The organism is Bacillus sp. L381 (assembly GCF_030284525.1).
Taxonomy (GTDB): domain Bacteria; phylum Bacillota; class Bacilli; order Bacillales; family Bacillaceae; genus Bacillus; species Bacillus amyloliquefaciens.
The window spans coordinates 982844-1039562 of sequence record NZ_CP127224.1 but is presented as its reverse complement, the minus strand read 5'-3'; the positions used below and the strand labels follow the sequence as shown (position 1 = coordinate 1039562).

61 protein-coding genes and 1 pseudogene (2 of these 62 cut by a window edge) are annotated in these 56719 nt (G+C 47.0%); 31 read left to right on the top strand and 31 right to left on the bottom strand.

The window, feature by feature from the left end; genetic code table 11:
• From QRX25_RS05185 to QRX25_RS05175, 3 genes are all read right to left on the bottom strand, one after another.
• Positions 1-222, bottom strand: the 5' end (the start) of a protein-coding gene (locus QRX25_RS05185) for a monooxygenase (protein ID WP_115997922.1). The gene continues 1257 nt to the left of window position 1, outside the view; 222 of the gene's 1479 nt are visible here — the first part of the coding sequence; its start codon is at positions 220-222; its stop codon lies off the left edge, out of view.
• Between the two features lie 142 nt (positions 223-364).
• The gene (gene lepB / locus QRX25_RS05180; protein ID WP_013351752.1) at positions 365-880 is read right to left on the bottom strand and encodes a signal peptidase I; all 516 of its coding nucleotides are present in this window, start codon (positions 878-880) and stop codon (positions 365-367) included.
• Positions 877-1503, bottom strand: a complete 627-nt coding sequence (locus QRX25_RS05175) for a TVP38/TMEM64 family protein (RefSeq protein ID WP_065981116.1) — start codon at positions 1501-1503, stop codon at positions 877-879. Before QRX25_RS05175 ends, lepB begins: the two co-directional genes overlap by 4 nt.
• A 150-nt stretch (positions 1504-1653) precedes the next feature.
• On the opposite strand from QRX25_RS05175, the gene QRX25_RS05170 reads away from it, so the two are divergent.
• The 4 genes from QRX25_RS05170 to QRX25_RS05155 all read left to right on the top strand — a co-directional run bounded on the left by QRX25_RS05170 (position 1654) and on the right by QRX25_RS05155 (position 4159).
• Positions 1654-2013 carry a YhjD family protein gene (locus tag QRX25_RS05170; RefSeq protein WP_115997921.1) on the top strand — a complete coding sequence of 120 codons (360 nt, stop codon included), beginning with the start codon at positions 1654-1656 and terminating at the stop codon, positions 2011-2013.
• 120 nt (positions 2014-2133) lie between these two features.
• Entirely contained in the window at positions 2134-2334 is a 201-nt protein-coding gene (locus QRX25_RS05165; protein ID WP_115997920.1) for a DUF3311 domain-containing protein, read from the top strand.
• Positions 2331-3800: a sodium:solute symporter family protein gene (locus QRX25_RS05160; protein ID WP_212100857.1), complete on the top strand. Its 1470-nt coding sequence runs from the start codon at positions 2331-2333 to the stop codon at positions 3798-3800. Before QRX25_RS05165 ends, QRX25_RS05160 begins: the two co-directional genes overlap by 4 nt.
• Positions 3801-3841: 41 nt before the next feature.
• Entirely contained in the window at positions 3842-4159 is a 318-nt protein-coding gene (locus tag QRX25_RS05155) for a YbjQ family protein (RefSeq protein ID WP_003155166.1), read from the top strand.
• Between the two features lie 31 nt (positions 4160-4190).
• Here QRX25_RS05155 and QRX25_RS05150 read toward each other — a convergent pair whose 3' ends face one another.
• Positions 4191-4460: an excalibur calcium-binding domain-containing protein gene (locus QRX25_RS05150; protein ID WP_065981113.1), complete on the bottom strand. Its 270-nt coding sequence runs from the start codon at positions 4458-4460 to the stop codon at positions 4191-4193.
• Positions 4461-4655: 195 nt separating this feature from the next.
• Between QRX25_RS05150 and QRX25_RS05145 the strand changes: the two genes are divergently transcribed.
• Both QRX25_RS05145 and QRX25_RS05140 read left to right on the top strand, forming a co-directional pair.
• Positions 4656-5366 carry a YrpD family protein gene (locus QRX25_RS05145; protein ID WP_065981112.1) on the top strand — a complete coding sequence of 237 codons (711 nt, stop codon included), beginning with the start codon at positions 4656-4658 and terminating at the stop codon, positions 5364-5366.
• 153 nt (positions 5367-5519) lie between these two features.
• A complete protein-coding gene (locus tag QRX25_RS05140; RefSeq protein WP_212100854.1) occupies positions 5520-6731 on the top strand; it encodes a GNAT family N-acetyltransferase in 1212 nt (403 codons plus the stop codon).
• 47 nt (positions 6732-6778) lie between these two features.
• Here the strand turns inward: QRX25_RS05140 and QRX25_RS05135 are convergent, their stop codons facing one another.
• Positions 6779-7150, bottom strand: a complete 372-nt coding sequence (locus QRX25_RS05135; protein WP_115997917.1) for an iron chaperone — start codon at positions 7148-7150, stop codon at positions 6779-6781.
• Positions 7151-7294: 144 nt separating this feature from the next.
• Entirely contained in the window at positions 7295-7873 is a 579-nt protein-coding gene (gene comK / locus QRX25_RS05130) for a competence transcription factor ComK (RefSeq protein ID WP_013351744.1), read from the bottom strand.
• A 315-nt stretch (positions 7874-8188) separates the two neighbouring features.
• Here comK and QRX25_RS05125 point away from each other — a divergent pair, with 315 nt between their 5' ends.
• Complete coding sequence (locus tag QRX25_RS05125) at positions 8189-8422, top strand: IDEAL domain-containing protein (RefSeq protein ID WP_065981109.1); 234 nt, start codon at positions 8189-8191, stop codon at positions 8420-8422.
• A 29-nt stretch (positions 8423-8451) separates the two neighbouring features.
• Here QRX25_RS05125 and QRX25_RS05120 read toward each other — a convergent pair whose 3' ends face one another.
• Positions 8452-9309: an SDR family oxidoreductase gene (locus QRX25_RS05120; protein ID WP_065981108.1), complete on the bottom strand. Its 858-nt coding sequence runs from the start codon at positions 9307-9309 to the stop codon at positions 8452-8454.
• A gap of 123 nt (positions 9310-9432) precedes the next feature.
• Here QRX25_RS05120 and QRX25_RS05115 point away from each other — a divergent pair, with 123 nt between their 5' ends.
• The 7 genes and pseudogenes from QRX25_RS05115 (at position 9433) to QRX25_RS05090 (ending at position 16210) form a co-directional block, all read left to right on the top strand.
• Complete coding sequence (locus QRX25_RS05115; protein ID WP_065981107.1) at positions 9433-10956, top strand: FAD-dependent oxidoreductase; 1524 nt, start codon at positions 9433-9435, stop codon at positions 10954-10956.
• A 122-nt stretch (positions 10957-11078) separates the two neighbouring features.
• Positions 11079-11612: pseudogene (locus QRX25_RS19815) on the top strand (protoglobin domain-containing protein); the annotation flags it as partial.
• Positions 11613-11801: 189 nt separating this feature from the next.
• Positions 11802-12371, top strand: coding sequence for a methyl-accepting chemotaxis protein (locus QRX25_RS19810; RefSeq protein ID WP_373925697.1), 570 nt, complete (start codon positions 11802-11804; stop codon positions 12369-12371).
• Between the two features lie 130 nt (positions 12372-12501).
• Complete coding sequence (locus QRX25_RS05105; RefSeq protein WP_065981105.1) at positions 12502-13059, top strand: biotin transporter BioY; 558 nt, start codon at positions 12502-12504, stop codon at positions 13057-13059.
• 9 nt (positions 13060-13068) lie between these two features.
• Positions 13069-14505 (top strand): acyl-CoA synthetase, encoded by a 1437-nt coding sequence (locus tag QRX25_RS05100; protein ID WP_065981104.1) that lies wholly within the window; start codon positions 13069-13071, stop codon positions 14503-14505.
• Positions 14493-15584 carry an acetyl-CoA C-acyltransferase gene (locus QRX25_RS05095; protein WP_065981103.1) on the top strand — a complete coding sequence of 364 codons (1092 nt, stop codon included), beginning with the start codon at positions 14493-14495 and terminating at the stop codon, positions 15582-15584. The genes QRX25_RS05100 and QRX25_RS05095 overlap by 13 nt, the downstream gene beginning before the upstream one ends.
• 50 nt (positions 15585-15634) lie before the next feature.
• Positions 15635-16210: a histidine phosphatase family protein gene (locus QRX25_RS05090; RefSeq protein WP_125122336.1), complete on the top strand. Its 576-nt coding sequence runs from the start codon at positions 15635-15637 to the stop codon at positions 16208-16210.
• 15 nt (positions 16211-16225) lie between these two features.
• On the opposite strand, the gene QRX25_RS05085 is transcribed toward QRX25_RS05090, so the two are convergent.
• Positions 16226-17104, bottom strand: coding sequence for an ABC transporter substrate-binding protein (locus QRX25_RS05085; protein ID WP_115997915.1), 879 nt, complete (start codon positions 17102-17104; stop codon positions 16226-16228).
• A gap of 466 nt (positions 17105-17570) precedes the next feature.
• Between QRX25_RS05085 and QRX25_RS05080 the strand changes: the two genes are divergently transcribed.
• Positions 17571-18719 (top strand): S8 family peptidase, encoded by a 1149-nt coding sequence (locus tag QRX25_RS05080; protein ID WP_065981100.1) that lies wholly within the window; start codon positions 17571-17573, stop codon positions 18717-18719.
• Positions 18720-18763: 44 nt separating this feature from the next.
• Here QRX25_RS05080 and QRX25_RS05075 read toward each other — a convergent pair whose 3' ends face one another.
• Positions 18764-20014, bottom strand: a complete 1251-nt coding sequence (locus QRX25_RS05075) for a M48 family metallopeptidase (protein WP_212100848.1) — start codon at positions 20012-20014, stop codon at positions 18764-18766.
• A 151-nt stretch (positions 20015-20165) separates the two neighbouring features.
• Between QRX25_RS05075 and QRX25_RS05070 the strand changes: the two genes are divergently transcribed.
• A complete protein-coding gene (locus QRX25_RS05070) occupies positions 20166-20561 on the top strand; it encodes a YhfM domain-containing protein (RefSeq protein ID WP_065981098.1) in 396 nt (131 codons plus the stop codon).
• Between the two features lie 49 nt (positions 20562-20610).
• Here the strand turns inward: QRX25_RS05070 and lcfB are convergent, their stop codons facing one another.
• The 4 genes from lcfB to QRX25_RS05050 all read right to left on the bottom strand — a co-directional run bounded on the left by lcfB (position 20611) and on the right by QRX25_RS05050 (position 24751).
• Positions 20611-22152: a long-chain-fatty-acid--CoA ligase LcfB gene (lcfB, locus tag QRX25_RS05065; RefSeq protein WP_065981097.1), complete on the bottom strand. Its 1542-nt coding sequence runs from the start codon at positions 22150-22152 to the stop codon at positions 20611-20613.
• 131 nt (positions 22153-22283) lie between these two features.
• Positions 22284-22928 (bottom strand): SDR family oxidoreductase, encoded by a 645-nt coding sequence (locus QRX25_RS05060; protein WP_065981096.1) that lies wholly within the window; start codon positions 22926-22928, stop codon positions 22284-22286.
• An 80-nt stretch (positions 22929-23008) separates the two neighbouring features.
• Positions 23009-24004 carry a lipoate--protein ligase gene (gene lplA / locus QRX25_RS05055; protein WP_013351728.1) on the bottom strand — a complete coding sequence of 332 codons (996 nt, stop codon included), beginning with the start codon at positions 24002-24004 and terminating at the stop codon, positions 23009-23011.
• 12 nt (positions 24005-24016) lie between these two features.
• A complete protein-coding gene (locus tag QRX25_RS05050) occupies positions 24017-24751 on the bottom strand; it encodes an MBL fold metallo-hydrolase (RefSeq protein ID WP_212100845.1) in 735 nt (244 codons plus the stop codon).
• Between the two features lie 157 nt (positions 24752-24908).
• On the opposite strand from QRX25_RS05050, the gene yhfH reads away from it, so the two are divergent.
• Together yhfH and gltT are read left to right on the top strand one after the other, a co-directional pair.
• Positions 24909-25043, top strand: coding sequence for a protein YhfH (gene yhfH / locus QRX25_RS05045; protein WP_065981094.1), 135 nt, complete (start codon positions 24909-24911; stop codon positions 25041-25043).
• Positions 25044-25275: 232 nt separating this feature from the next.
• On the top strand, positions 25276-26565 hold the full coding sequence (gltT, locus tag QRX25_RS05040; protein ID WP_065981093.1) for a glutamate/proton symporter GltT: 1290 nt from the start codon (positions 25276-25278) through the stop codon (positions 26563-26565).
• Positions 26566-26604: 39 nt separating this feature from the next.
• On the opposite strand, the gene QRX25_RS05035 is transcribed toward gltT, so the two are convergent.
• Positions 26605-27636, bottom strand: a complete 1032-nt coding sequence (locus QRX25_RS05035; protein WP_373418730.1) for a M42 family metallopeptidase — start codon at positions 27634-27636, stop codon at positions 26605-26607.
• Between the two features lie 171 nt (positions 27637-27807).
• Here QRX25_RS05035 and QRX25_RS05030 point away from each other — a divergent pair, with 171 nt between their 5' ends.
• A complete protein-coding gene (locus QRX25_RS05030; RefSeq protein WP_065981091.1) occupies positions 27808-28056 on the top strand; it encodes a hypothetical protein in 249 nt (82 codons plus the stop codon).
• A gap of 43 nt (positions 28057-28099) precedes the next feature.
• Complete coding sequence (gene fabHB / locus QRX25_RS05025; protein WP_115997912.1) at positions 28100-29077, top strand: beta-ketoacyl-ACP synthase III FabHB; 978 nt, start codon at positions 28100-28102, stop codon at positions 29075-29077.
• Positions 29078-29407: 330 nt separating this feature from the next.
• On the opposite strand, the gene QRX25_RS05020 is transcribed toward fabHB, so the two are convergent.
• The 6 genes from QRX25_RS05020 to QRX25_RS04995 form a co-directional block, all read right to left on the bottom strand.
• Positions 29408-31741 (bottom strand): YhgE/Pip domain-containing protein, encoded by a 2334-nt coding sequence (locus QRX25_RS05020; protein WP_212100842.1) that lies wholly within the window; start codon positions 31739-31741, stop codon positions 29408-29410.
• A 71-nt stretch (positions 31742-31812) separates the two neighbouring features.
• The gene (locus QRX25_RS05015; protein ID WP_065981088.1) at positions 31813-32385 is read right to left on the bottom strand and encodes a TetR/AcrR family transcriptional regulator; all 573 of its coding nucleotides are present in this window, start codon (positions 32383-32385) and stop codon (positions 31813-31815) included.
• Between the two features lie 149 nt (positions 32386-32534).
• Positions 32535-33968, bottom strand: coding sequence for a protoporphyrinogen oxidase (gene hemY, locus QRX25_RS05010; RefSeq protein ID WP_065981087.1), 1434 nt, complete (start codon positions 33966-33968; stop codon positions 32535-32537).
• A gap of 27 nt (positions 33969-33995) precedes the next feature.
• Positions 33996-34931 (bottom strand): ferrochelatase, encoded by a 936-nt coding sequence (hemH, locus tag QRX25_RS05005; RefSeq protein WP_065521752.1) that lies wholly within the window; start codon positions 34929-34931, stop codon positions 33996-33998.
• 75 nt (positions 34932-35006) lie between these two features.
• Positions 35007-36068 (bottom strand): uroporphyrinogen decarboxylase, encoded by a 1062-nt coding sequence (hemE, locus tag QRX25_RS05000; protein WP_065521807.1) that lies wholly within the window; start codon positions 36066-36068, stop codon positions 35007-35009.
• A 124-nt stretch (positions 36069-36192) separates the two neighbouring features.
• Positions 36193-38334, bottom strand: a complete 2142-nt coding sequence (locus QRX25_RS04995; RefSeq protein ID WP_212100839.1) for a transglycosylase domain-containing protein — start codon at positions 38332-38334, stop codon at positions 36193-36195.
• 122 nt (positions 38335-38456) lie between these two features.
• Here QRX25_RS04995 and hmoB point away from each other — a divergent pair, with 122 nt between their 5' ends.
• The 3 genes from hmoB to QRX25_RS04980 all read left to right on the top strand — a co-directional run bounded on the left by hmoB (position 38457) and on the right by QRX25_RS04980 (position 41711).
• Complete coding sequence (gene hmoB, locus QRX25_RS04990) at positions 38457-38957, top strand: heme-degrading oxygenase HmoB (RefSeq protein ID WP_065981085.1); 501 nt, start codon at positions 38457-38459, stop codon at positions 38955-38957.
• Positions 38958-39071: 114 nt separating this feature from the next.
• Positions 39072-40457, top strand: coding sequence for a hypothetical protein (locus QRX25_RS04985; RefSeq protein WP_115997907.1), 1386 nt, complete (start codon positions 39072-39074; stop codon positions 40455-40457).
• A 66-nt stretch (positions 40458-40523) separates the two neighbouring features.
• Complete coding sequence (locus QRX25_RS04980) at positions 40524-41711, top strand: M20 family metallopeptidase (RefSeq protein ID WP_115997906.1); 1188 nt, start codon at positions 40524-40526, stop codon at positions 41709-41711.
• Positions 41712-41734: 23 nt separating this feature from the next.
• Here the strand turns inward: QRX25_RS04980 and QRX25_RS04975 are convergent, their stop codons facing one another.
• The 3 genes from QRX25_RS04975 to ecsA are packed head-to-tail and all read right to left on the bottom strand — an operon-like array spanning position 41735 to position 44445.
• Positions 41735-42439: an EcsC family protein gene (locus tag QRX25_RS04975; protein ID WP_212100836.1), complete on the bottom strand. Its 705-nt coding sequence runs from the start codon at positions 42437-42439 to the stop codon at positions 41735-41737.
• 43 nt (positions 42440-42482) lie between these two features.
• Positions 42483-43709, bottom strand: coding sequence for an ABC transporter permease (locus QRX25_RS04970; RefSeq protein WP_115997905.1), 1227 nt, complete (start codon positions 43707-43709; stop codon positions 42483-42485).
• On the bottom strand, positions 43702-44445 hold the full coding sequence (gene ecsA, locus QRX25_RS04965) for an ABC transporter ATP-binding protein EcsA (RefSeq protein WP_003155231.1): 744 nt from the start codon (positions 44443-44445) through the stop codon (positions 43702-43704). The genes QRX25_RS04970 and ecsA overlap by 8 nt, the downstream gene beginning before the upstream one ends.
• A gap of 490 nt (positions 44446-44935) precedes the next feature.
• Here ecsA and QRX25_RS04960 point away from each other — a divergent pair, with 490 nt between their 5' ends.
• The 3 genes from QRX25_RS04960 (at position 44936) to QRX25_RS04950 (ending at position 47228) form a co-directional block, all read left to right on the top strand.
• Complete coding sequence (locus QRX25_RS04960; protein WP_007409220.1) at positions 44936-45373, top strand: HIT family protein; 438 nt, start codon at positions 44936-44938, stop codon at positions 45371-45373.
• Between the two features lie 136 nt (positions 45374-45509).
• On the top strand, positions 45510-46589 hold the full coding sequence (gene serC, locus QRX25_RS04955; protein WP_065981081.1) for a 3-phosphoserine/phosphohydroxythreonine transaminase: 1080 nt from the start codon (positions 45510-45512) through the stop codon (positions 46587-46589).
• A 120-nt stretch (positions 46590-46709) separates the two neighbouring features.
• Entirely contained in the window at positions 46710-47228 is a 519-nt protein-coding gene (locus QRX25_RS04950) for a tryptophan transporter (RefSeq protein WP_065981080.1), read from the top strand.
• A gap of 57 nt (positions 47229-47285) precedes the next feature.
• Here QRX25_RS04950 and yhzF read toward each other — a convergent pair whose 3' ends face one another.
• Entirely contained in the window at positions 47286-47477 is a 192-nt protein-coding gene (gene yhzF / locus QRX25_RS04945; protein WP_007409223.1) for a membrane protein YhzF, read from the bottom strand.
• Between the two features lie 117 nt (positions 47478-47594).
• Here yhzF and QRX25_RS04940 point away from each other — a divergent pair, with 117 nt between their 5' ends.
• Together QRX25_RS04940 and QRX25_RS04935 are read left to right on the top strand one after the other, a co-directional pair.
• On the top strand, positions 47595-47951 hold the full coding sequence (locus tag QRX25_RS04940; protein WP_013351708.1) for a YtxH domain-containing protein: 357 nt from the start codon (positions 47595-47597) through the stop codon (positions 47949-47951).
• A gap of 180 nt (positions 47952-48131) precedes the next feature.
• A complete protein-coding gene (locus tag QRX25_RS04935; protein WP_014469997.1) occupies positions 48132-48743 on the top strand; it encodes an HTH-type transcriptional regulator Hpr in 612 nt (203 codons plus the stop codon).
• Here QRX25_RS04935 and QRX25_RS04930 read toward each other — a convergent pair.
• Positions 48740-49081, bottom strand: coding sequence for a YhaI family protein (locus QRX25_RS04930; protein WP_003155243.1), 342 nt, complete (start codon positions 49079-49081; stop codon positions 48740-48742). The two genes, QRX25_RS04935 and QRX25_RS04930, sit on opposite strands and share 4 nt — an antisense overlap.
• Positions 49082-49291: 210 nt before the next feature.
• Here QRX25_RS04930 and QRX25_RS04925 point away from each other — a divergent pair, with 210 nt between their 5' ends.
• Complete coding sequence (locus QRX25_RS04925) at positions 49292-49822, top strand: DUF3267 domain-containing protein (RefSeq protein WP_065981079.1); 531 nt, start codon at positions 49292-49294, stop codon at positions 49820-49822.
• Between the two features lie 60 nt (positions 49823-49882).
• Positions 49883-50101, top strand: coding sequence for a hypothetical protein (locus QRX25_RS04920; RefSeq protein ID WP_003155245.1), 219 nt, complete (start codon positions 49883-49885; stop codon positions 50099-50101).
• A 56-nt stretch (positions 50102-50157) separates the two neighbouring features.
• Here the strand turns inward: QRX25_RS04920 and yhzE2 are convergent, their stop codons facing one another.
• A complete protein-coding gene (gene yhzE2 / locus QRX25_RS04915; protein ID WP_013351705.1) occupies positions 50158-50244 on the bottom strand; it encodes a sporulation protein YhzE2 in 87 nt (28 codons plus the stop codon).
• Positions 50245-50367: 123 nt separating this feature from the next.
• Complete coding sequence (locus QRX25_RS04910) at positions 50368-50454, bottom strand: YjcZ family sporulation protein (RefSeq protein WP_016938346.1); 87 nt, start codon at positions 50452-50454, stop codon at positions 50368-50370.
• A 158-nt stretch (positions 50455-50612) separates the two neighbouring features.
• Here QRX25_RS04910 and prsA point away from each other — a divergent pair, with 158 nt between their 5' ends.
• Positions 50613-51470, top strand: a complete 858-nt coding sequence (gene prsA, locus QRX25_RS04905) for a peptidylprolyl isomerase PrsA (RefSeq protein WP_045507298.1) — start codon at positions 50613-50615, stop codon at positions 51468-51470.
• A gap of 38 nt (positions 51471-51508) precedes the next feature.
• On the opposite strand, the gene QRX25_RS04900 is transcribed toward prsA, so the two are convergent.
• From QRX25_RS04900 to QRX25_RS04885, 4 genes are all read right to left on the bottom strand, one after another.
• Positions 51509-51736: a sporulation YhaL family protein gene (locus QRX25_RS04900; RefSeq protein WP_065981078.1), complete on the bottom strand. Its 228-nt coding sequence runs from the start codon at positions 51734-51736 to the stop codon at positions 51509-51511.
• A 115-nt stretch (positions 51737-51851) separates the two neighbouring features.
• A complete protein-coding gene (yhaM, locus tag QRX25_RS04895) occupies positions 51852-52796 on the bottom strand; it encodes a 3'-5' exoribonuclease YhaM (RefSeq protein WP_045507300.1) in 945 nt (314 codons plus the stop codon).
• A gap of 73 nt (positions 52797-52869) precedes the next feature.
• Entirely contained in the window at positions 52870-55755 is a 2886-nt protein-coding gene (locus QRX25_RS04890) for an ATP-binding protein (protein ID WP_115997904.1), read from the bottom strand.
• A protein-coding gene (locus QRX25_RS04885) for a metallophosphoesterase family protein (RefSeq protein WP_065981076.1) crosses the window boundary here: on the bottom strand, positions 55752-56719 show its 3' portion. The gene runs 256 nt beyond the window's last position; 968 of the gene's 1224 nt are visible here — the last part of the coding sequence; its start codon lies beyond the right edge, outside the window — the gene reads right to left on this strand; it ends in the stop codon at positions 55752-55754. The genes QRX25_RS04890 and QRX25_RS04885 overlap by 4 nt, the downstream gene beginning before the upstream one ends.

Here is a 56719-nt window from a genome sequence, read left to right as displayed (position 1 = left end):
ATGGCCGGAAGACACCTTCGTTCCTTTATCCAAAAAGCGTTCCAAGATGCCTCTCATTGCAAAAAGTTCAAGTGTGCGCGGATGCACAATAAGCGCTTTAGAATATGGCACCGTCTTCTTCAATCGTTCAATGACAGTCGTTTTCACTCCGGCAAGCGCAAGCTCTGAGGCAAGCATGAGCCCGACAGGACCTCCCCCGATAATGGCAGCCTGTGTTTCCATCTTATCAGCCCTCTCTCGCATTTTTGTTACACACGTAACAAAATGACTAAAAATAAAACGCATGATTTTTGTTTCGCGCGTAACAATTCTATTATAATCTTTCCTTTGCTTTTTGACAATCATTTCTAAAAAAAGACGCCGTTCACTTGGCGTCTGATTCACTGATAACTCCGACAATGTCTTTATCCTTAATCGGTCCGAAATGACGGCTGTCGAGGCTGTATATGCGGTTGTCGCCAATCACGAAATATTGTCCCTTCGGTATCCTCTTGCGGCCGGTCGTTTCCTTCAACGTATAATCACCGGTCACATGGCTTCCGGCGGACAATGATGACTTTAACGGTTTTAAAAACGGTTCCGCCACCCGTTTTCCATTCACAAACAGCTGGTCCTCCCTGTAAGTGATGGACTCGCCCGGGAGTCCGATGACACGTTTGATCAGCACTTTGTGGTGCGGGCCTTTAAACAGGACAATATCGAAACGGCGGATCGTTTTGTAACGATGGGAAAACTTGTTGACCATCAGCTCATTTCCTTGTTTAAAGGTCGGATTCATGCTGATTCCTTCGACTTTATAATCAATAAAAATGGCATTTTTTAATTGTATGGCCAAAACAACGATAAGCACGCCGGCTATAAACCAAAATCGTTTTTTCAAGATTCCTGTCTCCCTCCGTCTTTCTCATGCTGACTGATTCTCGTCTGTAAACGCCGTTCGATATGCTTTCCGGCATACCACAGCACCGCGATCACTGTTAAGGCGCCCGCCATCCGGAAAGGCTGTGTAATGAGTGCGTGAAGATCATACCCGATAAAGCTGATCATAAAGATCATGACCATTTTCCCCATAGCGGCTGCTGATATAAACTGCAGCGCCCCCACCCGTGACAGGCCGGCAACGACATGAACCGCAGCGGACGGCGTAAAGGGGAAGCAAAGTAAAATAAACAGCGGACCGAAACCGTGCCGCTCAACCCAGAGCATCAACCGCCTTATGGTTTGATGCCTGCGGATGAAACCGAAAGCTCTTTTCTGTCCGAAATGGCGGACGGCGTAAAACATCAGCATTGATCCCGCCGCAGATCCGAGCCACGACAGGAAAAAGCCTTCCCACAGCCCAAATGCATTCGTATTCGCCACCACAAATACAACAAGCGGCAAAAACGGAAGAAACGCTTCAATAAAAGGCAGTAAAACCGCAGCCGCAGGGCCGAAAGCTCTATAGCTTTGGAACCACTCCGTCAGCTGCTCCTCAGTCAAATATGATATAAATTGCTCCAACGTTTATACTCCTTAACGAGTTTGTCTATCCTTATTCTACACATTATCTCCAAAAAACGAAAATGTTTACGAGATTTTCCGGCTTGAAATATCGTGTAAGCGAGTATAAAATAAGAACAAACGTTCGTAATTTAGAAAGAAGGAGTATTTATGCCTGATATCCGGAACGGCACCCGCGATCTCATTGAAAAAGGTCTGTTTCTGCCCATGACGGCTGCCATCCTGAACCGGGACCTCGAAGCGCTTGATTCGTGCCCGTTCAAATTAAAACAACCCTATAAACAGCTTATCAGCTGCTCTTTAAAATTAGCACAAAAGGATTTGAGTGATGTTCGAAAAGAGTTAAGAAAGCGTAAAATCAAAATATACGAAGCGGAAAGAGATGAAGCATTTACACTTTATATATGCACCATTAACGGCTATGAAGAAAAACACCGTTATTTCAACCCGAGAATACGGGAACAGGTAACCGCCTTATTGGAATATTACCTGTCTGCCGCGACCATTTAAAAAGCAGCCGGGACTGCTTTTCCTTTTCAATCAGTAAAATTCAGACTATTCACACTATACATTCAACATTATTTTCTTTATAATCGGGACACGCTGTTTTCAATGAAAAGGAGGAATGTTATGAAACTGATTCATGTTCTCGCTGCCCTGCCCTTTTTCGGAATTCTCGCCGGAATTCCATTTGCCAACCGGGTGACGCCTTATGTTTTCGGAATGCCTTTCATTCTTGCATACGTCGTCATCTGGGCGGTGCTGACATCGGTTCTGATGGCTGCTGTTTACAAATTGGATAGAGAAAACAAGGCGGGTGAGGCGGAATGAACGCAGCATTTCCCGTAATGGCCGCCGTGCTCCTGTTTTGTGTATATCTCGGAATCCGCGCCCGAAAAGGAAAAAAGATGGACCTTGAACAATGGACGGTGGGCGGACGAGGCTTCGGCACGATGTTTGTCTTTTTATTAATGGCGGGAGAAATATACACGACCTTCACATTCCTCGGCGGAAGCGGATGGGCTTACGGAAAAGGAGGTCCCGCCTTTTACATTGTCGCTTACGGCTGCCTTGCCTACATTTTGTCATATTGGCTTCTGCCTGCCGTATGGACATACGCAAAAAAACACAAACTGATGTCGCAGTCAGATTTTTTCATTTCAAAATACAACAGCCCGCTCCTCGGCATTCTCGTATCGCTCGTCGGCATCGCGTCTCTCATCCCCTATCTCGTCCTTCAGCTGAAAGGGCTCGGTTTAATTGTTTCAGCAACGTCATACGGACAGATTCCGCCAGCAGCCGCAGTCTGGATCGGCGCTGTCTCCATCACGATTTATGTAATGATTTCAGGCATTCACGGTTCAGCGTGGATATCAGTCGTCAAAGATATTATGATTTTAGGCATCGTCCTGTATTTAGGCATTTATTTGCCCATTCATTACTACGGCGGGTTTACGGAGATGTTCAAACAAATCGACGCCGCAAAACCCGGATTCCTCACGCTTTCTGATACCGGGCAGAGCGTTTCGTGGTTCAGCTCAACCGTCCTGCTGACTGCCCTCGGCTTTTATATGTGGCCCCACACCTTTGCCGCGTCCTATTCGGCGGAGCATCCGCGGGTGTTTCGGAAAAACGCGATCATCATGCCTCTTTATCAGCTCGTCCTGCTGTTTGTCATCTTTACCGGATTTGCGGCGATTCTGCAGGTGCCCGGTTTAAAAGGGGCCGACACGGATCTCGCCCTATTAAAGCTGTCTGTGAAAACCTTTGATCCTTGGTTTGTCGGACTGATCGGATCGGCGGGCATTCTGACGGCGCTCGTACCCGGCTCAATGATATTAATGGCCTCAAGCACGCTGTTCGCCAAAAATGTGTACAAAGCCATTCTGCCCGGCACGCCTGACGAAAAAGTCTCGCGGCTCGCAAAATACGCTGTACCCGTCATCGCTCTGATTTCCGTATATTTTACGCTGAAAGGCGGAAATACCATCGTCACCTTGCTTTTAATGGGCTACAGCCTTGTCACCCAGCTTTTCCCCGCGCTTTTATTCAGCCTGCCGAAGCGGCGGTTTATCACAAGCCACGGCGCTTTTGCCGGCATAACGGCCGGAGTCGGGACGGTTGCCTTCATCACGCTGACTGAATCAACCATCGGAACCCTCTTTCCGTTTCTTCCGCAGACTGTTAAAGATATGAATACAGGCATCATCGCGCTGGTTTTAAACACTGCCGTCATGTTTGCAGTCAGCGCAGCAGTCAGAAAAAAACAAATCAGTGCAGCCGAAAAAGCGGCTTAAATGGTAAGATAGCGGTAAGACACATGAAAGGGGAAAGCCGTATGATTATGACAACGACTGAAACCGTCGCCGGAAAACAGATTACTGAGGTAAAAGGCTTAGTGACAAGCAGCATCGTCCAATCCCGTCACATCGGAAAAGACTTGCTCGCAGGCTTAAAATCTGTCGTCGGCGGCGAATTGAAAAGCTATACCGAGATGCTGGAAGACTCCAAAAAAGCGGTAAAAGAGCGGCTGATCAGAGAAGCGGAACAGCTCGGAGCCAACGCCATCGTCGGCCTGCGGTTCGAACTGACCGCCGGACAGAACACATCCGAATTAATCGGATACGGAACCGCCGTCACCGCCGAATCAATTTAAAAAAACAAGCCCTTTTAAGCGGCTTGTTTTTTTATTTCTCACAGGCGATATAGTCTTTATCACGGTCGAGTCTTTTATTTGCATTATAAAGCGCTTTTGATACATACGGCTTGTACTTCGTTCTGCCGCCCTTGTTTTTCACTTTCGAAGACCGGGCTACGCCGCCCTTATACACCTTATTCAGCGCATTGCAGTTTTGATACGTTTTCACCTTTGTTTTCGCTTCTGCCGTCTGCCCAGCTCCGTATGAACATCCGAACACCAGACCGAAAGACAAAACCACAGCTGCCGTCTTTTTCATTCTCGATGTATCCCCTCTCCTGAGTCATGCGGTATTGCTGAACATATCATAGTTTAAATAATCTCCATTTTCAAGATAAATAGGAAAAAAGTTTTAATTTACACCCTGCCGCATTACTTTTATGGAATTTATTCCAAAACCTTTTATAATATGAATTGATAGCGCTATCAGACTATGATGATAGGAGGAGAAATGATGATGAGAAAAGGGCTTCTTGCGGGTGTTCTCACTTCAGCCGTTCTATTCGGCGCTTGTGCGGCGGATATTCCGGGGGTAATCAGCCCCAATACGGCGGAAGCGGCGTCCCAGCTCAGCAAAGGAATCGGCGGAAGGGCCTACCTGAACAGTACGGGTTCTGTGCTCGTCACGAAAATTCAGCTTCCAAGCTCGATTCAGGTATCAAATGGGACAGCCTATATTTACTCAGGATTTACCGGAGGCACAGAGGCTGATATCGGGCTTCAGTACAGTGAAACTTATCATGTATGGAAACCGATCATGAAAGTCGGTTCAAAGGGACAAAGCCAGGTCCGGTATCTGGAAGGAGAAAGCCAATTCACCTATACGAAAGGCTTCCGTCCCGGCAGCACCGTACAGCTGACCATTTACAAAAATATGAACGGCAATACCCGCGCCACATATTGGGGCACGAATAATGACGGATACACCGGCCGCATCATTTCAGAACTCGCCCAGACAAATGTAGGATCTATCTCAAAATGGAAAGCGCTCGCCACTGTCGCAGTCACATCAGAGGATCAGCGCCCTTACATCAAATCAAACTTCTCAACAGCTTTTACAAACATCACGATCGACAATCAAGCAGTCACTCCTGTGATTGATACACAGGATTTTGCCAAATTGGCGGTGTCAGGAAACAGCGTCAGCATGTCTGTCGTCAAATAAAGAACGCCGAACGCACGATTCCTGCATCGTGCGTTTCGTTATGTCAATATTGCTGCGGGTGAAAAATTGGAAACACGGCGGGTTTTCATGTATACTTTATGTTAACCATAAAATGATTGACGTTCAGTCATTATTCATACAGGAGAGACATTTATGAACAGAGAAAAAAGGCTTGAATTAAAGAAAGTCGAACCGAAACATTTGCAGCAATTTAATCAGCTGCTCCGATATGTTTTCCAAGTAACGAACAGCAATCTGCATGAAGTGGGATGGAAGGAACCCGAAATCGCTTCCGCGAAACTCCCCGTATTGGAACAAGCGCATGTATTGGGCTGGTTTGACAAAGACAAACTCGTTTCACAGGCAGCCGTTTACCCTTTTCAAGTCCGGATTTTTAATAAAACATTTGAAATGGGCGGCGTGACGGGGGTCGGAACATATCCCGAATACGCCAATATGGGATTAATGGCGAGACTGTTATATAAAGCATTAGTTGACATGCGTGAGCGCGGTCAGTCCGTATCCTATCTGTTCCCCTACTCCATCCCTTACTACAGAAGAAAAGGCTGGGAAATTATCAGTGACAAAATGACGTTTGAGGTAAAAGACTTTCAGCTCCCGAAAATGAGAAACGTTTTGGGCGAAGTGGAACGCGTCGATCCGGAACATGAGGTCATTAAAGAAGTATACAGCCGATTCGCTCATAAAAACCATGCGGCCATGATCAGAAATGAATTGGCATGGGATGAGTATTGGCGCTGGGATTTAGAAGATCTTACGGCTGCCGTGTATTATGATCAATCCAGACAGGCAAACGGTTATGTTCTTTACTGGATTGCAGATGAAGTTTTTCATATTAAAGAAATGGTATATGTAAATGAAGAAGCGCGCAGAGGCCTGTGGAACTTTATCTCGGCTCATTTCTCCATGGTGACAAAAGTCGTCGGCGACAATTATTCTAATGAGCCGATCGCCTTTTTGTTAGAAGATGCCGAAATTAAGGAGACGATTTCTCCTTATTTTATGGCCCGGATTGTCGATATTGAACAATTTATCAATCAGTATCCCTTTAAACCGCAAAAAGAGAAACGGACATGGTCTTTCACACTGGAAGATCCGCTGCTTGAATGGAATCAGGGAGTCTTTACCGCGGAGATTTCGCCTGAAGGAAAAGCCGTTTTAAGCCGGGGCGGTGATGCTGATGCCGCAAAGCTGGATATTCAGACGATGACGGCATTATTATTCGCATACCGGAAACCGGAGTACCTTCACCGCACAGGCCGGATCGAATGCGCACCGGACACATTGGAATTCATTGAGGATCTGCTGGAGACGCAAACCCCTTATTTCTCGGATTACTTTTAATAAAAAAACAGCCCTGCTCAGGGTTGTTTTTTTTACATATTTTTTGTTTATTTCCGCCAAAACCCTGAACAGTCTGTCTTTTCCTTAATATCAAATTGAATCATGCTTTCTAGCAGATCATAATGCACCTGATCAGTCCATTGAATTCTGAACAAACGGGAAGTGGCGCTGTAGCCGGCACGGGCAATGTCATCGGCAAAATGCGCAATACCCGCTTCTTCGGGGGAAACACTTACATGATGCTTCGCTGCTGCAAAGCCGATAATAAACGTGCCGTGATCAGTAAACATCGGTGTATTCCACTTGATCTGCGGTTTTAAACTCGGAAATTGACCAGCCGTCCACGACAAGATTTCCTCTGCTTTGAGACGGTGATCCGGATTATCGATTTCCGATACATATTTTGCAAACACATCCATGCCAATCTCTCCTAAAATAAAATGCAATTACTCTTTACATCATCATAGCCAACAGACGGACACGATACAACTCTGCCCAGGCATGTCAATCGTAAAAAGCCCTTCCCAAAAGGAAAGGGCCCGTCCCTCACATCACAGCTTTCTCTAATATCTCTCCCCCAGCTCCCGTAAAATAAAGTCGTAGATCATTTTTGTCCGCTCTTCTTTCGGGTACAGCATGAATTCTTGCCGCTTGGGGATATGGCTGCCCATCCTGTCCTGAAAAGTGGTTCTGAGATAGGCGGTTCTGTAAACTTGGTTTTCAAAAGAATGGTAGGATACTTCCAGCTCCATCGTTTTGCCGTTTGAGAACGTGACCGCTGTGTCATCGAATGCGGTCGGCTGAAAATCTTTAACGTGCACATGAGATATCCAGCCGCATTGAGGCCTTGCTGAAGAAAGTGTAGGGAATAAAAAGATGTGATTTGAAGGGTCCACCATAATCGGCGGCTTGTGAGAAATTTTAATCGCTTCATACGTTCCCGCTTTTCTCCCGGCATAGCTTGAGCCAAAGTAGCGGCAGCTTCTGTCAATGATGTGAATCGGCTTCATGCTGACATACAGAATGCAGTCTTTTTCAATGACCTTCGACCCCATTTTACCGTCTATTTCCTCAGGCAAAACAGCGATGGTTGAACGATTTACTTCGTAGCTTTCTAAGGGTGCGTGTGTTTTCTGGCACATAATGTGCAGCCTCCAATCCTTTTCTTGAAAATTTATACTAATAATCTATCATCTGTCATTGGAAAACGACAGGTTTTTTTTGAATATAGCTAAAAATCACCTTTTAAAGATATAATTTAGTCTTAAATTACTACTTAAATATTATTTTTCTTTTTCATTTCATATCATTTATACATGGTTATTTTTCGTTTTTTCGTCAATTTGCAGGATATGTCGATATATTTCCAAGTATTAGTTATCTAAAAATTATAAAAATTAATTGATTTTTCCGGCGGTTATCCATATACTATAAAAAAGGCATTGGGGGGATTCTTTATGAAAGAGAAGAAATCGTACACTGAGCTCATGAAGTCCCGCAACACGCAAAAAGCAAATGAATTCGATGTGACAATGGCCGATATTTACATTCAAATGGTGCTTGATGAATCCTTGTATAAACGCCGGATCGCCATGCTGACAGAGCAGATTAACAAAGCGCTTGATGATAAAAATAAAGAAGCGTTCCTTACGCTGTCCAAAGAATATACCGCACTCAAACAGAGTGAATAAGCCAATCCATATGGATTGGCTTTTTTATATTATCCGTTTACAATGGTGCCGCCGTTCACATGTATCGTCTGGCCTGTGACATATGAGGAATCATCGCTTGCTAAGTATAAATAGCTCGGTGCCACTTCAACAGGCTGGCCCGGGCGCTGCATCGGCACGTCTGAGCCGAAAACTTCCACTTCCTTTGCCGAGAAGCTCGCCGGAATCAGCGGCGTCCATATCGGCCCCGGCGCCACTGCGTTTACCCTGATGCCCTGAGTGACAAGAGATTGGGAAAGAGACCTTGTAAACGTAACGATCGCCCCTTTTGTCGCTGAGTAGTCAATCAATGTTTTATGGCCCTTGTAGGCGGTAATGGAGGCCGTATTGATGATTGAACTTCCTTTTTTCAGATGGGGGAGCGCGGCTTTCGTTAAGTAAAACATTGAAAAAATATTCGTCTGAAACGTTCTGATGAGCTGGTGGCTCGTGATTTTCTCAATTCCCGGCTGTACGTGCTGCTCACCCGCATTATTGACTAAGATGTCAATAGAAGGAAAGGCTTGGCCCGCCTGGCGGATGACATCGTTGCAAAAGGCTTCGTCGCCGACATCACCTGCGATCAGCAGACACTTTACCCCCTCTTTTTCTACATATTGCTTCGTCTCTTCGGCATCCTGATGCTCATCAAAGTAAACGATGACCACATTTGCGCCTTCCTTCGCGAACAAAACGGATACGGCGCGTCCGATTCCGCTGTCCCCGCCCGTGATAATCGCGGTTTTTCCTTCAAGTTTTTTCGCCGCTTTCGGTTTGTCAAACACAGGGCGCGGATCCATCACATATTCAAAGCCAGGCTGCCGGTTTTGATGCTGCGGCGGCAAGGTTTTCTTCTTCTGATTAGCCAATTTGATCACTCCTTTACATTAATTACTATATTATGAGTAATTTGAGCATCTTATACGAATTTCATGTATGAATATAGCCTTATTGGAAAAATTAAGAATATACAACAGAGGAGGTAATCTGAATTGACTTCTTTTTCAAACGAGGAACCTGCTTCCTATTGGAGAGCAACAGCTGATATTCCTTCCTTTCCCGCCCTGACTGAAGATACGGAATGCGACGTTGCGGTTATCGGCGGAGGAATTACGGGCCTGACAACGGCATACGAACTGACGAAAAGGGGGTTCCGTGTCGCTGTCATAGAAGCGGACCGGATATTAAACGGAACGACCGCGGGAACGACCGCTAAAATCACCGCCCAGCATGATTTTATCTATGCCGATCTTATTCAGCAGATCGGACTGACCAGCGCAAGGCTGTATTTCGAAGCCCATCTTCGCGCTATGGAAGATATGAAGCAGATTATCAAAGACCTTTCAATTGAATGCAAACTGACTGAACAAGACGCGTATATATACACCAATACGGAATCAGGCGTCAAAAAAATCCGCAGCGAGCAGGAAGCTTACACTAAGCTCGGCATTGAACACGAGCTTGTAAAAGAACTTCCCGTCCCCGTTGATTGCAGGCTCGGCCTCGCTATGAAGAATCAGGCGCAATTCCATCCGCTTTTATATGGCGCGGCGCTCGTGAAAGAGATGGTCAAAAACGGGGCGCAGATTTTTGAACAGACGGCGGCAATTGACATTAAAAAAGAACCGCAGCCGGAAGTGGTCACGAAAAACAGACACGGCATCAAGTGCAGCTACATTGTGTGCTCCTCCCACTTTCCTTTTTATGACGGCGGCGGCCTTTATGCCACGAGAATGTATGCCAGCAGATCCTACGTCCTGGCGGTAAAACCGAAACAAGCGTATCCCGGCGGTATGTTTCTCAGCATAGACGAGCCGTCCAGATCACTGCGCTATACAGAGCTGAACGGTGAAGAACTGGTGCTCGTCGGCGGCGAAAGCCACAAAACAGGCCAAGGAAACGAAATGTCCAAACATTATGAAGCGCTGAAACAATTTGCGGAAGATACAATCGGAGTCGAAAGCATCCCATATCATTGGTCTGCACAAGACCTCGTCACCATTGACAAAATTCCGTTTATCGGCCCGATCTCAGGCGGTGAAGATCATATTTTGGCGGCGACCGGTTTTAAAAAATGGGGCATGACAAGCTCAGCGCTCGCGGCGAAGCTTTTGGCTGATCACATCCAAAACAAAAAGAACCCGTTTTCCGGCCTGTTTATTCCGTCACGCTTCCACGCAGATCCCGGACTGAAAAAGTTGATTTCCTATAATGCCGACGTAGCCAAACACCTTATCTCGGGCAAACTTGAGAGGCCGGACGCTTCACCTGAAGCTCTTCTGCCCGGAGAAGGAAAAATCGTAACGGTCAACGGCAAACGGGCCGGCGCCTATAAAGACGAAAAAGGCTGTCTGCATCTTGTCGATACGACATGCACCCATTTAGGCTGTGAGGTTGAATGGAATGACGGTGAACGGACGTGGGACTGCCCTTGTCACGGATCCCGGTTCACACCTGACGGCAAGGTTGCCGAAGGCCCCGCCATCAAGCCGCTGAAACGCATCACCCAAGATTGACTGAACCATTCTGAACGAATGGTTTTATTTTTTTTCGCATTAAAATATTTTCATCAGATTCCTTCATTCAAGTTCCTTCCAAACCGATAAAAAGAAAAAGAGAATATCTGGGGGAACTTATATTGTTATTTAAAAAAGACCGCAAAAAAGAAACAGCTTATTTTTCAGAAGCCGATGGCAAAAAACGCATCGAGCTTTCAAATCAATATGCAGATGTCAAAAAGCAGCTGAAAATGGTCAGGCTGGGAAACGAAGAACTTCATGTGCTTGAAGAGCTGCAGCCTCTAATCAAAGAACATATCTCCACAATCGTCGATTCCTTTTACCGAAATCTGGATCACGAAAAATCGTTAATGACGATCATTAACGACCACAGCACGGTCGAGCGCCTGAAAAAAACATTACGGCGCCATATCCACGAGATGTTCGCCGGTACGATTGATGATGAATTCATTGAGAAAAGACAGCGCATCGCATCCATCCACTTGCGGATCGGCCTTGAACCGAAATGGTATATGGGAGCGTTTCAGGATCTGCTTCTGTCGATGATGAACATATATGAAGCATCAATCCCGGATTTGCATGAGCTGTTAAAAGCGATCAAAGCGACGACGAAAATACTGAATCTTGAACAGCAGCTCGTCCTTGAAGCGTTCCAGACCGAATATAACTGCCAGCGTGACGAACAAGAGGAAAAGAAAGCCCGTCTTCATCAAAAAATTCAGGAAACATCCGGATCGCTCGCTGATCTGTTTTCAGAAACGAGCAGAGCCGTACAGGAGCTCGTCGATAAATCCGAGGACATTTCCGAGGCCTCAAAAGCCGGCACCGTCACTTCCGTCCATGTGGAAGAAAAATCAATCGGCGGGAAAAAAGAGCTTGAAAGCCAGCAGAAGCAATTGAACAAAATCGACGCCAGCCTTCTGCAGATTGAAGAAGAAATGGATAAGCTGAATGACATTGCCCAGCAGATCGAAAAAATCTTCGGGATCGTGACGGGGATCGCCGAGCAAACGAATCTCCTGTCATTAAACGCTTCAATAGAATCCGCGAGAGCCGGAGAGCACGGCAAAGGCTTCGCCGTTGTCGCGACGGAGGTAAGAAAGCTTTCAGAGGATACGAAAAAAACCGTTTCCACCGTTTCAGAGCTTGTGAACAATACCAATACGCAAATCAACATCGTGTCTAAACATATTAAAGATGTAAACGGACTCGTAGGTGAAACGAAAGAAAAAATGACGCAGATCAACCGTCTGTTTGATGACATCGTCCAAAGCATGAAAACGAGCAAAGACCAGACAGGCAAAATCGACGTTGATTTACAGGCCTTTCTCGGCGGCCTACAAGAAGTCAGCCGCGCCGTTTCCCACGTTGCATCATCCGTTGATTCACTTGTTATCCTCACAGAAGAATAAAGTTAGACCGACCGGCCTTTTTCATAAAGGGCCGGTCTTTTTTATGTTAACTTAAAATATAATAAAGTTGACATATATAAAGACTCGCTTTATTGTATAAACATATTTTGATAAGCTGGAGGAATACATAATGAAATTAATAGAAATGATGCATATTGCCGTGTTTGCTGCCATTATGGGACTTTTGGGGCTGCTTCCGCCGCTTTTCTTATCCTTTACGCCGGTTCCGATTACGCTTCAGACGATCGGTGTTCTTTTATCAGGAAGCATATTAAAACCGAAAGCGGCTTTTTTAAGCCAATTGCTGTTTTTGCTGATCGTGGCATGCGGAGCACCTCTCCTTTCGGGCGGAAGAGGCGGGTTCGGGGTTTTTTTCGGGCCGAGCGCCGGATATCTCGTGGCATATCCGCTGGCGGCATTACTGCTGAGCCTCAGTATTCGGGGCCTTCGCTCAGCCAGCGTCCCCCATTTGTTTATCAGACAGTTTTTGTTCGGCGTGCTGCTTTTGTATGTTATCGGCATTCCCGTTCAGGCTGTTATGATGCACATTGATATTATGACTGCCGTAAAGCTCAGCCTCATCTATGTGCCCGGAGATCTGCTTAAAGCGGCCGCATCCTCATTCGCAGCCGTAAGAATCAGAAAAACACTGCAAGCAAGCCGGCTTTTGCCTACGAAAGGAAGCTGATGAGACATCATGATTACATCAACATATTCAGATATAGCCGGAAAAACACCGGACAAAATCGCAATTCAGACAGAAACAGAACAGATAACCTATCAAACTTGGAATAGACTTATAAACCAGACCGCAAACTGGCTTGGCAGCCTTTCAGATAAGCCGGAAAACATTGCGATTTTACTGCCGAATGGAATGCCTTTTTTACAACTATTCGCAGGCGCAGCGCATGCCGGCTGCACGGCAATTCCATTAGACCCCCGCTCGACAGCGGCGGAATTCGCAGATCAGCTGCACATCAGCAACACCGATGTCGTCATTGCTGATCGCCGGCTGAGCGGCAGGCTGGACGGCGTCAAAACGCCTGTCATCCTGTGGGATGAATGCAAACCTTTAATCGAGGCGGAGAAAGCGGAAGGCGCATTTATAAAAAACGCCGGCCTGCCCTTTTATACCGGATTCACTTCGGGATCGACCGGAAAGCCGAAAGCCTTCACCCGCTCCCACCGTTCGTGGCTGGAGAGCTTTACTTGTACGAAACGCGAATTCGGTATTTCCCCTAAAGACAAAGTGCTCGTACCAGGCACGATGCGCTCATCACACTTTTTGTACGGTGCCGTCAGCACTTTATTTATCGGGGGAACCGTCATCCTTCAAAGAAAATTCAATCCGGCCGGAATAAAAGACTGGCTGAGACAAGCCGATGTTTTATATACCGTACCGACAATGACGGACGCCCTGCTCTCGGCCGAGGCGTTTCCTGATAAACCGCTCAAGGTGATTTCTTCCGGCGCGGACTGGCCCGCTTCGTCTAAACAAGCGCTGTCAGATCGTTATCCTCATTTACTGTTATACGATTTTTACGGAACGTCCGAGCTGAGTTTCGTGGCATTCTTATCGCCGGAAGACAGCGTGAGAAAGCCTGACGCGGCGGGCCGGCCGTTTGATAATGTTAAAGTCGAAATCCGCCGTCCCGGAGGAGAACGCTGCATGCCGGGCGAAACGGGGAAGATTTTTGTGAACAGCCCGATGAAATTTTCCGGATACATCAACGGCGCAAAGCCTGATGATTCCGGGTGGATGACGGTTGATGACATGGGGTATGTCGACAGTGAAGGCTATCTTTATATCGAAGGCCGTGAAAACGGGATGATCGTATCCGGCGGCCTGAATGTGTTCCCTGAAGAGATTGAACGTGTGCTCAACGGCTGTCCGGGTGTCAGAAAAGCGGCCGTAACCGGCGTTCCCGATGATTATTGGGGCAGCATTGCCGTTGCGGTGATCGATGGGCATGCAAATGTAAAGGACTTGAAGAAACGGTGCCGCGAACAGCTGGCGGCATATAAAATCCCGAAAAAATGGCTGTTTTCAGATATACCGGAAACAGCCGGCGGAAAGATCGCCCGTGCCGCCATACAAAAGCAGGCAAAGGAAATGATGGAATGGAAGCTGTAATTACGGATGCGAAACGAACGATTTTCGCCCGGGAAAACGGCCTGTTAAAAGACTGTCTTCCTGAAGATTTAGCAGCTCCGCTGATCCGCTATTTGAGCCGGAACATGCCCGAAGACATTGATGAAGTTCTGATCGGAAATGCGACAGGCCGCGGCGGGAACCTCGCCCGGCTGTCAGCCTTGGCGGCCGGGCTTCCTTTGAGCGTGCCTGGGACGACCATCGACAGGCAGTGCGGTTCCGGGCTGGACGCCGTGAGAATCGCGTGCCATTTTGTAAAAGCCGGTGCGGGGACCACGTACATCGCGGGAGGAGCGGAGAGCAGCAGCCGCTCCCCTTTTTCTTCCCGCGCGCGTTTTTCACCTGAACATATCGGCGATCCTGATATGGGCATAGCAGCCGAGTATACGGCACAGGCTTACGCAGTCACGAGAAAAATGCAGGACGAATATGCCCTCCTCAGCTATGAACGGAGCGTCAAAGCGCACGAAGACGGCCTGTACCGACGGGAAATCCTCCCGTGTCACGGGTTCGCCGCTGACGAAAACATGCTGAAAAAACGGAACATGGAGCCTCTTATCGACCGTGCCAAACCTGTCTTTCAGTCCGGAGGCTCTGTCACCGCCGCCAACAGCTGCGGCATTTCTGACGGGGCGGCGGCGGTTTGTGTAATGGAAGAACAAAAAGCGCGGTCCCTCGGTTTAAAACCGAAATTGCGTTTTATCGGAAGCGCGGTAAGCGGCGTCCATCCGCATTATCCGTCAGCAGCTCCGGTTTATGCCGTCAAAAAGCTTTTGAAGGAGCGGAACCTGTCACCGGATGATATTGATATATACGAAATCAACGAGGCGTTTGCCGTCAAAATATGCGTCTTTTCACAACAGCTTCAAGTGCCATATTCTAAAATAAATGTCCGGGGCGGCGCTCTGGCCATCGGGCATCCGTACGGGGCTTCCGGGGCGGCGCTTGTCTCCCGGCTTTTTTATGAAGCAAAAAGACGGCCGGATGCCCGCTACGCAGCAGCTGCGATCGGCAGCGGAGGGGGAGTCGGACTGGCGCTTCTCTTTGAAGTGTTAACGTAACGGCAGTATAATAGATGATATTGATAAAAAATGATCGGAGTGAAGACATTATGACTGCCGTTTGTTTAGTAAGACATGGAGAGACTGATTGGAACGCCCAAAAGAAGCTTCAAGGCAAAACGGATATTCCGCTAAATGCGACGGGAGAGCGTCAGGCGAAAGAAACAGGAGAATACTTAAAGGGTTTCGAATGGGATGTCATCGTCTCAAGCCCGATGAAACGAGCCAGAAAAACAGCTGACATTATTAACGGATTTTTGAATCTTCCCGTTGTCGTCATGGAAGATTTCAGAGAACGGAGCTACGGTGATGCGGAAGGAATGTCTTTACCGGAACGGTCAGAGCGCTACCCGGATAAAAACTACCCGAACATGGAAACCGCAGAGGAACTGACAGACAGAATGCTGGCCGGTTTAGTAAAAGTTCAGGAACGGTTTCCTGACCAAAAAGTACTGATCGTCGCTCACGGCGCAGCCATCCACGCCCTCTTGTCCGCCATTTCTGACGGTGACACCGACATACAAAATGCAAAGCTTGTCAATGCATGCCTAAGCAATATCGAACGGATTGAAAATAAGTGGCGCGTCAAAGATTACAATGTAAGCAGCCACCTTTCGGAATCATAATAAAAAGGCCCGCATTCAGTGTCGGGCCTTTTTGGCGAGCATTTTTTTCTGAAGATCATGTAATATGGCATCCGCACCGTCAATACTCCGGCGCTCCGTCCAAACCGCCCTGTCAGCGCGGTAGACGCGTCCATTTTTCACGGCTGTCAGCTGTTTCCAGAGCGGATGTTTTCCGAGCTCTTTCTCCCCGCCCAACAGCACGATGTAATCAGGATCGATACGCAAAAGCTGCCCGGGCGTCATTTTGATATGGTCGTTTTTCTTCCCCGAAGCTGTCTGGATTGCATATGTAAACCCCGTGAGTGCCAAAAGCCGGGACGTGAAAAACTGATCATTCTTTACGGAAATGCCGCCATTTGCAGCGTCGATTAATAAAATCGATCCGCCTTCTGCATCCAGCTTTCTTTTGCTTTCATTCAGCTTTTCTTCCTGAGCCGATAATTGTTTCTCGATGATGTCCTTTTTACCGACCGCTTTTTCAATGGTCAAGGCAGCGTCAACCGCATCCTGATAATCCGCATCTTCATTTTTCAAAGCGATTGTCGGAGCGATCTTCGTCAGCTTATGGTATATCCCTCTGTGCAGGCTTGAGTCTGCAATGATGAGATCGGGTTTTAACGAAGCGATCTTTTTCAGGTCGGGATGTGATCGGGTGCCGACAGAAGGACTTCCGCCGTTTCGCTCTGATCGGTCATCGGCCGCAGCCGCCGGCTTTATGCCGAGATCATGGAGGGTATCAATAAAGCCCGGATTCAATACGGCGACGCGCTGCGGGTGCGCTGCCACATGCGCGGTCCCGAGATCATGTCTGATGGCGGTCCCATGTTCCGGTTCTGAACATGCCGGTATGAAGAGGACGGATAAGATCAGCAGCATACTGAAAATCGGTTTCATCAGTTCACCCTCTTTCGTTTTTCCGCAATTATATCATTGACAATATCAGCATCAATGATATTCATTATCATTATTTTTATAAAATGGTTTCACAGCTTTTCTCGGTCAAGAAAGCCAAAGACTGATTCCGCTTTCGTTTCCATCAGTCTTCTGTATTCAACAAAAGGTGACATTTATCCTGTTTTTGGAACAACCCCCAAAAATGGTAACAAACCGTTCGACCCAGGAAACAAGCGAGTGATTGCGCCTGTGTACATTTACTCATGTCCATCCATCGGTTTTTTCCATTAAAATTTAAATATTTCGAGTTCCTACGAAACGAAAGAGAGATGATATACCTAAATAGAAATAAAACAATCTGAAAAAAATTGGGTCTACTAAAATATTATTCCATACTATACAATTAATCCACAGAATAATCTGTCTATTGGTTATTCTGCAAATGAAAAAAAGGAGAGGATAAAGAGTGAGAGGCAAAAAAGTATGGATCAGTTTGCTGTTTGCTTTAGCGTTAATCTTTACGATGGCATTCGGCAGCACATCCTCTGCCCAGGCGGCAGGGAAATCAAACGGGGAAAAGAAATATATTGTCGGGTTTAAACAGACAATGAGCACGATGAGCGCCGCTAAGAAGAAAGATGTCATTTCTGAAAAAGGCGGGAAAGTGCAAAAGCAATTCAAATATGTAGATGCAGCTTCAGCTACATTAAACGAAAAAGCTGTAAAAGAATTGAAAAAAGACCCAAGCGTCGCTTACGTTGAAGAAGATCACGTTGCAAAAGCGTACGCACAGTCCGTGCCTTACGGCGTATCACAAATTAAAGCTCCTGCTCTGCACTCTCAAGGCTACACTGGATCAAATGTTAAAGTAGCGGTTATCGACAGCGGTATCGATTCTTCTCATCCTGATTTAAACGTAGCAGGCGGAGCCAGCATGGTTCCTTCTGAAACAAATCCTTTCCAAGACAGCAACTCTCACGGAACTCACGTTGCCGGCACAGTTGCGGCTCTTAATAACTCAATCGGTGTATTAGGCGTTGCGCCAAGCGCATCACTTTACGCTGTAAAAGTTCTCGGTGCTGACGGTTCCGGCCAATACAGCTGGATCATTAACGGAATCGAGTGGGCGATCGCAAACAATATGGACGTTATTAACATGAGCCTAGGCGGACCTTCTGGTTCTGCAGCTCTAAAAGCGGCAGTTGACAAAGCCGTTGCTTCCGGTGTTGTAGTCGTTGCGGCAGCCGGTAACGAAGGCACTTCCGGCAGCTCAAGCACAGTGGGCTATCCTGGTAAATACCCTTCTGTCATTGCAGTAGGCGCTGTTGACAGCAGCAACCAAAGAGCATCTTTCTCAAGCGTAGGACCTGAGCTTGATGTCATGGCACCTGGCGTATCTATTCAAAGCACGCTTCCTGGAAACAAATACGGGGCGTATAATGGTACGTCAATGGCATCTCCGCACGTTGCCGGAGCGGCTGCTTTGATTCTTTCTAAGCACCCGAACTGGACAAACACTCAAGTCCGCAGCAGTTTAGAAAACACCACTACAAAACTTGGTGATTCTTTCTACTATGGAAAAGGGCTGATCAACGTACAGGCGGCAGCTCAGTAAAACATAAAAAACCGGCGTCGGCCTTGGGCCCCGCCGGCTTTTTATTATTTTTCTTCCTCCGCATGTTCAATCCGCTCCATAATCGACGGGTGGCTCCCTCTGAAAATTTTAACGAGAAACGGCGGGTTGACCCGGCTCAGTCCCGTAACGGCCAAGTCCTGAAACGTCTCAATCGCCGCTTCCCGGTTTCCGGTCAGTTCAATGCCGTAACGGTCGGCGGCGTTTTCCTGATACCGGGAGACGGCATTCGTAATCGGATCAGAAGCAAAACTGAGCACGGATATAAGCAGCAATAACAGCGGGAGAGCGGCCAGATCTTCAGGCCCCTTTATATGAAACATTCGGCCGAAGGATTTGGACATCTGCCTGTAAAGCTTGTCAATGATATAGAACCCAGCCAATGACAGCAGCAGATACCCGGCCAGTCCGATGTACACGTGCTTCATGACATAGTGTCCCATCTCATGCCCCATAATAAACAAAATTTCCTGATCCTTCAGTTTGTTAAGCGTCGTATCCCACAAAACGATGCGCTTATTCGAACCGATGCCCGTCACATACGCATTCAGCGCATTCGTTTTCTCCGACATATTTACTTCATAAACATGGCTTGCCGGAATATCGGCTTTGTCGGCAAGCGACAAAATTTTGCTTTCAAGCTCCTTGTCTTTCAACGGATAGAAATCATTGTATAAAGGATCAATCACGACAGGCTGCAGGAAAAACAAAAACAGGGTAAACGGCACCGTAAGACACCAAGCGTAAAACCACCATTTTTTTGTATGCTTTGTGATCAGCCAGTAAAACACAAGCACACACACGGCGAACAGCGGAAAACTGATCCAGAAATCAATGACATGATCTCTGATCCAGCTGGCTGTTGTCTGCGTCGAAATATGATACGCAAGCGAAACCCGGTATCCGGCCCACTCAAGCGGAAGCGATGCCGCCGTAACGATGAGTGAAATTACAAATACGAAGCTTACGATTTGCAGCACCCGAAAGCGCACCGCTGCTTCCAGCCATTGCTTTATTTTTTTGGCAAGCCCCGTAATAAGCAGCAGAAAAAATAAAAACCAATCTAACGGCGCCCCGATGAAAAACAAAAAGTCCTTTACATTTGAATAATTTTCAGCGGCTGCCAGGCGGCCCGGGTCCATAAACCAGGACGGATCAGCTTTCGTTCCCTTTACGGCCTCCGGGACGGCGGAGTCTCCTGTCATAAAGAAATACCAATAGAAAAAAAGGCCGTACAGCACATAGGCAAGTCCCGCTGCCGCTATCCATTTGCGCATGGAAGTCTCCCTCCTTACCCTTATGACTTACTCTTATTGTAAGCATAAATGCAAATAAATAGAACCAAGCCTCCACGGATGTTAATCTTTTCACAACAGAAAAGAATGGAACAACAGGAAGCGGGAAAGACTAAAAGACGGAGTGATGAATATGAAAAAAATAATCGCGTTTATCGTAGTAATCGCCCTTTTGGTTATTGCTTTCTTCTATGTATACAGCCGGACCGGCGATGTATTTACATCAAGCAATGCAGATCTGATTATTCTGTCTGAGCACGGAAAAAAAGAAATCAAAATTAAAGACAGGCAGAATGTAAAAGATATGCTCGATATCTTGAACCAAGGAAAACAAGTTAAACTGACCAAAAGCGTGTCTCCCGATTACGACGGAACGGTCCAATACCATGAAGACCGTTTTGATTCATTCAGCATGTGGCTCGAAAGCGGCAATTATATGTTGTACAAGTATAAAAACACGTATTACAAACTGACCCGGCATGATACGAAGCTTGTGCAAAGCATTATTAAGGAAGAATCGCAGAGCTGACCGGATCAGTTCATGTAAAAGCGAAGCCCCCGGCTTCGCTTTTCGTCTTTCATTTCGGAAGCATGTCCCGTACCGCCCGTCTCAGCAGCTTCCCTGTCGCATTCTTCGGAATCTCATCAAGAAAAACCACTTCCGCCGGACGCTTATATTTTGCCAAATGCTGCTCACAGTAATCAAAAACGGCTTGTTCTGTCAGTTCACCGTCAGCAGGCACTATATAAGCATGCACCGCTTCTCCCGTTTTGGCGTCGGGAACACCGATGACCACGGCTTCTTTAATGCCCTCATGGCTGTAGAGCACTTCTTCTACTTCGCGGGGATAGACGTTGTAACCGCCGACAAGAATCATATCTTTTTTTCTGTCGACAATATAAAAATAACCGTCTTCGTCACGTTTCGCCAAATCACCAGTGTACAGCCAGCCGTCCTTCAGCGCGTGCTCCGTCTCCTCTGGCATCTTGTAATAGCCCTTCATCACATTCGGCCCTTTCACGATCAATTCCCCCACTTGATGGTCAGGCAGTTCGCGACCGAGCGTATCGACGACTTTATTTTCGACATGCAAAATATTCGTCCCGATCGAGCCGGGCTTTCTCCCCCGGTCAAACGGATTGAAACAAGTAACCGGAGACGCTTCAGAAAGTCCGTATCCCTCCAGAATGGTGACGTCAAAGGTTTGTTCAAACGTCTGCAACAGAGCGACCGGCATGGAAGCGCCGCCTGAAATGCACAGTCTGACGGACGCAAAATCCTCCGCCTTGCCGTGCTCATATTGATACAGATAGTTATACATCGTCGGTACGCCTGCAAAAATGGTTGCCTGCCGGCGTTTAATCAGTTTAAAGACAGATGCCGGGCTGAACTGCGGTTCAATTAATACACACGCTCCGCTCATCAGAGGCGCATTCATACAAACGGTTAAACAAAAAACGTGAAACATCGGCAATGCTGCCACAATTTTATCTTTCTCATTCATTCCTAAGTATCCGGCGACATCATTTGCGTTGGAAAAAAGATTCTGATGGGTGAGCATGGCGCCTTTCGGTTTTCCCGTCGTCCCTGAGGTGTATAAAATGACGGCCGTATCATCTTTGGACAATACCGGATAGGTTCTGCTGCGCTCCGCCGGGCGGAGCATTTTTGTAAACGTTGTCATTTTTAAGCGCAATTGAGGGTCTTCTGTCGATGGAGCGTTCTCTGCGGTCTGACTGATGATGATATGCTCCAGCAGCGGCAGCGAGCCGTGCAGGCTTTCAAATACGGGAATTAAAAGATCAATGCCGGCGATCGCTTTGACATCGCCGTTTTTCAGCATATACGCGATTTCTGAAGGTGTGTATGCCGGATTAACAGGAATGACGACGACTCCCGCTTTCAACGCACCGAAAAACGCAATGACAAAATCAGGCGTATTTCCGAGAAGCAGCGCGAGATGATCCCCTTTTTTCAGTCCCCTGTCCTCCAATCCGTTTGCAAATGCTTCGATTTTACCTGCCAGCTCCTTATACGTCATGTACTGATCTTGAAACAGACAAGCTGGTTTTTCCGGTTTCTGCGATGCCGTTTCTTCCAATTTGGAAACCAGATTCATTTTCCCACCCCTTTAAAAATGTAATGAATGAATAGTCATTCATTTCTCCGGAATAAACGTTCACTTTCATTATAGAAAAATATAGAAAAACACTCAAGGGCAAAAAGCCCTGAGTGCCGTAAAACCGGAAATTATAATTGTTTCAGCGCTTCTCTGACCGGCGTGCTGCCCGCCGTCAGATCGAACGCTTTTTCATACGTATTCGGTTCATCAAGGGATGCGATAACCGTATTGGCGACATCGTCTCTTGAAATAGAGCCTCTTTCTAAATCGGCGGCGGCTTTAATATTGCCCGTGCCCGGATCATTTAATAACCCGCCGGGACGGATAATCGTATACGTCAAACCGCTCGCTTCAAGAATTTTGTCCGCATAATGCTTTGCAACATAATACGGTTTCAGCGCTTCATTCCAATTGGCGCGGTTATGAGCCTGAAGGGCGCTTACCATAATAAACCGCTTGATGCCGGCCTTCTTTGCCGCTTCTACCGCTTTCGCCGCTCCGTCAAGATCAATCAAAAGCGTCTTATCGTGTCCGGTGCTTCCTCCTGATCCGGCGGTAAATACAATCGCGTCACAGCCCTCGGCGGCTTTCGCGATGTCTTCCGCACTTCCTTCCAGATCTGCAAGAACGGCTTCTGTTCCCGCCGCTTGAAGCGCTTTTTTCTGCTCTTCTTTCCGGACCATCGCCCGCAAGGTATGCATGCCGTCTTTTTGAAACAGCCCGGTCAGCCGCTGTCCGATCTGTCCGTTTGCTCCGATGAGAAATACTTTCATCATGATCCCTCCTTATTTATTATGGTTCTATCATTTCACATGAGCGGCCGCCCTTTCAAATCATGCGTCCGGCAAATGTTCTAATAAATCAGTTCGAGAAAATCTTCCAGCTCTATTTTGCCGAAATACTGTTTCAGATCAATTCCGGCCAGCGCCTCTCTGATAGCGGTTCTGTCATATTGTTTTCCGGTCAGCGCCTGTTCGATTTCACTCACATCTTTCGCACCGAAGAAGTCACCGAAAATTTTGCAGTCTTGAATGATTCCTTTTTTTACTTCAAGGCGCAGATCAATCGACCCGACCGGATAACGTTTGGAATGCTGAAGATTAAATGCCGGCGACCTGCCGAAATTCCAGTCCCAGTTTTGATAGCGCTCTTCAGAAATCTTCCGGATCACTTTCCAGTCTTCATCGGTCAGCTTATATTCCGGCACTTCGGAAAGATCATTTGTATTAAAAATATGATGAAGCAGGTGTTTTTTGAATTCATCAGCCGTCATTTTGTCATCAAGAAACTCGCTGATGTTGGCGACACGGCTTCTGATTGATTTAATGCCCTTTGATTCGATTTTGTCTTTTTTCACTTTCAGCGCTGACACAACATGGTCAATGGCCGAATCCAGCATTAATGTTCCGTGGCTGAAAATACGCCCCTTCGTCGAAAATTGAGCGTTGCCGGAAATTTTTCTGCCATCGGCGACGATATCGTTTCGGCCGCTTAATTCAGCTTCCACCCCGAGCTGGCGCAGCGCCTGAATGACGGGTTCGGTGAATTTTTTAAAATTGTGAAAGCTGTCTCCGTCATCTTTTGTGATAAAACTGAAATTCAGATTCCCGAGATCGTGATAAACCGCGCCGCCTCCTGACAGTCTGCGGACGACGATGATTCCGTTATCCTCTACGTATTTCGTATTAATTTCTTCTATTGTATTTTGATTCTTCCCGATGATAATCGACGGCTGATTGACATAAAACAGCAGGTATGTCTGTTCAGGGTCGAGATGCTTCACGCAATATTCTTCGATTGCGAGGTTGATCCTCGGGTCGGTTATGTTTTGGTTGTCAATAAATAACATGGTGCGCCTCCTTTATTTCTCCCACTTCAATCCGGAAGCCGCGATCGTCACTTTTCCCCCGAACACGGATTCCGCTTCTTCTTTCAGCTTTAGGTGCTCGCCGAAATGCGGCAGATGCGTGAGAATCAGCTCTCCCGCTCCGGCCTCCCGCGCGATACGTCCGGCTTCCGTGCTGTTCATATGGCCGGCCGGCGCGCCGTCTTGGTGCGCGTAAAAATTGCACTCGCAAATCAGCAGATCGGCATTTTCCGCAAACGGAATGAACGCGTCCTGATAGCTTGAATCAGCCGTATACACAACGGAAGCTGTACCGTCGGTAATACGCATCGCATAACAAGTGACCGGATGCACCGTTTTCAGAAAGGTAATGGTGAACGGCCCGGCAGAAAGCGGGCGGTCCGGCTGATAAGCCACTCCTTTTGTATGCGTTTTATATGTAAGACGCTCAAACTGTTCTATATCAGCATCATGCCCGTAAATCGGCAGCGCATCCGTCCCTTTTCCGAGAAAAGAGCCGACCTGCTTGGCAAATTGAAGCGGCCCGATATCAGCGATGTGATCATGGTGATAATGAGACAAAATGACGGCATCAAGCTCTTCTGCCGGAACATAAGCAAACAGCTTTGATAATACGGCGCTTCCGCAATCGACCAGAAGAGAATAACCGCCGGACTGAAACAGATAGCCTGAAGTTGCTTCATTTGCGGCCGGAAACCCGCCGCAGCATCCAATAACTGTAACTTTCATATCATCCTCCGAATGTTTATGATAAAAAGACCCTTTCCTTCAATATACCTATTTTTCGTACAAATTGCATGTTTTAAACATTGTGTCAAAACAGCCGTTGATTTTCACAAACTGTTATAATACAATGTAAAGACAAAACAATGAAAGAGGGATGGGTATGTTGGATAAAATAACAGAATTTTTTAGAAATCTACCCGGTAAAAAGTGTGCGGAATGCGGCAAAGAAATAGATGAACAGCATGAATGCTATGGAAATGTTTGTGACAATTGCTTGAAAATAAAGGATATGTAACAATTGGGCGCTGCACATTCGAAGGTGTGCGGCGCCTTTTTTTTCGGCCGGTATCATACTTTCAGAATAGGGCGTTATTCACCATTATTAGCAATAATCTGTATGTTTTGAACAATTCAGTATTTTCAATCTATATTTTTCTATAGACGAATTGTTTTCTTTTCTATTATAATTTGTTCTAATAGCTATCTTTTTAGATACTTATTGCACTTTTTTCTTCGGGAGGTAATCTATGAAAAAATTACGTTTTGGATTAGCGACGCAAATTTTCGTCGGACTCATACTAGGGGTTGTAGTCGGTGTCATCTGGTATGGCAATCCCGCTGTTCCAACTTTTTTACAGCCTATTGGCGATTTGTTTTTACGCTTAATCAAAATGATAGTGATTCCAATTGTGGTTTCCAGCTTAATCATCGGCGTTGCCGGCGCGGGAAGCGGAAAACAGGTCGGAAAATTAGGCTTCAGAACGATTTTGTATTTTGAGATCATTACCACTTTTGCCATTATTCTCGGACTCGCTCTGGCGAATCTTTTTCAACCGGGAGCTGGCGTTAATATACATGAAGCTCAAAAAACAGATATCAGTCAATATGTTGAAACAGAAAAAGAACAAAGCGGTAAATCCGTAGCAGACACATTCCTGCATATTGTACCGACAAACTTCTTCCAATCATTGGCCGAAGGAGATCTGCTTGCCATCATCTGCTTTACCGTGCTGTTTGCACTCGGCATCTCGGCAATCGGAGAAAAAGGAAAGCCTGTACTGGCCTTCTTTGAAGGTGTTTCTCATTCCATGTTCCACGTTGTGAACCTGGTCATGAAAGTTGCTCCGTTTGGTGTTTTTGCATTGATTGGTGTTACCGTTTCCAAATTCGGGCTCAGTTCCCTGCTTTCACTCGGTAAACTGGTCGGTTTAGTATATGTAGCTCTGGCTTTCTTTCTCATTGTTGTATTCGGAATCGTCGGAAAGCTTGCTGGGGTTAACATTTTCAAATTCCTCGCCTATATGAAGGATGAAATTTTATTGGCGTTCAGTACGTCAAGCTCCGAAACTGTACTTCCCCGCGTTATGGAGAAAATGGAGAAAATCGGCTGTCCGAAAGGTATTGTTTCTTTTGTTGTGCCGATCGGATATACCTTTAACTTAGACGGTTCTGTGCTGTACCAATCTATCGCCGCTTTATTCCTCGCTCAGGTATACCACATTGACTTGTCCATTTGGCAGCAGCTTACCCTTGTGCTTGTCCTGATGGTCACTTCCAAAGGAATGGCTGCCGTGCCAGGGACTTCTTTCGTCGTCCTGCTTGCGACACTCGGCACAATCGGCGTTCCTGCAGAAGGTCTTGCATTCATCGCCGGTGTTGACCGGATTATGGACATGGCCCGTACGGTCGTCAATCTGACCGGAAACGCGCTGGCATCCGTTGTGATGTCAAAATGGGAAGGCCAGTATGATCCCGTTAAAGGCGCGAAGGTCATGAGCCTCGCCAAAACAGAACAAAACACCACCATTTCAGGTTAAACGAAAAACCTGCACGGAAATTTTTCCGCGCAGGTTTTTTTATGCCATCGGAGATAGAACGTACCGGTGCAAAAGCTTCGCCGTATTCAGAAGCGATAATTCGTGCGTGCGTTCAAAGGCGTGTGAAGCGTCAATTCCCGGGCCGATCAGTCCGTGGACAATGTCATGGCCCGAACGGATGGCTGCTGAGGCGTCAGAGCCGTAATACGGATAAATATCAAGCTGATAGTCAATGCCATAGCGCTCCGCAAGCCCCGCCAGATGTTTTCTGAGCTGATAATGGTAAGGGCCGCTCGCATCCTTCACGCAAATGGAGACGGTATATTCATCCGTAGACTGGCCGTCGCCGATCGCTCCCATATCAACAGCCAAGTATTCGACGGTTTCAGGCGGAATGTTGGAATTGCCGCCGTAGCCGATTTCTTCATTATTAGAGATCAGAAAATGCGTCGTATACGGAAGATCGATCTTCTCTTCAGTGATGCGGCGGATTAAATCCAGGAGCAGAGCCACACTCGCTTTGTCATCAAGATGACGGGACTTGATAAAACCGCTCGGCGTAATCTGCACGCGCGGGTCAAATGAGATGAAATCGCCGACTCTGATGCCGAGATCGGACGTCTCTTCTTTCGTCCGTACAGGCTCATCAAGACGGACTTCCATATTCTCCTGATTCCGCTCTGCCTTGCCGGCATCCTTGTATACGTGCACTGAAGTCTGATGCATTAAGATGGTGCCTGTATAGGTTTTGCCGGAAGAAGTTTGAATCTCGCAATATTCCCCTTCAATCGAGTTGTATCTAAAGCCGCCGATCAAGTCGATCTTCAGCCTGCCGTCCGCTTTTATTTCCTTTACCATTGCGCCGAGCGTATCGACATGCGCCGTCAGCAATCTGTGTTTCTTGTCATCACGGCCGGGAATTGTGACAAAAAGACCGCCTTTGCGATTTCTGTAAGATGAGACGCCCCAGTCTTTTAAAAGACTTTCTGTATATGCGATAACCTCGTATGTATTGCCCGTCGGACTCGGAATCGACACCAGTTTTTTAATCAGTTCCATCGTATGTTTCATATTTTCCACAGGTCATTCCTCCTATCAATTTTATTCTTCTTAAAATATACTCTTTTGATCCACAACCCGTCCAATCTTTTCCTTCTCTTTTTTCATAAGATGAAGGGAGCATGGGAATAGGAGGGAATTGTATGATCAGCCGTAAACCGCACAAGCGGAAAAGGTGTCATAATGATTGGTTTGAAGATTGGTTTGAAGATGATTGGTTTGATGGAGACTCCTTCTGGTGCTGTAAAAAAGAAGAAGAACCATGTAAAAAGAAAAAAGAAAGAAAGCATCGTCATTCATGCTGCCATCACAGCCGTCACTGCTGCCGTCATTGGTAATGTTTCACACAAACCCGTTTTACAAATAGATGTCTCATGCTCCCCAACCAGCGGATGCTGCTTGGGTTTTTTTGTTAAAATTAGTACCAAGTAATAACATCTGGTGTTATAATCTGATTATAAAGGAGTGATTCATAATGTCAAAATCTAAAATTACAGCAATCGGTACATATGCTCCGGCACGCAGATTAACAAACGCGGATTTGGAGCGCATCGTCGATACATCTGATGAATGGATCGTCCAGCGCACCGGTATGAAGGAAAGACGCATTGCCGGCGAGCATGAATTCACATCGGATTTATGTATTGGAGCGGTGAAAAACCTTGCAGAACGATACAGCGGGACCCTTGATGATGTCGATATGATCCTTTTGGCTACAACGACGGCGGACTATGCATTTCCAAGCACCGCGGCACGCGTGCAGGCTTACTTCGGCTGGCCGCACACGGGGGCGCTTGATATAAACGCCACATGCGCCGGGCTCACATACGGCCTTCAGCTCGCAGACGCATTAATTACTGCCGGAACTCATCAAAAAGTGATCGTGATTGCCGGTGAAACATTATCAAAAGTAACAGATTATACTGACAGGTCGACCTGTGTCCTGTTCGGAGACGCTGCAGGCGCCCTATTGGTGGAACGTGATGAAGCAGCTCCGGGCTTTTTGGCAGCCGTGCAAGGCACGGTCGGGAGCGGCGCGGACGTGCTGTATCGGACGGGACTGAGAGCTGAATTAAACGGCCAGCCGCTTAAGGGCGGAGGAAACATGGTGCAAAACGGCCGAGAAGTATATAAATGGGCGGTCAGAACCGTACCAGAGGAATTCAACGTCCTTTTAGAAAAAGCCGGCTTTTCAAAAGATGATCTGGATTGGTTCGTTCCTCACAGCGCCAACATGCGGATGATCGAATCAATCTGTGAAAAACTTCCCTTCCCGGCTGAACGGACTCTAACAAGTGTTGAATATTACGGCAACACCTCATCTGTTTCTATTATTCTCGCTTTGGATGAAGCCGTGAAAGCGAAAAAGCTGTCGGAAGGCCAGACCCTGGTATTATTCGGGTTCGGCGGCGGATTGACGTATACCGGACTGTTGGTAAGATGGGGATTTTAATAAACAAAAGCATCACTCTCTATAAAGAGAATGATGCTTTTTTCAGATTGATCAATAAAACACCCGCAAGTCCGGCAAGTGAAGCCATGGCATCGTTTTACCGATCAACAGATTGAAAAACGCATGATACACAAAAGCCGGCAGCGTTTACGTGTAAATGTCATGCTGCCCGCTCCTATGCTGACAGACGCTGGAACAGGGTTTATCTGTTCGGGCATTTTTTCTACTTTAACGTGTTTAGCCGTAAAAAGCCCTTTCGGAAGCCTGAACCTCTAAATCATCTCTTTTGAATAAAAGAGGCCCTGAGCATTTGCTCAGAGCCTCTATTTCTTATGCGGTTATTTCTTCTTCCGCTTTGTGTTCTTTTTTGCTTTGTACCGTAAAGTACACGATGGTCAGTGTGATCATGACAACGGCGATGCCCAATAGAACCGATGCCTGCTGCCACATGTAGCCGTAATCGCCATTTGAAATGACGGCACGGAATCCGTTGATGCTGTAAGTCATCGGCAGTGCGCCGTGAATCACTTGATAGAATCCCGGCAGGAGTTCGAGCGGGAAGGTTCCTCCGCTTGCCCCGAGCTGGAGCACCAGAATGATAACAGCGATAAAGCGTCCCGGATTTCCCATCGTTGTCGCCAATAATTGAATCATGGACAGGAACGCGATGCTGGTAATCATCGTAAAGAGATAGAATCTCCAAGTGCTTTCCACATCAAGCCCGATTCCTTTTAACAGAACCGTTGCGACAATAACGGATTGAATCAGTCCGACGAGCAGAATGACGCTGAATTTGCTGAGGAACCACTCAAAACCGTTTCTCGGACGCCCTGAAGCTTCACTCAGAGGGAATACGACCGTCAGCATCAATCCGCCGACATATAAGCCCATAGAGAGAATATATGGCGTCAGTCCGGTACCGTAGTTAGGCACGGAATGAATCGCGTTATCGTCCGTTTTTACCGGATCGGCGATCATGCTGTACGTTTTGTCATCTGTCTTAATGTCTCCGGTTTGATCGGCCGCATCTTTCAGCTGGCTGGACAATTGTCCGGTGCCGTCTAAAAGCTTGCTTAAACCGGTGCCGAGAGACGCTTGGCCCTGCTCAATTTTGGATGAGCCGTCATGGATTTTGTTTTGCGCATCCAGCAGTTTCGTTAAGCCGCCTGACACTTGGCCGCTCCCCAACACCAGCGCTTCTGATCCTGATTTGAGCTGGCCGAACTTACTGTTGTATTCGCCGATACCGGCCGTCAGTTTGTTTTGGCTTTCAAAGACGGTCTGCGCTCCGCTGTACAATTTATCAGTTCCCGCTGTCAGCTGGTTAATCGCGTCTTGTACCGCCGCTGCGCCGTTATACAGTTTCGATGTGGACTGAGGCAGTGCTTTCAGCTGATCAGCCTTCGCTTTTACATCTTGGAGCGCGCTTTTTATGACTGACATATCCGGAAGCTGAATATCTCCGCCGGACGGAAGCTGGCTGACGATATTGTCTAAATCCGGAAGGTCAGCTTTCGGAAGCTTCTCATTCAGAAGCTGAACAAGTTTCGCTTTTTGCTCATCCGTTAAGAAATCACTGTCCTGAATCACCTTTTTGACCGCGTTATCCCGGGCATCGAGGCTGTTTTTCAGATCAGAAAGCTTCTTCTTAAACTGCTGCAATTCCTTTTCAGTCTGTTCGAGCTGCCCAACGGCTTTTTCTATATCTGACAGGTTGACTGAATTGATGGCATCTTCAAATGCCGCCGCTTTTTGCGATACTTCCTGCGCCTTGCTGTTTAACACGCTTAATCCATTCGTTAAATCCGGAAGCTTTTGCTGGAGCTGCTTATGCCCGTCAAGGCTCGTTTTCAGCCCGCTGGCCACTTGGCCTCCGCCTGAAGCAATCTGTCCTGATTTGTCTTGAATTTCGGCGCTTGCGCTCTGGAGTTTTGCGATAGAGCTGTCAAGCGTTTGAATTCCGCTTGTCACTTTTGCTGCGCCGTCTGTAAGCTGCTGCGTTTTATCGCTGATGGTTGCGGTGCTTTCAGTGAGCTTCGCTAAATTTTCCTTCAGCTTGGCGCTGCCGTCTTTCGCACTTTTTGTGCCATCGTCTATTTTCTTGGCGCCGCTGCTGGCTTTGCCGAGTCCTTTGGCAATATCTTTAAAGTTGTCAAAAATGACTTTTGCGTATTGCTCCGTCACTTCTTTCGACACCGAGGCTTTCAATTTATCGATCGCCTTTTCACCGATTGTCGCGCCGACATAGTTGGAACCGGCATTCGTATGATACTTCAGATCCAGCTTCTTCGGATTTTTATCCATTACCGTGCTGGCGTTTTTAGAAAAATCTTCAGGAATCTCGACCAATAAATAATATTTAGCATTTAATAAGTCCTTTAGCGATTGATCAAGATCGCTTGAAAAATGCCAATCAAAATTATCATTTTTCTTTAACTCTTTCACAAGATCGTCACCGATCTGAAGATGTTTCCCTTCGTAGTCTGCCCCTTTATCCTGGTTGACAACGACAACCGGCAGCTGATCCACCGTGCCGTACGGATCCCAGTACGCCTTCAAAAACACTCCGCTGTAGATCAGCGGAACGAATAATATGGCAATGATGGGGATTAACAGTTTCTTGCTCGTTATAATGTCTTTCCACTGGCTTTTTATTGTATTCAACCCTGTTGCCTCCTTCCGCAAACTGACTCATTTGACAAAACGGTCACGGCATCCAAAAAGTGAAGGATCATCTATTTAGATAATCCTTGACCAACATAGATTTCCAGCAATTCGGCGATCGTCTCTTTTTCAAGAGGCGGATGGTTTTTTTCCCAGTCAAATATCAGCGCGATGTAGAGTTTGAGCATCACAAAAGCGGTCAGCTCCGGATCGCACGGTTTAATGCTCCCGTTTTCAATGGCACATTCTATCTTTTCTTTAATGTATGACAGAATGGCCCGCTCCATTTTCGCAATGACATCCTGAACGGCAATTGTACCAATCTCGGCGTTCTCCTGAAAAATTTTAATAGTCAGCTGGTGTGTTTTTCTGAATTCCAAAATCGCGACTAGCGCCCGGTGGACATTTTCATGAAATGAAAGCTCCGGTTTCATCGCTTCGTCTGCTTGTTCCTTCATTTCTCTTAAAATAGTGGTGAAAATATCATCAAACAGCTCTTCTTTGTTTTTGAAGAACGTGTAGATGGTTCCCTTCCCCACATTTGCAAGCTTTGCCACCAGATCCATTGTCGTTGCTTTGTAGCCGAATTGCGTAAAAGATTTCGTTGCCGCTTCCAGAATGAGCTTTTTCCGATCGACGGACATGTTTCCCACCTCGTTAAATTGACCGTTTGAACGTTTTAGTCATTTTGTACATAAGATAACTTATCACAGTCGCGAAGAAGATTCAAATGTTTTTTCTCTATAATGGTGTTCCCTTTACAGAACGGGAACATGCAAAAAAAACCCCCGTTTTAAGATAACGGAGGCTGGTACGTTTCAAATAAATAAGCCAGTGAATCATATACTGCGGCTTTTCCCTGGTCGATACAGTCAGGGATGCCTACCCCTTCAAAAGATGCGCCCGTCGCGTATACACCCGGGTAGGAAGCTTTCAGCGCATCTCTGAACTCTTTGATGCGCTCTTTATGGCCGACATGGTACTGCGGCATGCTTTCGTTCCAGCGGGTGACACAGGTCATTTCCGGTTCGCCATTGATTTTCATTACTTTTTTCAAATCTTCCATTACGATTTTAATGATCTCGTTATCTGAAAGATCTACGATGGATTCATCTCCGGCCTTTCCGACGTACGCCCTGAGAAGCGTTTTGCCCTCCGGCGCCGCGTGCGGCCATTTTTTATTCGTCCATGTGCAGGCCGTGATGGAGAAATCGCTGTTTCTTGAAATAACGAATCCCGTACCTTCATGCTCCATCTTGACGGCTCCCTCCGGAAAACCTAAGGCGACGTTGGCAACGGACGTAGAATGCATGTCTTTGAGACATGAAACCGCCGGCAGATCAGAAAGCATTTTCGCCGCGGCTTTATGCGGCGCTGTCACAATGCATCCTTCCGCATGCAGCACACTGCCGTTATCAAGCCTCACGGAATATCCCTTCTCCTCGCGGCCGATATGGGTGACTTTCGTGCCTTTCATCACCTTTGTCAGCGTAAGCTGCTTTTCCAGCTCCTCCACCAAAGTTTGAAGCCCTGTCGTCAGGGTTAAAAACTGGCCCTGCTTTTTGGCCGTCAGCTGCTGTCCCGAAGGCTGCGGGCGCGATTTTTTCATGCCGAGAATCAGACTTCTGTGCTTTTGCTCAGTCTGATAGAATTGCGGAAACGTGGACATGAGGCTCAGCTTATCAATATCTCCGGCATAAATCCCTGACAACAGCGGTTCTATTAAATTCTCAACAACTTCGTCACCGACGCGTCTGCGGAAAAACTCACCCAGAGACTGATCTTCCTTCGGTTTGCTCGCAGGCAGGACAAAATCCAGCGCCGCCCGCGCTTTTCCGGGAACAGAAAATAAGCCGGTGGAAATGAACGGAGCGATTTTTGTCGGGATGCCCATCACCGCGCCCTTCGGCATCGGATGGAGCGTCTCGTTGACAAGCACGTAAGACTGGCCGGTCGCATTGTTGACGAGCAGATGCTCAAGCCCCAGATCCTTCACGAGCTGCAGAGCGCTTTTTTTCCTTTCCAAAAAAGAATCCGGCCCCCGCTCGATGATGTAGCCGTCTTTATGGGCCGTCTGAATTTTTCCGCCCGCTCTCGGGCCTGCTTCGATCAGAGTAATCTCAAGCGGCAGCTGTTTTTCCTTGATTTCTTTTTCCATGTAGAAGGCGGCGGCTAATCCCGTTATGCCGCCGCCGATGATGACCAGATGTTTTTTATCGCCACTCATTTTTATCGCCTTCTTTACCGTTTAATTCTACTTGTCCAGCTCTTTCAGCACGACCGCTGCAAGCGCGTCGATAAATTCAGGCTGTGCGTTCGGCATAGCCGGACGATAGTAGCTTGCGCCGACTTCATCGGTCACAGCTTTGCATTCGTAATCATTATCGTAAAGCACCTCTAAATGATCAGCAACGAAGCCTGCGGGCACGTATACAAATGCTTTATAAGGATGCTTTTGATACAGCTCGCGCGTGAGATCCTGCACATCCGGCCCGAGCCACGGATCAGGGGTGTTCCCTTCGCTCTGCCAGCCGACTGCGTAATCGGTAATTCCGGCGCCTTCGGCTATCAGTTTTGCGGATTCCTCCAGCTGGTCAGGATACGGATCGCCGTATTCTTTAATTTTTTCAGGAAGACTGTGCGCTGATACGATCAGCATCGCGTCATCCCGTTCTTCTTTCGGCATGGAGTCATACGTTTTCTTCACTTGGGTGACCCAATAATCAACGAATTTCGGTTCATCATACCAGCTTTCAACCGACTTGATGGTCAAGCCGCCGAGCTTGTCCGCTTCTTCTTTCGCGCGTTTATTGTAAGACTTGACGCTGAATGTTGAAAAATGAGGGGCGAGCACAAGGCTGACAGCTTCTGTAATGCCGTCTTTATGCATGTCCGCCACCGCATCTTCGATAAACGGTTCAATATGTTTTAATCCGATGTACACTTTGAATGTTACGTCATCCTGGATTTCATTTAAACGCTGTCCGAGCTTCTCCGCCTGCTCCTGCGTAATTTTTGCGAGCGGCGAAATGCCTCCGATCGCCTCATATCTGTCTTTTAAGTCTTGAAGCATATGCGGCTCCGGCTTTCTTCCGCGTCTGATATGTGTATAATAACGCTCTATGTCCTCTTCTTTGTAAGGCGTTCCGTAAGCCATGACAAGAAGTCCCATTTTCTTTTTGCTGCTCATTTTGTTAAACACCTCTTTTGATGGTCTGTCTATCTTGATTTTGACAGGAAAATCTCCTTATAACCAACGATCTGCTCAGGAAGATCGTTCCGTTTTTTTGGCTGCGGAGTATTCATGCACAAACGCCGTCAGCTTTTTCAGCGTATCCGGATTTACATCAGGGAATACGCCGTGTCCTAAATTGAAAATAAACCGGTCCGTTTTCATGCCCTGATCAAGTATCGCTTTCGCTTTTTCCTCGATGACTTCCCAAGGCGCAAGAAGAAGCGACGGATCAAGGTTGCCCTGAACCGTTTTCGTGATGCCTTGTTTTCTGGCGTCATCTATGCTGAGTCTCCAATCAAGACCGACGACGTCAAGAGGAAGGTCATGCCAATCTCCGGCCAGGTGGCTTGCGCCAACGCCGAACATGATCAGCGGAACTTGTTCTGCTGAAAGCTCCCGGAAAATTCTGTCCATCACCGGTTTGATATACGTCCGGTAATCTTCGCGGTTCAGCGCGCCGACCCATGAATCAAAAATCTGAATGGCTTTTGCGCCGGCGTTAATCTGCGCTTTCGCATAAACGATAATCATGTCCGCGAGCTTGTCCATCAGCATCTGCCATGCTTGCGGCATACTGTGCATAAACGCTTTTGTTTTGTTGTAATTTTTAGAAGGCCCGCCTTCAATCATATAACTGGCCAGCGTAAAAGGCGCTCCCGAAAAACCGATGAGCGGGACATTCAGCTGTTCATTTACGAGTAATCGGATCGTTTCCAGCACGTAAGGAACATCCTGTTCGGGATTCAGTTCGCCGAGCTTGTCAATATCCGCAGCAGAGCGCACCGGCTGATCGATCACCGGGCCGATTCCGTTTTTAATTTCAACATCCACTCCGATATAAGGAAGCGGCGTCATAATATCTTTATATAAAATGGCAGCGTCCACTCCGTACTGCTCGACCGGAAGTCTTGTCACATACGCGCACAGCTCGGGCTGATGCGTAATTTCAACCAGGCCGTACTTTTCCTTCAGCTTGCGGTATTCCGGCTGTGACCTCCCCGCCTGTCTCATGTACCAGACAGGGACGTGACCCGCTTTTTCTCCCCGTGCCGCTTTTAAAAACGTATCATTAAACGCTTCTCGTTTACTCATCTGAATTTCCACCTTTCCTCCTGCAACCATACGTTCGTGTTCTTCGCCCATTACACTATACCTTGTTTTTTCAAAATGGTATAGAATTGAGGCTTAATGTTCAAAAAATCGCCGAATTCATTATTTAAGAAGAAAAAAGCTTCGGCTGAACGTATTCCGTTCCCTCTCCTTCTTGTTTCGTCTGTGTATTATATGGAACGACCTTGTATGAAGCCCCTGAGAACAGATTGGCGTACGGAATGTCAAAGCTGCCTTCTCCTTTCACCGAATCCAGAAGCTTGTCTTTTCCGTCTTTCTTCTCATATATTCGGTAAACAACCCGATCATCCTTTTGAGCATCCCATTTTAATTGAATCGTAATCAATCCCATCGCCTTAAATGTATAACGGGCCGACAAGGACTTCACCGCTTTAAGCTCAATCGGACTGCCCAGTTCTTTCACGTTTTCAGGCTTTTTGAATGTTTTGCCGCTTTCTTCCGCTTTCGTGACGATATCTTTAAAGAGCCGGACCGGGTACTGGCTTCCTCCTTTCAGGTAATGGGTTTTATCCGTTTTGTCATAGCCCATCCAGATGGCTCCCGTCAGTCCGGGAGTGTATCCCGCAAACCAGGCATCTTTCGTGGCGCCGGGGACGCCGGTAAATGACGTCGTGCCGGTTTTTCCCGCCAGGTCGCCTTGATAGCTGCCTTGTGAAGCGGTTCCTTCTTTTACGACCTGCTGAAGCATTCTCGTCATATTCCATGCGGTCTGTCCGCTGAAGACGCGCGTTTTGCCGTTTTTAGGCCCGGATACCGTTTCTCCGTCTTCGTCCGTGATTTTCTCAATAAAAAATGGCTTCGTATACATTCCGTTCGCCGCAAAGGTATGATAAGCTCCGGCAAGCTGAAGCGGGGTGACGCCTTCTGACAAACCGCCCAGCGCAATCGCAAGCCCGTTGTCAGAAATGTTTATGCCGTTTTTATCAAGATACGATTTTCCCGTATCCACGCCGATCTGCTTCAATGTCCAGACAGCGGGCGCATTTATGCTGTATGTGATCGCGTCCTGCATCGTCACTTGCCTCTTGTACTGTCCGTCATAATTTTTCGGTTCATACCCGTCGTAAGATTGCAATTTGTCTTGAAGAAGCGAATACGGTTTGAACTTGTCTTCCTGCATGGCGGGCCCGTACACGGCAAGCGGCTTAAACGTTGAGCCCGGCTGCCGCGGCGCAGTTACCCTGTTGTACCCTTTTGTCACGTAGTCGCGGCCGCCGACCGCCGCGCGGACGCCTCCGGTTTTATTATCAATAAAGACGGCGCTTCCCTCTGCTGCCTGATCCGTCCCCGGAAAATAGCCGCTTTCCCTCATGAGTGTGTATGCCGTTTTCTGCAGCTTGGAATCAAGCGAAGTCCGGATCGTATAGCCGCCTTGAAGAAGCTGTTCTCCTGACATCGAATAACGTGATTCCGCCTCCTTGATGACAAGATCGATATAACTGTCAAACCAAGGCGTTTCAGATGTTTTCTTGACATTAAGCCCCAATGTCCTGCCCTGGGCTCTGACGGCTTCTTTGGCGCTGATATAGCCTTGAGCATTCATCATAGAAAGAATCGTATCACGCCGTTCTTTATTTTTGCCGGGATGCTGAATCGGCGAATAAAGGGATGGCGCCTTCGGTATAGCTGCCAGAACGGCGCCTTCTGCAACGGTTAAATCTTTTACTTCTTTATTAAAGTAGTAGTGAGACGCGGCTTGAATGCCGTAAACGCCATGGCCGAAATAGAGCTGGTTCAGGTACATTTCAAGAAGCTTATCCTTGCTGTAGTCACGCTCAAGATTGATGGCGATGATGACTTCCTTTGTCTTGCGCAAAAATGTTTTATCATTAGTCAGAAAAATGTTTTTCGCCAGCTGCTGGGTGATCGTGCTTCCGCCCTCCACCTTGCCGCCTGCTAAAACATCCCGGAACACCGCCCGTCCGACAGACTTCACATCAATGCCGTGATGTTCGTAAAACCGTTTATCTTCAACGGCGATAAAGGCATCTCTCACATCTTCCGGAACCTCCTGAATGGATACCGGTTCGCGGTTTTCCGTATAAAGGCTCGCGATTTCATCACCGTTTTGATCGACGATTTTTGAAGATGCGTGCAGTATTAATTTCTTTTCATCGATGACATAATGGCCGAGAAATATAATGATAATGTATCCGATTAACGCGAGAAAAGCGGTTGCCGCTGCAATTACAGCCGGAATAAAGAATCTTTTTTTCTTTTTCAGCATAAGTCACCTCGCCTTTCTTAACTTGTAGTATGGGAAATATTGTTTCGATTTATGTCAGAATGAGTCGCCAATAGAAACTTATACCACTCTTTTGATATACTAGCAAGCAGGAGGTGGCTGATATGAAGGTTTATATTACATATGGGACAGCCGATTTTTTAAAGACGATTGCAAAGAAACACCCTGGTGAGAATATGGTGCTGATGCAAGGGGAGGAAAATGCGATTTTAATCCACGAGACAAATGGAGAAACCGTTTTCCAGGCGCCCCATTCATATGAAAGCATCGACAGCGTCGGGGAAATCAAAAATCCGGGCTACGCCGTCCTCAACAACATCGCAGTTACCCAGGAAGGCCGGCCGCTGTTTGAAAATCGGTTTAAAAACCGCGCCGGCAAAGTGGAAAATGAACCCGGCTTTAAAGCCATCCGCGTATTAAGGCCGCTCGAAGGCGATACGTATGTCATCCTGACCCTGTGGGAAGAGGAAAAAGCCTTTCAGAACTGGCAGCAGTCAAACTCTTATCAGGAAGCTCATAAAAAACGCGGAACATCAGCAGGCATTGATACGACGTCCATTTTCTCCCGTCCGTCTTATGTAACCGCTTATTACGCTATAGACTAAAACCGCCGGAGATTCTCCGGCTTTTTTTGTCCCGGTTTTCCGCTTCCTTCTTTGCACCTTCCGTCCGCCTATGAATAACCTGTAGCAATCCTATTTATAAACGGAGTGGTTCAATTGGGGATCGGCGTCTACTCGATACATCTGCTTTATGTTGCTTTTATCGCAGCCATTATCGTTTTTATGCTTCTCAGAAAAGATACAACCTTTATTTCACTTGCCGGTATTTTTGTGATTGCGCTATGGACGACGCATTCATTCTCCGCTTCGGTCAGCAGCCTGTTTCACAGCTTCACGTATGCCGCCGGGGAATTGCTGCCGACGATTTTTATTATTTGTTTCATCGTGGCGATGAGCGGCCTTTTGACCAAAACAGGTATTAATGAAGCGATGATTTCTCCATTTGCGAAGCTGATGAAAGGCCCGGCTGTCGCGTATTGGGTCATCGGCGGCCTGATGTTTGCCATCTCTCTTTTTTTCTGGCCGTCACCCGGGGTGGCGCTGATCGGCGCAGTGCTGCTTCCCGCTGCGATCCGGGCGGGTCTTTCTCCGATCGCCGCAGCAATGGCGATGAACCTGTTCGGCCACGGATTCGCTTTATCAGGTGATTACGTCATTCAGGCGGCGCCGAAATTGACAGCCGATGCCGCGGGAGTTCCTGTGGGCGATGTCATGCAGGCAAGTATTCCGCTCGTTTTGATCATGGGGTTAACGACGACAGTCACCGCTTTTTTTCTCATCATGCGGGAACGAAAAAAAAAGCCGGCCCCCCTCTCCTTTGACAGCTCCGGTTCTTTGGACACAAGTATGTATCTTCCGAAAAAACTCAGGGTGATCCTGGCGGTTTGCATTCCGATTGTTTTTCTTGCCGATATTATTTGCATGCTCGTATACCGCCTGCAAGGAAATGACGCGACGGCACTCGTCGGGGGGACTGCGATCGGCATCCTCCTGATCATTCATTTCATTGTTCATAAGCAGCGGCATTTAGAAAAGATCACTGAGTATTTTATCAGCGGTTTTCAATTCGGCTTTAAAGTATTCGGCCCCGTCATTCCGATCGCGGCTTTCTTTTATCTCGGTGACGCGGGGTTTAAAAGTATTTTGAACACCTCTTTGCCGCAGGGATCTGCGGGGATCGTCAATGACCTCGGGCTGGCGCTGTCCCATTCCTTTCCGATGTCCGGGGAATTCGCCGGCATCGCCCTCACCGCAGTCGGTGCGATTACAGGGCTTGACGGTTCTGGCTTTTCCGGTATTTCTCTTGCAGGCTCGATGGCAAAACTATTTTCCGCCGCGCTTCATACGGACCCGGCCGTTTTAACGGCGCTGGGGCAGATTGCAGCAATCTGGGTCGGGGGCGGAACATTGGTCCCTTGGGCGCTTATCCCCGCTGCGGCTATTTGTAAAGTTGATCCGTTTGAGCTTGCCAGGAAAAACTTTATTCCGGTGGCGGCCGGACTTGTTGTCACAACGATCGCCGCCATCATCATTCTCCCTTAGCAAAATGATTGAAATCTTCTGACATTTTCTATACAATCAGGGAAAAGCAGACGAGGGGGCATCGCTTTGACATTAACGACACTTCAAAAAAGCTTATACGCCGAGCTTGACGGCCTGTATGAGGAAATGGTTGAAATCAGGCGTCACCTTCACATGAACCCCGAGCTTTCCTTTAAAGAGAAAAAAACACCGGCGTTCATCGCATCGTTTTACGAAAAACTCGGTGTTCCCATCCGGACGAATGTCGGAGGAAACGGTGTCACAGCCTATATCGAAGGCAGTGAACCGGGACCGGCTGTCGCGCTCAGGGCTGATTTTGATGCTTTGCCTATACAGGATGAAAAAGATGTGTCCTATGCTTCACAAATCCCCGGCGTCATGCACGCATGCGGGCACGACGGCCATACGGCAGCGCTGCTTGCGGTCGGAAAAGTACTTTCCCGCAACCGGGAAAAACTGAAAGGGTCATTTGTGATGATCCACCAGCACGCCGAAGAATTATCTCCCGGAGGAGCAAAATCAATGATTGAAGACGGCTGCCTCGAACATGTCGATGCCATTTTCGGCACGCACCTTTGGGCGACTGAACCCGTCGGAACGGTTTTATGCCGCCCGGGCGCAGTGATGGCCGCCGCTGACGGATTTACGATTAAAGTCATCGGAAAAGGCGGTCACGGCGCGATTCCTCACGATACGAAGGACGCCGTTTTAATCGGCTCACAAATCGTCACCGCCCTTCAGCATATTGTGAGCCGTCGGGTAAACCCTATGCACCCGGCCGTCATCTCAGCCGGCTCGTTCGTCGCTGAAAATCCGTTTAATGCGATTGCGGATCACGCAGTCATTACCGGCACCGTCCGCTCGTTTGACGAAGAGGTGCGCAGTCTGCTCGAAGCAGAAATAGAAGCCGTCGTCAAAGGAATCTGCGCCATGCACTCCGCTTCTTATGAATATCGTTTCAAACGCGGCTATCCCGCCGTCGTGAATCACCCTGAGGAAGCGGCTCACGCGGCTGCTGCCGCAGCGGAAACAGACGGCGTCACAAAAGTCGTTGAAGGAGAGCCGCAGATGGCGGGAGAGGATTTTTCATATTATCTGCAGCATACGAAAGGCGCATTTTTCTTTACGGGCGCCGCTTTAGAAAATGCGGAATCTATTTATCCTCATCATCACCCGAAATTTGATTTTAATGAAAAAGCGATGCTGACGGCCGCCAAGGTGCTTATCGGCGCCGCGGTGAGCTACCGCCGCTAGGTCATAAAAAAACAGCCGGTACATTACGTACCGGCTGCTGTGATTCTTAAATGAAAGACATGCCTTGCCGTCTCGCCGAGCTGTGACAGCAGTTTATAATTGGCCGCTCCGCCCACGGCTGCTCCGACGACCGGCAAAAGCTGAAACAATTTCACCACGTCCAGATAATCGCGGTATTCCTGCTGAAAAACTCTCCAATCCACATCATGCTTTTTTGAATCCCAATGTTCAATAATCGAGTATATATGTTTCCGCTGTTCACCGCTTGAGAAAGCAAGCTGAAAAATAAACAGCAAAAACAATCGTTCATCTCTATCTCTCACATCAAAGCCGTAAATGAAGGCAAGATCGAACAGGCATTTCATTTTAATGGACAACAGCAAAGGAAAATCAGCCATTCCTAAAAAAATTCCGCCAGCCCCCGTACCGATACCCTCGGCTGCCGCGACCTTCTGGTATGATGCGATGGTCTGTCTGGCCAGGGCATCTTTCTCTGAAAGTGTCATACCGTTTGTATCCCGATTGCTTTTTACCAGATTTGAACCCGCCATTGTTGCTTCGGTCATTTTTTTAATGCTTTCTGTGATAACGGCATGAATTTTTTCGGGAATCCGCTCATTTATTTTCGCCTGCATTCCTTTAGAAAAACGTTCAAGCATCGAATCCTTACGCAAAAAACGCGCTTTCCATTGCAAGGCTTCATGTATCAGCTGCTGATCGCCGGTCATCTGCGTCTCCTTCTTTCGCTAAAGGTTTCAAAAACCCGATTGATTACAGCTTGCCGTATTTTTTCAATCTGCCGCCCATATACGAAGGCATAATCACAAAGATCAGAACGGCTGAAGCGATGGCGGCATAAAGCGCCCCGCTGACTCCCGCGGCATAGGCCGATGCTGCCGAGAACAGCAATGCCTGCACGGTTAATGCCGATTTCATCAGGGAAAAGAAACTTTGCAGCTTCGCTTTCTGATTGACCGGGTAAAGCTCCTGTAAAGAAAGATGATGAAAATGCCCGAACAGCGGCAAAAGCTGTATCCCCGTAATAAAGATTGTAAATACGGTTAACGCCGCCGTTATCCACGGATTGGCGGAAACGAGCATAATTATCAGAATAAAAATAATCGTGAGCCTGACCTGAATGCCGAGATAATCATTTGAACGAAGAAAGGCCCGCGCATACATATAGGAGAACGTTTTCCGCTGTTCAAACGGAATCATTCTGAGCAAGAAGTCGAGATACGCCCGGCGTTTAGCCTGTTTCTTCAGATGAGGCACATCGGTAAACAGATTGGCGATTCTGTAAAACCGCTGCTTCCTTCTTAATTCATATTCAATATGAGCTTCCCATTTTAACGATTTATGTTTCGCGGCAGATGTGAAATACACATAAAGACCGGCCATCACAATGTAGACGGCGGCTGCGTACAGATAAAACGATTGTAAAATGAAGTATAAAAGCAGCATATTACAGATAAAGCGTATGACCGCATCCGTCATTTTCATGCTTCTGTCATTCATAAATGTCATCCGCCACTCCATGGCCTGATTCCATGCTTTTACGGCCAGCATCTGAATAAAAACGGCGGCATACGACGTAAGCGACGCTCCCGGACTTACAGCGAAAAACAGAGGCATGCACACAAGCGACAGAGCGAAAAGCGGAAACAGCTGTGACAGATAGCTGTATTTGAATGAATGTTTAAAGTAAGTCCCCATTTTCGGTTCAAGCGGGAGCAGGAACACGAGATCCGCTTCCTTTAACAGCGTCCGGACGTATGAGCCCGTCAGCACAAATGAAAAGAGCACCGCCATCACCCAAAATGACGGGAAATGATCGGGAATGTCTTTGACCCATTTGCTGTACCAGCTCGCCGCGCCGGCGATAAAAAAGATCAGCACAATGACGAGATGATCATTGAGCATATATTTCATATACATTCTTGTTTCCTTTATATGCTCCTCAAGCCGGGACTGCCAAATATTAGATATATTATTCATGGCCGGCGTCTTCCTTCGTCAATTCAATATACAAGTCATCAAGAGCGGCGTCTTTCATGCCGAACTGCTCTCTCAGTTCTTCCAGTGTGCCGCTTGCCCGCACTTCGCCGTTATGTAAAATGATGAAAGCGTCGCAGTAGCGCTCTGCCGTAGCCAGTATATGCGTTGACATCAGCACGCTTGATCCGGCTTTTTTCGCGGCGTCCATCCGCTCCAGCAAAGCATTGATCGCAAGCGGGTCAAGCCCGAGAAACGGCTCGTCAATGATATAAAGCGAAGGCTCTGCGAGAAACGCGCACATGATCATGACTTTCTGCTTCATCCCTTTGGAAAAGTGAGCGGGAAACCATTTCAGCCTTTTTTCCATTCTGAATTCCTTCAGAAGCGGAGGAAGCCTTTTTTCAAGCGTTTCTTTGGAAAGACCATACGCCATGGCCGTCAGCTCCAAATGCTCCTTGAGCGTCAGTTCTTCATACAGCACCGGTGTTTCGGGAATGTACGTAAATTGCGAACGGTAGCTTTCCTTATCCTCCGAAAACGTCTTGCCGTTCAGCTCGATCGAGCCTTTATGCGGGTCCATTAAACCGATAATATGCCGGATCGTCGTGCTTTTGCCCGCGCCGTTTAATCCGATGAGCCCGACGATCTGGTTCGGCTCAAGGGTGAATGAAACATTTTTTAAAACCGGGTTTCTCGTATAACCGCCGGTTAAGTCTTTTACCGATAGCAGAGACATAATTTCTCCCCTTCTGATTCGTTTTTCTTCATAGTACCAAAAATAAAGGCTGATTTGAAACGATTCCCTTTTTTTCTCACGTGAAAAGCGTGCATAGTTATCGTGATGGCGGACATCATAATGCGTGTAGAAGGAAACAGCTTTAATCAACTGAAAATGAGGTGTTTATAAAAGACGTCTTAGAACAGTTGGATGAAAATCAACATGTCCTATGCTTACAATTTCTTCACACACTGCTTTGATGATGTTCTTCAATCATGATGAAATAATCAAACGAGGTGTTTGTCCCAGGAATGATTAAGCAGACCCATAAGTCTTCATTTTAAAAACAAATGAGGTGCTTACAAAAGGCATATTAAATTTTCTGTGATAAAGCTCGTACTTCTGCATCAGGATGAACGCTCAGCCGTTCATCCTGTTTTTTGTTTTGGCCGTTTTTGTGGTAGGATGAGAATATACATATATTTCTTTTCAGGGAGGAAACCCATCTATGCACAAAGCGGACGATTGTATTTTCTGCAAAATCATTGCCGGTGACATTCCGTCTTCAAAAGTATACGAAAATGAACACGTCGTGGCGTTTCTTGATATCAGCCAGGTCACAAAAGGCCACACGCTCGTGATTCCGAAAACACATATTGAAAACGTGTACGAGTTTACGCCTGAGCTTTCTAAAGAATATTTTGAAGCGGTGCCGAAAATCGCGCGCGCCATCCGGGATGAATTCGAGCCGATCGGGCTGAATATTCTCAATAACAACGGTGAAAAAGCGGGCCAATCGGTGTTCCATTTTCACATGCACATCATTCCGCGTTACGGAAAAGGCGACGGCTTCGGAGCGGTCTGGAAGACACATGCCGAAGACTATACGCCTGACGATCTTCAGGAAATCGCTTCAACCGTCAGAAAACGGCTTGCCTCATCTTAAGGATGAGGTTTTTTTGCGTCTGAACATATATAAAACATAAAATTATATTTTTTTATATCAAAAAAATCAAAAAATTGTGATAGGATAATTGTATTATTTCTTACACTAAAGCGGAAAACAGGGAGAGATCGTAAACATGGAACGTACAACGAATTTCAATGCAGGACCCGCAGCCCTTCCACTGGATGTGCTGCAAAAAGCACAGAAAGAATTTGTCGACTTCAATGACACCGGCATGTCCGTCATGGAACTGTCCCACCGGAGCGCGGAATATGATGCGGTGCATCAAAAAGCCAAAACCCTTCTGAAAGAACTGATGGATATTCCCGACGATTATGATATTTTATTTCTTCAAGGCGGAGCAAGCCTTCAATTCTCAATGCTTCCGATGAACTTTTTAACACCGGAGAAGACGGCGCACTTCATCGTGACGGGCGCATGGTCTGAAAAAGCCCTCGCCGAGGCGAAACTGTTCGGGAACACATCCGTCACGGCAACTAGCGCAGATTCAAACCACAACCATATACCGGAAGCGGACCTCTCAGGGATCAAAGACGGCGCCTACTTGCATATTACGTCCAACAACACGATTTTCGGAACGCAATGGAAAGAATTCCCGAACTCACCCATCCCGCTCGTAGCCGACATGTCAAGCGACATCCTGAGCAGAAAAATTGATGTCAGCTCGTTTGATGTCATCTACGGCGGAGCCCAGAAAAACCTCGGGCCGTCCGGCGTTACGGTCGTCATCATGAAAAAATCCTGGCTTGAAAAAGAAAATACAAACGTTCCTAAAATTTTGAAATACTCCACCCACACAAAAGCCGATTCACTGTATAATACACCGCCTACATTTGCGATTTATATGCTGAGCCTCGTCCTTGAATGGCTGGCTGAAAACGGCGGTGTCGAAGCGGCTGAAAGGCGCAATCAGGAAAAGGCGGATGTCCTGTACGGCACAATCGATGCGAGCGGCGGATTTTACGCGGGCCATGCCGAAAAAAACAGCCGTTCTCACATGAATGTCACGTTCACTCTCCGCGACAGCAGTCTGACGAAAAAATTCGTTGAAGAAGCGAAAGCGGCTAAAATGACCGGACTCGGCGGCCACCGCTCAGTCGGAGGCTGCAGGGCGTCTGTTTACAACGCCGTCAGCCTGGCTGATTGTGAAAAACTGGCTCAGTTTATGAGAAAGTTCCAGCAGGAAAACGAATAAATTTCTTCTAACATAACGGTTCCTTTGATATACTGTTTGCATATCAATTTTTCCGGCCATCGCAATAAATGACGAGCATATTATTGGATGGCGAAAAAGCTTAGCAGAGGAGAGCTTAGTATGAAAACAAAAGAATTAGTCATTATGGCCCTGTTTGCGGCAATCGGAGCGGTGCTTCACTCCATTATGCCGCCGGTATTATTCGGAATGAAACCCGATATGATGCTTGTGATGATGTTTATGGGCATTCTGTTATTTCCCCGTGTGCAGAACGTGCTGATGATCGGAATTGTAACGGGAATCATTTCCGCACTCACGACATCTTTTCCGGGCGGACAGCTTCCGAATATCATTGAAAAACCGGTAACGGCGTTTCTGTTTCTCGCGCTGGCGCTTTTGATAAAAAAGAGCGTGAAAACAGCGGCGGCTGCCGTCATTACGATAGCCGGCACTTTCATCTCCGGTGTGATCTTTCTGGCGCTGGCCCTTCTGATTGTCGGTCTGCCGGGCGGATTCACCGCATTGGTGCTCGCGGTCGTCCTTCCGGCGGCTGCGCTGAATGCGATCGCCATTGTCATTATGTATCCGATTGTGCAGACGATCTTAAAACGGTCCAATATGGTTGAAACGGTGAAATAACCGCATACCGAAACCTCTTCCGGCCGGAAGAGGTTTTTTAATGTGTTACAGCATGTTTTATACGAGAAGTTTTGTGAAAAAGATAAGGAACAATGCGAGGGCGGTTCCTGCTGAGCAGACAATGGCCTTTTGGCGGACGACCCGCTTCGGCGGATAAGAAGCGGCCTGACCGAGCAGTTTAAGGTAGTAAACGGCGCCCGCCGCGAAGACAAGAGCCATACAAGATAAAACAATCATGAAGACAGACAACCTTCTCCCTCCTTTTCCCTTAAAAAATATGCTAAAATAAAGCAAGCTATGTATAGAAGTTTATTCTTCTGAACAAAAATGATAAAAGTGACGAGAAAAAAAACGGGGTGATTTCAAATGGCTGACGGACGTTCCCTTTTAAAAGGCCTTTTCGTAGGCGGATTGATCGGAGGCGCGGCGGTTTTGCTTTCGGCTCCTTCATCCGGAAAAGAGCTGCGGGGCAAAATCAAAGCGAATTGCAATTCAATTGAGGACACAATCAGACGGTTAAAAAGAGACGGAATGGCTCTTAAGGACCAGCTTGTCCAAACGGCGAAAGAAAGCGCCGAAGTCATTAAAGACGTAGGCGGAGAGCTTCAGACAAGCATTAAAAGGTGGCAGGAGGAAATCAAGCCGCACCAGCAGGATCTCCAAAAGGAAATCGCTGATATTGAAGAGAAAATCAGACAGCTGGAGAAAACCTTACAAAACTAATATCCTATACAACCAAAAAAAAGTGCGGACATATTGCGTTCCGCACTTTTTTTGCGTGTTTAAAACCTTTCACAGCAACGGATTAAGAATTTATTATAAAATTCTTAAATTTTCATCTTTATTAATCTTTATTTTATTGGCATAATAGAGGGAAAGAAAATGTGAAGCAGGTGATCTGTATTGAATCGTGTTGAACCGCCTTACGATCTAAAAGAAGCTTTAATCTATACCCAAAAAATGGCGCAGCTGTCCAAAGCGCTGTGGAAATCTATCGAAAAAGATTGGCAGAATTGGCTGAAACCGTACGACCTTAATATTAACGAGCATCATATATTATGGATTGCTTATCAGCTTAAAGGAGCTTCTATTTCAGAAATCGCCAAATTCGGCGTTATGCACGTATCAACTGCATTTAATTTTTCAAAAAAACTTGAAGAACGCGGGTATCTGAAATTTTCCAAGCGGCTGAATGACAAACGGAACACGTACATTCAGTTAACAGAAGAAGGGGAAAATGTATTCGAAAGCCTGCTTGAGGAGTTTGACCCGTCGAGAAACGCGGTGTTTAAAGGTTCACAGCCGCTCTACCATTTATTCGGGAAGTTTCCGGAGATTGAAGAATTAACCTGTGTCATCCGCCACATTTACGGCGAAGATTTTATGGAGATATTCGAGAAATCATTGACAAATATAAACAATGATTTTGAAAGTGAAGACGGAAGTCTGAAGAAAAAAACGGGCGAATCGGCTGTCCATGAAACGGCTGAAGAGCTGGAACCGATCAACAGTTAATCAAAGTGCTTCATAATCTCAATAAATTCTTCCATCAGCGCTGTATAAAGCCCCTGCTCATACAAAGCAAAAATCGTTTCATGAACATCTAATTTTTCGTTCAGCTGTCCCGCAAAAAGCGCAAGGAGTTTGTCGAACGTCACAAAGCCTTGCGCTTTTTGCGACTCCAGCTCGTCCTCCAATTCGCGGCAGATCCGCCCGACCTCTTCACCTTCCTCTTCGGTCAGCCCTTTTTCGATCATCATCGCATAAAAAGGGTACTTATCCATATCCACTGTTTTCACAAGCAATTGTATGTAATATTCTAACCGCCCGATACGCTGATCCATTGAATCCATCCGTTTCACTTCTTTCTATCTTTAATCTTATTTTAGCTGATAATGAATAGAGAAGAAAGCTTAAACCGTACATTTCCATGTTTCACCGCGCTCTTCTGTTCTTCCCTTTCCGGGTTTATTTTTTTCTTTAAAAAAGGATTGATTTTTTCTCCTGAAGAGAGTAAATTATTTTGAGATTGTATTCCATCTTTGTACGGAAGGATGACTCTGATGAATTGCTGGAAAACCATTAATCTGATCAAAGATTATGGTGCGGTTCGTTTATTATTGACTGCTGTAGGTTTTATGATCCTGTTTTTTATATGCAACTTCCTGGCATTCGGGCTGCTGCGTCCGAATATCAGTTTAAGTGACGGGCATGTATTTGCTTTTTGCGTTCTGCTCGTCGTTACTTTATTTGTACATAAAGTCATACATGTCCTGCCGATGATCTGTAAAAAAAGAAAAAAGGAAATGAAAATGTACTTTTTGCGGATGCCGACATGGAAAGGCATACCAAAAACAACAATGCTGATTTCAACGATCAGCCCGTTTTTATTCATTACGCCGGTATTATTTTATGCCGGGCTGGCATTTCCGAGACACGCCCATTACTTTTATATGATTTCGAGTATTCATGCGGGTTATTGCCTGCCTGATCTTCTGTTTGCGCTGCACCTGGTCAAAGCGCCCAAATCATGTCTGATTGACCAGGAATCCGATGGCTTTGATATTTTAGTAAAAAAAGTGCCGGAGTCTTGATGTCCCGCTGATTTTTCAGCTTACATTCTATCTTTTTCAATAAATATTTGGTAATGTAATATGGGAGCAGTTCAGAGAGAGGGGGAATCTCCCATCATTTTATTCTATTTTATCGTGGCTGCCCTGTTTATTCTTTATTTCATAAACAGGCTCACAAATACATTATGCCTTGTCAGAGAGATTCCTGAAGACCGGCAGGATAAGGTATTCCGTTTTATTAATGTATCTATTTTAATTTTACTGATCTCTTCGTTCGTCGAGATCTCCTTTACTGTGTAAACAGGCAAAAAAATATGGCCGCCGGCGGATTAACGCGGACAGCCATATTTTTTTTCTTAGTAAATCCAAGAAGCGCCGATGATGATCAATAAGATGAACAGAACAACCAACAATGCAAAACCGCCTGCAAATACTTCACCCATCTCCAAAAGCACCTCCTACAAAACGTTTTATTTTTCCAATTACATCATATGCAATTCACTTCAGAAACGATTAGGCGCTCGGGTAAGAAAATGGACCGCTTTAGAAAAAGCGATCCGGTTCGCTTAGCAAATGTAAGCTGCCCCTACGATAACAAGCAAAATGAACAGTACTACGAGCAGCGCAAAACCGTTTGAATATCCTCCGCCCATGGTTCATTACCTCCTTTTCATGATCAATATATTTGTATGTATCAGGAAAAAGTTTGACTAGACGAATGCCCTTTATTTAAAATCTTTTTACAGAAAGCCACAATATGTTATGATACGCATATGCAATTTAATTTGGATGATTAGGAGTGTTTAAAGGAATGAAGAAAATCGCGATAGCAGCTATTACGGCAACGAGCGTCCTCGCTCTCAGCGCATGCAGCAGCGGCGACAACGACGTGATTGCCAAGACAGATGCCGGCAATGTGACAAAAGGCGAGCTCTACACGAACATGAAAAAAACCGCGGGCGCAAGTGTGCTGACACAGCTCGTACAAGAAAAAGTATTAGCCAAAAAATACAAAGTATCGGATAAAGAAATTGATAACAAGCTGAAAGAGTACAAAACTCAGCTCGGCGACCAGTACAGCGCCCTTAAACAGCAGTACGGCGAAGATTACCTGAAAGATCAGGTGAAATACGAACTGCTTGCCCAAAAAGCGGCGAAAGACAACATCAAAGTGACTGACTCCGACACAAAAGAATATTACGACGGCTTAAAAGGTAAAATCCGTGCGAGCCACATCCTTGTTGCTGATAAAAAGACAGCTGACGAAGTGGAGAAAAAGCTGAAAAAAGGCGAGAAGTTTGAAACGCTTGCGAAAGAATACTCAACCGACAGCTCAAAAGACAACGGCGGCGACCTTGGCTGGTTCGATAAAAAATCAATGGATGAGACATTCAGCAAAGCTGCATTCGGCTTGAAAGTCGGACAAGTCAGCGATCCGGTCAAAACAAAATTCGGTTATCATATCATCAAAAAGACAGAAGAACGCGGCAAATATGATGACATGAAAAAAGAACTGAAAGAAGAAGTTCTTAAACAGAAGCTAAACGACAACTCAGCTGTACAGGCAGCGATTCAAAAAGTCATGAAGAAAGCTGACGTAAAAGTTGAAGACAAAGACTTAAAAGACACGTTTAACACTTCAACTTCAACATCTTCTGAATCTAAATAAAAAAACTGTGCGGGCTCTCGGCGAGCCGCACAGTTTTTTTATGCGATAGAATGATTGGAATTTTCTTCTGCATCCCCGCTTTTATTTGCGGGCGGCGCCATACGGCGCTCGCGTTCCTGCTCCATCCGTTCAATATACACTCTTCCTTCTTTTTCAATAAAAGACTGGTCAAGCTTTTCCTCTTCTTTAGCTGTCGTGAAAAGCTTATAAGCGCTGAAAATAATCCCGATAATGCAAAGGTATACCCACCAAGGAAAAAATAGCACGTTGTTTTCCTCCCTTTTTCACCCAGAGTCTTTATTCTAAGCTATGCTTGATAAAGACAAGTTATGAGAGCTGAACGTAAAAAAGACCGATCGCAGAGGATCGGCCTTTTTTATCTTATTGATGGAAAGTCGGTTTGTAGAAAGAGCGGTTTTCAAGCGCAAATACACGCTCTGTGTACTCGCCCGGTTTCACCCGTTCCAGTGCTCTATCCATCATGATCATTTTTGCATCCAGATTGTCAATGTAGTGCAGAATTTCCGCTTCTTTTACCATCGGCGGTTTCGGGCTTCCCCACTCCGCTTTTCCGTGATGGCTTAAAATCAAATGCTTCAGAATCAGGACTTCTTCAGCATCAATCTGAAGCTCTTCGGCTGCTTTTGAAAGCTCTGTCACCATGATTGAAATGTGTCCGAGCAGATTTCCTTCCACGGTGTACGTCGTGGAGACAGGGCCTGAAAGCTCTTTTACTTTGCCGAGATCATGCAAAATGACTCCCGCATACAGTAAATCCCGGTCAAGGGACGGATACAGATCGGCAATCGCTTTTGCCAAGTTCAGCATGGACACGACGTGATACGCGAGCCCTGAGACGAACTCATGGTGGTTTTTAGCCGCCGCCGGGTAATCCATAAAATCAGCGGCATATTTTTTGACCAAATGTCTTGTGATCCGCTGGATGTTTGGATTTTTCATTTCAAAAATATATTGCGTGACGGTCTCCATCATTTCATCTTTTGGAATCGGCGCCGTTTCCAGAAAATCATCAATGCTGACATTTTCATTCTCAGCGGCCGGCCGGATGTTTCTCAGTTTAAGCTGGTTTCGACCGCGATAATGATGGACATCTCCGATTACCTTCACGATCGTCTGCGCCGCGTACGTGACTTCATCAGTCGGTTTGGCATCCCACAGCTTCGCTTCGATATCCCCGGATTGGTCCTGCAGCATTAACGTCAGAAACGGTTTTCCGTTGCTTGCGATTCCTTTAGTCGAAGATTTAATCAGAAAGTATTGATCGACCTGCTCGCCGACCTCGTGCAGCATAATACCTTTTGCCATTCTATTAAAAGCTCCCTCCATATCTTACATAATACCAGTATAGCACATACCTCTTTTTTGAAAATAAACTCTTTTATGACAGGAGCCGCATGACTTGCCCGCTGTGAAATGAGCGGCTTACATGCTCATGGCAGGTGAAATAAAGAATCTGACGTCCGCCTTCTGAAAGCTGGTTCAGCACATCAAACAGCCGCTTCAGCCGCTCCCTGTCAAAATGAACAAAACTGTCATCAAGTAAAAACGGAAGTGATACCGCAGATTCCCGTTCTGACGCAAGGGCAAAACGGATCGCCGCATAAAGCTGCTCGCATGCCGCCTGTGACAGCTCGCTTGCAGAAAAAACCGTACCGTCTTTCTGCATGACCATAATGGAGTCATCAGCCTCAGAGAAATACAATTTCTGATAGCGTCCGTCCGTGAGCGGTCCGTATAATGAACCTGCGGTTTCCAACAGACGGGGAAGCGTCACTTTTTTATGCCGCTCCATTTTTTCTCTGATGATGTGTCTGACCGTCTGCAATGCGGCCCACTCTTTAGCTGTTTTTTTAACGCGTTCTTTCTGCATTTCTGTCTGCTGTTTTAAATCGGATACCAGCCCCGAGTACTCCAGCTGTTCTTGTTTCACCGTTAGTAAAGCGATCTGCTCACGGAGATTGGCGATTTTTTCCTCAAGTGTTTCTTTCTCTTGTTCTTTCTGAACGGCTGTATGTTCAAGTTCGGGCACTGTGCGGCTCATGTACGGCTCCAGCTGTGTTCCGCCTATGCCGGATAAGTGCGTTTTGATTTCGCGCAGCTCCCTCTCTGTTTCCCGGCGGCTTTCATTCAGCCTGGCGAGTTCACAAAAGTGTTCACGGTTTTTTGCCCCTGCGGCTGTAAAAAGCTGTTTGACCTGCTGTTCGTAGTAATGAACTTCTTCGTTTAATTCACGGATTTGCTCTTGTGCATGCAGCAGGTCCGTTTCGAGCGCCTGTTTTCGTTTTGCGTCTTCACGGGCCCGTTCCGCCTGCTGCAGCAAAAAGTGCAGCCTTTCTTTTACGGACAGCTCCCGGCCGTCTGAAGGACTCAGCTTTTTGACCCGTTCCTCAAACGCTCTTTGCAGTTTTTGCAGCCGGCCCGCTTCAATGGTCAGCTCATGCTTGGTAAGGATTTCTTTTTTGACATCTTTCATCACATGATATGCGTCGAGAAGATGAGACGGGCTGCCCGAAAACCCCAGTTCCTTCATAAAATGTTCCGCCTTTTTTTCAGAGGGCGCCATTTCGGCTTCCCATTCTTCATATTGGCGGATGACTCTTTCATATGCCGCTTCTTTCTGTTCAAGCACCGCTTGATCCGCAATCAGCTGCTGGCGGTGCTGGCCGTCACGCCATAGCTCTTCCTGCAGAAGATCAGCCGCTTCTTTTGAGATCGGGGACTTCTGCTTCTCGTGACCGGGCCGGCTTCTTTCTGACGGCGGCGCCTTTTGCATGCCAGTCAGCACGTACAGCATCAGAGCGCCGGTAAAAAGGGCGGCGGGCAGCCATTCCTTTAACATAACGAAAATCGCAATGAACAGAATACCCGCACCGACAAAGAGCTTTTTTTGTTTGGCGCGCTGTTTTTCCAGCTGCCGGAGATGAGCCTGCCATTCGTTTCCTTCAGTAACAGCCGTTTGTTTATATGCTTGTAAGGCGTCTTCTTTTTCTTTTCTGACAGCGGGATCCAAGACGTTTTCCGACGTCACGGCATGTTTTCGTTCGGCGTCTTCCAGCTCCAGCCGTGCTTGTTCAAATAGAGAGTCAAGCTGTGTTTTTCTTTCTCTTGCCTGTCCGGCGCTCTGCACGGCTTCTTGCAGCTGCCATTCATATTCATAATCGGTGTTCAGCGATAGAATGCCGTCTTCCTCATGTCTGCCGCCGAGCTGCTGTAATCCTGAAGAAACACGGGCTGATGTCTGCCGGATCTGTAATTGGATGGCGGCAAGCTGTTCGCCGCGTGATTCGTACATATGCTGCTCGCCGGAAAGCTCCTGCAGCTGCCGCTCTTTTTGTAACATGTCCTCATTTGGAGAGAGCAGGTCAGCCTGCCGTTTGATTTCAGCCGCTTTTGCCCGAAGCCCCTCAAGCCGGGCCGCTTTCGGATGGAGATGTGATTCGTATTTTTCGAGCTGATGCATTCCGTTCTTCGGGAATTGCTCCAATGCTTCCGGATATGAAGAAAGTTCGCTTTCCAGCGCTGTTTTTTTGTCCGCAAGCGGCTTTGCTTCTATCGCCGCTTTTACTGTTTTGATTTCTTCAGTTATATCTTTCAATTGCGCTTTGGCATCCTGCAAACAGCCGCCGGCGCTTTTTTTCTCTTCTAGGAGGCTGTGATAGCCCGCTTCCGCAGCTTCCGCCTGTTTCAGCTTGGCGCTGAGCCGCTTTAATGTATCCAATTCCTGATTTAAGCGGGGGTTCCGCCCGTTCGGCTTATACATTCTGTCAAGTTCTTTCGCCAGTCTGCCGTCAAGCTTCGCCGCCGCTTCAGACCCGAATAAGCTGGAAAACAGGAGAAACTCCCCGATTTTGTCTCGGTTAAAGGCTTGAATCTCCTGGAGTCCGAATACATCAAACGAATAGATCGCTTCGTACAGCGTGCGATCTGTATCGGAAAGCAGCTGTTTGAGCCATTCTCCATCCTTGATTTCGCCTGAAGCCGTATACACTCTGACTTTTTCGGCAGCCCCTTTTGTCCGTTCGATTTTGACAGCACCGTAATCGTCATGATTCAGTTCCACAACGCCGCCGTAAACCCCGCCGGTTTTCGGTTCGTATTTTTTTGATTTCGGGAAACCGAACAGCACGCTTTTGATAAAGGACATCAATGTCGTTTTGCCCGCTTCATTTAATCCGTAGATGACTTGTACGGGGGAATCCGACAGCTGAAAGCTTCGATTGGAAAATTTTCCATACTGGTAAATATAGAGCGCCGTTATTTTCATCGCTGAAGCTCCTTCAGCTGTCGCTTTAAAACGGCTTGGGCCTGCCGTTTAATGTCCAGCACCTCTTCATCTGTAAATGAAGTCATCTGCCGCCGGTATACGGGATGACGCTCTAGCGCTTCAAATACACCGCTCATGTCCGCGTATTGTTCTATGTCCTGAAGCAGCCCTTTAAAAAACGGATCGGGCGGCACGGTGTCTGTTTCATCCGTCCGATCCTCAATCGCAAGCGGCCAGACGAAACATTCCTCTTCGGCCTCTTCCTCCTGTAAAGCGGAAAGAAGCTCCTCTGCAATCCCTGCGGGCGCCTCCGTCCAAAAGCGGGGCGCCGCGCCGCGGAGCACCAGCCTGATACATGCCGGGCGGCCCTCCGCACGCAAGCCGGAGAACGTATCCGATGCGGCTTTCATAAGTGAAGTCATATGTTCAGCTCCGGAAATATCAAGGTCAATTTCCTCCCATAACACATCGTGCGCTTCTTTGAATTCCCAAGACATCTCACCGTTTGCCGCCCGGACGAGATAATATCCCTTAGGCCCGGTTTCTTTTAAATGGCGGGCTTGAATATTTCCGGGGTAAATGGCGGCGGGATGCTGAGCGGAAAGAACCTGCCGTTTATGAATGTGTCCGAGCGCCCAGTAATCCATGCCGCTTTTTTCAAGGTCTTCTTTCGTAAACGGGCAGTACGGATCATGTCCTTCCGCTCCTGATAACGTGCCGTGAAGCATGCCGATATGATAAGGAGCGCCGGTCATTTTCCGGTACCGGGCGGCTTGATTGGCCGTTACGCTTCTTTCCTGATAGCTGCATCCGTATATGCTTGCCGCAAGCTCTCCGTTTTTAAAGAAAGATTTTTCTTCCGGTGTATCCGAAGTGAATATATGTACATTTTCAGGCCATTCAATCGGTGTCCACTCACCGCCCAAATGATCATGATTGCCGAATATGACGAACACTTGAATAT

Excerpts from the sequence above, each read along its gene's own strand:
- QRX25_RS05170 (WP_115997921.1), top strand. The coding sequence starts at position 1,654 with ATGCCTGATATCCGGAACGGCACCCGCGATCTCATTGAAAAAGGTCTG.
- QRX25_RS05165 (WP_115997920.1), top strand. The coding sequence starts at position 2,134 with ATGAAACTGATTCATGTTCTCGCTGCCCTGCCCTTTTTCGGAATTCTC.
- QRX25_RS05160 (WP_212100857.1), top strand. The coding sequence starts at position 2,331 with ATGAACGCAGCATTTCCCGTAATGGCCGCCGTGCTCCTGTTTTGTGTA.
- QRX25_RS05155 (WP_003155166.1), top strand. The coding sequence starts at position 3,842 with ATGATTATGACAACGACTGAAACCGTCGCCGGAAAACAGATTACTGAG.
- QRX25_RS05150 (WP_065981113.1), bottom strand. The coding sequence starts at position 4,460 with ATGAAAAAGACGGCAGCTGTGGTTTTGTCTTTCGGTCTGGTGTTCGGA.
- QRX25_RS05145 (WP_065981112.1), top strand. The coding sequence starts at position 4,656 with ATGATGAGAAAAGGGCTTCTTGCGGGTGTTCTCACTTCAGCCGTTCTA.
- QRX25_RS05140 (WP_212100854.1), top strand. The coding sequence starts at position 5,520 with ATGAACAGAGAAAAAAGGCTTGAATTAAAGAAAGTCGAACCGAAACAT.
- QRX25_RS05135 (WP_115997917.1), bottom strand. The coding sequence starts at position 7,150 with ATGGATGTGTTTGCAAAATATGTATCGGAAATCGATAATCCGGATCAC.
- comK (WP_013351744.1), bottom strand. The coding sequence starts at position 7,873 with ATGTGCCAGAAAACACACGCACCCTTAGAAAGCTACGAAGTAAATCGT.
- QRX25_RS05125 (WP_065981109.1), top strand. The coding sequence starts at position 8,189 with ATGAAAGAGAAGAAATCGTACACTGAGCTCATGAAGTCCCGCAACACG.
- QRX25_RS05105 (WP_065981105.1), top strand. The coding sequence starts at position 12,502 with ATGAAATTAATAGAAATGATGCATATTGCCGTGTTTGCTGCCATTATG.
- QRX25_RS05100 (WP_065981104.1), top strand. The coding sequence starts at position 13,069 with ATGATTACATCAACATATTCAGATATAGCCGGAAAAACACCGGACAAA.
- QRX25_RS05095 (WP_065981103.1), top strand. The coding sequence starts at position 14,493 with ATGGAAGCTGTAATTACGGATGCGAAACGAACGATTTTCGCCCGGGAA.
- QRX25_RS05090 (WP_125122336.1), top strand. The coding sequence starts at position 15,635 with ATGACTGCCGTTTGTTTAGTAAGACATGGAGAGACTGATTGGAACGCC.
- QRX25_RS05085 (WP_115997915.1), bottom strand. The coding sequence starts at position 17,104 with ATGAAACCGATTTTCAGTATGCTGCTGATCTTATCCGTCCTCTTCATA.
- QRX25_RS05075 (WP_212100848.1), bottom strand. The coding sequence starts at position 20,014 with ATGCGCAAATGGATAGCGGCAGCGGGACTTGCCTATGTGCTGTACGGC.
- QRX25_RS05070 (WP_065981098.1), top strand. The coding sequence starts at position 20,166 with ATGAAAAAAATAATCGCGTTTATCGTAGTAATCGCCCTTTTGGTTATT.
- lcfB (WP_065981097.1), bottom strand. The coding sequence starts at position 22,152 with ATGAATCTGGTTTCCAAATTGGAAGAAACGGCATCGCAGAAACCGGAA.
- QRX25_RS05060 (WP_065981096.1), bottom strand. The coding sequence starts at position 22,928 with ATGAAAGTATTTCTCATCGGAGCAAACGGACAGATCGGACAGCGGCTG.
- lplA (WP_013351728.1), bottom strand. The coding sequence starts at position 24,004 with ATGTTATTTATTGACAACCAAAACATAACCGACCCGAGGATCAACCTC.
- QRX25_RS05050 (WP_212100845.1), bottom strand. The coding sequence starts at position 24,751 with ATGAAAGTTACAGTTATTGGATGCTGCGGCGGGTTTCCGGCCGCAAAT.
- yhfH (WP_065981094.1), top strand. The coding sequence starts at position 24,909 with ATGTTGGATAAAATAACAGAATTTTTTAGAAATCTACCCGGTAAAAAG.
- gltT (WP_065981093.1), top strand. The coding sequence starts at position 25,276 with ATGAAAAAATTACGTTTTGGATTAGCGACGCAAATTTTCGTCGGACTC.
- QRX25_RS05035 (WP_373418730.1), bottom strand. The coding sequence starts at position 27,636 with ATGAAACATACGATGGAACTGATTAAAAAACTGGTGTCGATTCCGAGT.
- QRX25_RS05030 (WP_065981091.1), top strand. The coding sequence starts at position 27,808 with ATGATTGGTTTGAAGATTGGTTTGAAGATGATTGGTTTGATGGAGACT.
- fabHB (WP_115997912.1), top strand. The coding sequence starts at position 28,100 with ATGTCAAAATCTAAAATTACAGCAATCGGTACATATGCTCCGGCACGC.
- QRX25_RS05015 (WP_065981088.1), bottom strand. The coding sequence starts at position 32,385 with ATGTCCGTCGATCGGAAAAAGCTCATTCTGGAAGCGGCAACGAAATCT.
- hemY (WP_065981087.1), bottom strand. The coding sequence starts at position 33,968 with ATGAGTGGCGATAAAAAACATCTGGTCATCATCGGCGGCGGCATAACG.
- hemH (WP_065521752.1), bottom strand. The coding sequence starts at position 34,931 with ATGAGCAGCAAAAAGAAAATGGGACTTCTTGTCATGGCTTACGGAACG.
- hemE (WP_065521807.1), bottom strand. The coding sequence starts at position 36,068 with ATGAGTAAACGAGAAGCGTTTAATGATACGTTTTTAAAAGCGGCACGG.
- QRX25_RS04995 (WP_212100839.1), bottom strand. The coding sequence starts at position 38,334 with ATGCTGAAAAAGAAAAAAAGATTCTTTATTCCGGCTGTAATTGCAGCG.
- hmoB (WP_065981085.1), top strand. The coding sequence starts at position 38,457 with ATGAAGGTTTATATTACATATGGGACAGCCGATTTTTTAAAGACGATT.
- QRX25_RS04975 (WP_212100836.1), bottom strand. The coding sequence starts at position 42,439 with ATGACCGGCGATCAGCAGCTGATACATGAAGCCTTGCAATGGAAAGCG.
- QRX25_RS04970 (WP_115997905.1), bottom strand. The coding sequence starts at position 43,709 with ATGAATAATATATCTAATATTTGGCAGTCCCGGCTTGAGGAGCATATA.
- ecsA (WP_003155231.1), bottom strand. The coding sequence starts at position 44,445 with ATGTCTCTGCTATCGGTAAAAGACTTAACCGGCGGTTATACGAGAAAC.
- QRX25_RS04960 (WP_007409220.1), top strand. The coding sequence starts at position 44,936 with ATGCACAAAGCGGACGATTGTATTTTCTGCAAAATCATTGCCGGTGAC.
- serC (WP_065981081.1), top strand. The coding sequence starts at position 45,510 with ATGGAACGTACAACGAATTTCAATGCAGGACCCGCAGCCCTTCCACTG.
- QRX25_RS04950 (WP_065981080.1), top strand. The coding sequence starts at position 46,710 with ATGAAAACAAAAGAATTAGTCATTATGGCCCTGTTTGCGGCAATCGGA.
- QRX25_RS04940 (WP_013351708.1), top strand. The coding sequence starts at position 47,595 with ATGGCTGACGGACGTTCCCTTTTAAAAGGCCTTTTCGTAGGCGGATTG.
- QRX25_RS04930 (WP_003155243.1), bottom strand. The coding sequence starts at position 49,081 with ATGGATTCAATGGATCAGCGTATCGGGCGGTTAGAATATTACATACAA.
- QRX25_RS04925 (WP_065981079.1), top strand. The coding sequence starts at position 49,292 with ATGAATTGCTGGAAAACCATTAATCTGATCAAAGATTATGGTGCGGTT.
- QRX25_RS04920 (WP_003155245.1), top strand. The coding sequence starts at position 49,883 with ATGGGAGCAGTTCAGAGAGAGGGGGAATCTCCCATCATTTTATTCTAT.
- yhzE2 (WP_013351705.1), bottom strand. The coding sequence starts at position 50,244 with ATGGGTGAAGTATTTGCAGGCGGTTTTGCATTGTTGGTTGTTCTGTTC.
- QRX25_RS04910 (WP_016938346.1), bottom strand. The coding sequence starts at position 50,454 with ATGGGCGGAGGATATTCAAACGGTTTTGCGCTGCTCGTAGTACTGTTC.
- prsA (WP_045507298.1), top strand. The coding sequence starts at position 50,613 with ATGAAGAAAATCGCGATAGCAGCTATTACGGCAACGAGCGTCCTCGCT.
- yhaM (WP_045507300.1), bottom strand. The coding sequence starts at position 52,796 with ATGGCAAAAGGTATTATGCTGCACGAGGTCGGCGAGCAGGTCGATCAA.
- QRX25_RS04890 (WP_115997904.1), bottom strand. The coding sequence starts at position 55,755 with ATGAAAATAACGGCGCTCTATATTTACCAGTATGGAAAATTTTCCAAT.